This is a genomic window from Streptomyces sp. NPDC048349, from assembly GCF_040651925.1.
Taxonomy (GTDB): Bacteria; Actinomycetota; Actinomycetes; order Streptomycetales; family Streptomycetaceae; genus Streptomyces.
This window is the reverse complement of the sequence record NZ_JBEZLA010000051.1, coordinates 1-57,211: the sequence shown is the minus strand read 5'-3', so window position 1 is coordinate 57,211 and position 57,211 is coordinate 1. Positions and strand designations below refer to the sequence as shown.

Here is a 57,211-nt window from a genome sequence, read left to right as displayed (position 1 = left end):
CCCGTACTGGACGTACTTGGGCTTTCGGCCGGTGCGGCGAGAGTGCGTGCCGGGCACCGCGACGCCGCGGACCTCCGTCAGACACCCCCTAGCGCCTGCCAGGCCGGAATATCCTGGGGGCGGTGGCGCCGCCGGACGAAGGAGTCGCAAGTGCCGTCGATTCTCGATGCGGTCGTGGTGGGGGCGGGGCCCAACGGGCTGACGGCCGCCGTCGAGCTGGCCCGGCGGGGCTTTTCGGTGGCCCTCTTCGAAGCCGCGGACACGGTCGGCGGCGGGGCGCGGACCGAGGAGCTCACCCTCCCCGGCTTCCGCCACGACCCCTGCTCGGCCGTGCACCCGCTCGGCGTGGGCTCGCCCGTCTTCGCGACGATGCCGCTGAAGCGGTACGGGCTGGAGTGGCTGCACGCCCCGCTGCCCATGGCGCACCCCTTCGACGACGGCACCGCGTCCGTCCTGTCCCGCTCGGTCGCCGAGACGGCGGCGTCGTTCGGGCCGCGCGACGCCGGTGCCTACCGGCGCCTGGTCGAGCCGTTCCTCGGCAGGTGGGACACCCTGGCCCGGGACTTCATGTCGCTGCCCGGCACCGCGCTGCCCCGCGACCCCGTCACCCTGGCCCGCTTCGGGCTCGCCGGGCTGCCGCCCTCCACCTGGCTCCTGCGCCGCTTCCGCGACGAGCGGGCCCGTGCGCTGTTCGCGGGGCTGGTGGCGCACGTCATCGCCCCGCTCGACGGGATCGCCACCAGCGCCGTCGGCCTGGTCTTCGCCCTGGCCGCGCACGAGAACGGCTGGCCGATGCCGCGCGGCGGCTCGCAGTCGATCTCCGACGCCCTGGCCCGGTACCTGGGCGACCTCGGCGGCGCCGTCCACACCGGCTTCGAGGTCAAACGGCTCGATGACCTCCCGCCCGCCCGCGCCTACGTCTTCGACACCTCGCCGACCGCGCTGGCCCGCATCGCCCGCCTGGGGCGCGCCTACGACGGCTACCGGTACGGCGCGGCCGTGTACAAGATCGACTACGCGCTCGACGGTCCCGTCCCGTGGACCGCCGAGGAGCCGCGCCGGGCCGGGACCGTCCAGATCGGCCCCCGCGCCCGCGACATCGACGCCGCCCTGCAACTGGCCTCGGGCGGCCGGGTCCCCCGTACGCCCTTCCTCATCACGGCCCAGCCCAGCCTCGTCGACCCCGGCCGCGCACCCGAGGGCAAGCACGTGTTCTGGGCGTACGGCCACGTCCCCAAGGGCTGGCAGGGCGACCTCACCGACGCCGTCGAACGCCAACTGGAGCGGTTCGCACCGGGCTTCCGCGACCTGGTCCTGGCCCGCGCCACGGCCGGCCCGCCCGAGGTCGCCGCCCGCAACCCCAACTACGTCGGCGGGGACATCGCCTGCGGCGCCGCCTCGGGACTCCAGCTGCTGCTGCGCCCCAAGCTCACGCTCTCCCCGTACACGACCACCCACCCGGCCGTGTTCCTGTGCTCCTCGGCGACCCCGCCCGGCCCCGGGGTGCACGGGATGTCCGGCCACAACGCCGCCAAGGCCGTGTGGCGCCACCTGAGGAGGGACACCTGATGGTCCGCATCACCCTGGTCCGCGGTGACATCACCGCCGAGAAGGCCGACGCGATCGTCAACGCCGCCAACTCCTCCCTGCTCGGAGGCGGCGGGGTCGACGGCGCCATCCACCGCCGCGGCGGCCCGGAGATCCTCGCCGCCTGCGAGGACCTGCGCCGTTCGCACTACGGCAAGGGCCTGCCGACGGGCAAGGCCGTCGCCACCACCGCCGGCCGGCTCCCGGCCGAGCACGTCATCCACACCGTGGGCCCGGTCTGGTCGCGCGAGGAGGACCGGTCGGAGCTGCTGTCGTCCTGCTACCGGGAGTCCCTGCGGGTCGCCGACGAACTGGGTGCCCGTACCGTCGCCTTCCCGGCCATCTCCACCGGAATCTACGGGTGGCCCATGGACGACGGCGCGCGGATCGCGGTGGAGACCGTACGGGCGGCCCGCACGGCGGTGGAAGAGGTGCGGTTCGTGCTCTTCGACGACAAGGCCTGGGCGGCCTTCGCGGCGGTCGTCGGGGAAGCGCCCTGAGCCGGCCTACGGGGAGGTGCGGAACCGGTTGCGGTATTCCGTCGGGGTCGTGTCGAGCCGCCGGCGGAAGGCCCGGATGAGGGTGTCGGTCGTGTGGAAGCCGCAGGCGGACGCGATGCGTTCGAGGGTGGCGTCCGTGGACTCGAGGTGGTGGCGCGCCACTTCGACGCGCGCCGATTCGATGTAGGCCGCCGGGGTCGTGCCCAGTTCCGTCTTGAAGATCCGGGTCAACTGCCGTTCGCTCACGTGGGCGTGGGCGGCGAGGTCGGTGACCGTGAGCGGCTCGGCGAGGCTGCGCGTGATGTGGTGGCGCAGGTCCTCGACGCGACGCGTCGTCGAGACGGGTTCGAGCGGGACGCTGAACTGGCTTTGCCCGCCGGGCCGCTTCAGGTACATCACCAGCTGCCGGGCGATGCGCAGGGCGACGGACTCGCCGAAGTCGTCGGCCACGAGGGCCAGTGACAGGTCGAGGCAGGCGCTGATGCCCGCGCCCGTCCACACGTCCTGATCGCGGATGAAGATCGGATCGGCGTCGACCTCGATCGAGGGGTGCTCGGCGGCGAGTTGGCGTGCGGTCGACCAGTGGGTCGTGGCGCGTTTGCCGTCCAGCAGTCCGGCGTCCGCGAGGACGTGGGCCCCCACGCAGACCGATGCGACGCGCCGGGCCCGCCCGGCCAGGGCCTTGACCCGGCCGACCACGGCGGGATCGCTCACGGCGCGTACGCGGCCCTGGCCGTCGGCCTCTACCGCCCCCGGCACCAGGAGGGTGTCGATGCTCCTTCCCGCCACCTCCTCGAAGGTGGCATCGGGAAGGATGCGCACCCCGGCTGAGGTGGTGACGGGATCCGTGGTCTCGGCGGCCAGGACGACGTCGTAGCCGGCCGCCCCGCCCACCTCGCGCCGCAGCAGGGAGAAGACCTCCGGCGGGCCGGTGACGTCCAGCAGGTCGACGCCGTCGAAGAGGACGACGACGACGAGGCGTCCGGGGGTGCTCAACCTGGTCTCCGTTCGGCGGGGCTGACGCGATGTCCGTATCTGCAAGTCGCATGACATTGCCGACACCTTCGGTGGCCCATAGCGTTCCACACGGGCCCACCGATCGTGGCCCCGACCTCCCCTACGAGTCCCGAGGACGGTACTTCCATGTCTGCGACCACCACCCTGCGCGAGCTGGGCGGCCTCGACCGGACCCCGGCTTCCCTGGCCGATGCGACGCTGGTCCTGGTCGACTACCAGAACACCTACACCCGGGGCGTGCTGGAGCTGACGGGCTGGCAGGCGGCGCTCGAGTCCGCCGCCGCACTGCTGGCCAGGGCCCGGGAGGCCGGCACGAAGGTCATCCACGTCCAGCACGACGGCGGCGAGGGCACCCCTTACGACATCCGGGCCGACATCGGCCGCATCCACCCGAGCGTGGCTCCGGCCGAGGGCGAGACCGTCGTCGTCAAGACGGCCGCCCCCAACGCCTTCGTCGGCACCGACCTGGGCGAGCACCTCGACGCCGCCGGCCACAAGGACGTCATCGTCATCGGGTTCATGACCCACATGTGCGTGGGCTTCACCGTGGAAGGCGCGTTCCTGCGGGGCAACCAGCCCACCGTGGTCGCCGACGCCTGCGCGAGCCGGCCCCTGGGCACGGCCGTCGCCGACCTGTCCGCCGAACAGGTCCACCAAGCCGCCCTCGCGACGATCGCCGACCTGTACGGGGTCGTCGTCCCGTCCGACTCATCGCTGGGCTGAGGCCCGGGGGGAGCGTGAGGAAGGACGGGGGTACGTACGGGACTGCTTCACGCTGCCGTACGCGAAGCTCGACTCGATCGAGGCGATGCCGGGGATGGCGTGGATCCGGTGGCGCACCAGGGCCTCGTACGCCTCCAGGTCCTCGATGACCACGCGCAGCAGGTAGTCGCTGCTGCCCGCCATCAGGTAGCAGTCCTGGATGTGCTCGATGACCGCGACGTGTTCCTCGAAGAGCCGGACCGCCTCCGCCGTGTGGCGCTCCAGCCGGATCCGGACGAACACGGTGACCGGGAGCCCGAAGGCGACCTGGTCGACCATGGCCGTGTAGCCGCGGATGAGGCCCGCTTCCTCCAGGCGCCGGACGCGGCGCAGGCAGGGCGACGGGGAGAGCCGGACGCGGTCGGCCAGGTCCTGGTTCGACAGGCGCCCGTCGGCCTGCAACTCCCGGATGATCTGCAGATCGACTGCGTCCATGGCCTCTCCTCTGCGGATCCTCGGTGATTCTTGGCAGATCCTGCCCCAAACGTATGTCCGAGGGGCAGAACTGGCAATCGGCTGCCCCGGCCCAGGCCCTAGCGTTGCCCGTGAACGGACCAGACCGGTCCGATTTCGGTACGGCTGGAGCAACGACCGTGGTCGCAACGCACATCACCGGGGCGACCGCGCCTCCCCCGACGGCGGGCCCGCCGGCCGGTCACCCCGGCCGGCGCAGGCTCTCCTCCCGGACGGGCCGGCGCAGGCCGTCCCCGCAGACCGAGGGCGTCCTGGCCCTGCTGGTGACCGTGTCGATCTGGGCCGCGTTCGCGCTCAGCGCCCGGGCCCTGAGCGCCTCGACCCTGCTGCCGGCCGACGCCGCCCTGCTGCGCTTCGGCGTCCCGCTCGTCATCCTGCTCCCCGCGCTGTGGCGGCGCCGCCACAGCATCGCGGCGGTCCGGCCGGGTCCCGCCCTGAAGATCGTCTGCGGTGCGGGGGTGCCGTTCTTCCTGGCGGCCATGCACGGGGGGTCCCTGACCTCGGCGGCCTTCGTGGGTTCGATCGTCCCCGGGATGGTGCCGCTGTTCGTCTCGGCGCTGATGGCCGCCCGCGGACACGGCGCCCCCAGGGGCACGCAGGCGGCCGGGCTCGCGCTGATCGCGGCCGGCGTGGCCGCCCTCGTCTGGCGCTACGTCGTCCCCGTGGACGCGGACGTCCTGGAGGGTGCCGGCACGCTCCTGGTGGCCAGCGGCCTGTGGGCCCTCTACACGGTGGGCCTGCGGGACGTCGCCCTCGACCCCGTCGGATCGATCGGCCTGCTGTGCCTGCCGTCGTTCGCGATCATCGGGGCCCTGGTCCTGACCGGTGTCCTGCCGACCGGCCTCGCGCACGCCGCGGGCAGCGACATCGCCCTGTTCCTCGTCGTACAGGGGCTCGGAGTCGGCCTGTGCGCCGGCCTGCTGTACGCGGTCGCCATCCGCAGGCTCGGCGCGGAGCGCAGCTCCGTCGGCGGCAGCCTCAGCCCCGTCGCCGTCGTCCTGCTGGCCATCCCCCTCCTCGGGGAGACGCCGAGCCCCGCCGTGCTTTTCGGCGTCCCCCTCATCACCGCCGGCGTCGTCCTCGCCAACCGACGCCCACGACCCAAGGTTCCCGCCCATGCTTGAGCTCCTCCCGCCGCCGCCCACCGACCCGCTGTGGGACCTGACCGCCGCGTTTGCCGCCGACGAGCGGCCCGAGCGCCTGGACCTCGTCCTCGGCGTCTACCGCGACCCCACGGGCCGTACCCCCGTCATGGCCGCCGTGCGCGAGGCGGAGGTCCGCCTCGCGGAGCGCGCCGAGTCCAAGGAGTACCGGGGGCTCTCCGGCAACACCGCCTTCAACCGGGCGATGCAGACGATGGTCCTGGGGGCCGAGGCACCGGCCGACCGGGCCGTCACCGTCCAGACCGTCGCCGGCTCCGGCGCGCTGCGCCTGCTGGCCGACCTCATCCGCCGGACCCGCCCGGGCACCACGGTGTGGATCAGCGACCCGGCCTACGTCAACCACCGGCCGATCCTGGAGGCCGCCGGGCTCGAGGTCCGTACGTTCGGCTGGCGCGACGCCGAGGGCGGCTTCGACGCGGAGGGCGTGCTGCGGGAACTGGGCGCGGCGCGGCGCGACGACGTCGTCCTGCTCCAGGGCTGCTGCCACAACCCGACGGGCGCCGACCCCACGCTCGACGCGTGGGAGGCGCTGGCCGAACTCGCCGTGCGCGAGGGCTGGGTTCCGTTCGTCGACCTCGCCTACCACGGCCTCGGCGACGGCCTGGAGGCCGACCTGCTGCCCACGCGCATCCTGGCCGCACGGGTCCCCGAGATGCTGGTCGCCGTCAGCTGCTCGAAGAACTTCGGGCTCTACAGCGACCGCACCGGATGCGCCCTCGTCCTCGGCACCTCCGCCCGGGCGCTGGCGCATGCCGAGACGGCCCTGCAGAACGCGGCCCGGACGCTGTACTCGATGCCGCCCGAGCACGGCGCCGCCGTCGTGGCGACGGTCCTGGAGGACGACGGGCTGCGGGCAGCGTGGCGGGCGGAGCTGGAGGTCATGCGGGGCAGGATCACGGCCAACCGGGCCGACCTGACGGCCCACTTGAGGGCTCTGGGCCACGACGCGCCCGCGCGGGCACTCGACCGGCAGAAGGGCATGTTCTCGATGCTGCCGCTCACGGCGCAGCAGATGCTCGACCTGCGCGTGCGGCACGCCGTCTACGGCACCACCTCGGGCCGGATCAACATCGCCGGGATACCCGCGCACCGGATCCCGCGGCTCGCGCAGGCCGTCGCCGCGGTCCTGGACGCCTCGCCCGCACCGCGGCCCCTGGAGGGCCTCGCGCGCCAGCTGTACTGACCCACAGCGAGCTCGCGCCACGACGGACGCATGCGGACCGGACGCAACGCGGACGCATCCGGACCGGACGGAACACAGGCGCATCCCGACCGGACGGACACGTCCGGAACAAGACAGTCCCCGGCAGTCCCGCCGATTCCATGAGCCATCCGCCGTCGCCGATGGCTCCCGTGGAACTCGGGTTCTGCCGGGGGCCTGGCCAGAGCCTGGACAAGGGTCACGCGGGCCTCTGGACGTCTCCGGAGGGAGGTGCGGCTCTTTTCCGGTTTTCCGGTGTAATGACGAGTTTCCTCCTTATTCGCCCGTCGTCAAGAGTCGTGGTGCGCCCGGATTGATCCGGGGTGACGCTGAGGGTATGAACGCCACCGCCCAGGGCACGAGCAGTTCGGAACTGCGGCTGGCCCTCGCGATGCGAGGAGGGGTCAGCCTCGCCGTCTGGATGGGCGGGGCCTGCTGCGAGACGGCGGCGCTGCGGCGCGCGGCCGACCCCGCCCCGGGCCCGGGGGAGCAGCCGGAGCCGGAAACGGCCGTCTACCGGTCCCTGCTGCGGTCCTGCCGCTACACGGACGTGGACATCGACGTCGTCGTCGGCACCAGCGCCGGCGGCCTCAACGGAGTGCTGCTCGCCTGCCACCTCGTGTACGGGATGCCCTTCGGCGCGGGCGTACGGGACGTCTGGCTGCGCCTGGGCGACCTCGAAGGCCTGCTACGCCGCTCGACCCCCTTCCACGTACCGGACTCGCTGATGCGCGGGGACGAGGTCTTCTACACCGAACTGCGCAGGTCCCTCGACGCCCTGCTGGCCGACGCCCCCGAACCGAGGCGCCCCGTCGGGTCGCTGCGGCTGATCCTGACGGCGACCCGCCTGCGGCCCCGCCGCGACTGGGTACGGCCCACACGCGGGGTGCCGCTGCTGGTCGGCCGCTCGAACGCCTACTTCCGGTTCCGCCACCGGGCTCCCCTGACGGACTTCCCCAGCGGCGGCGCCGCCCGGAAGGCCGCCCTGGACCGGCTGGCGTTCGCCGCCAGGACCACCTCCTCCTTTCCCGGCGCCTTCGAGCCGGGCCGGCTGTACGTCGGCGGCGCCCCGCCGCCCGCGGACCGCTCCGCGCCGGTGGACCTGCGCGGGGTCAGCAGCGAGACCGGCTACCCGGACGGCCCCGACGGCTGCGTCGAACTCGTCGACGGCGGCCTGCTCGACAACATCCCGGTGGCCTGGGCGGTGCGGGCCATCGCCGGAGCCCCCGCCACGCAGAAGACCGACCGGTGGCTGCTCTTCCTGCAACCCGTACCGCCCTCCCCGCCGAAACCGGAGCCGCCCGGCAGCCGCCGGGTCACCCGGCTGGTCAGGATGGCGGTGAAATCCCTGACGGTGAAGACCGGCGCGGAGTCCCTGCGCGACGACGCCCTGGAACTGCGGGCCACCGAGGCCGCCGCGCAGCATGCCCGCGCGGTCACCGGCGCCCTCCCGCCGAACCTCTCGGCCCTGGAGTTCGCCGCGGCGGCCAGGATGGGCGCCTACCGCCGTACCGTCGGCACCGGAGAGGCGAAGCGGCTCGTCCGCCTCCTGGAGGACCCGGCGGACGTGACCGGCCCGGACCCGCTGCCGCTGCCCGCCGGGCCGGGGCCGCTCGAACCGCTGGACGCGAGCCCGGGGGAGGGCTCGGTGTCGCTCTTCGCGCGACTGTGCGCCGCCGGGGGCAGCATGACGCTGCCCGACGTGTCCGGTCCGCTTCCCTGCCCGGGGCGCTCGCCGCTGGCCCTGGCCCGGACCGTGCGGCTGCTCATGGACTGGCTGCGGGCGTACGAGGCCCGGACGCCGGCCGAGGACGTGGACGCGCAGGCAATGGCGGAATGCCGCGCACGCCTGTACGCGTACCGGTTCGCCGTCGCCACCCTCATCGCCGCCCGGGACCGCCTGCTGCTGCGCACGTACGCGGCGGCGCTCGGCGGCGGCGCCCTCCCCGCCCGCGCCACCGGTCCGCTGTACGAGGCCACGGCCCTGCTGGGCGAGTTCATGCCCGAGGTCCCGGAGGCCGGGGCGGACCCCGCCGAGTGGCGGGCCTGGTCGGGGTCGCTGGCCGCGGCCCTCGACCGGGCCTCGGCCGCTCCCGCGCAGGCCCGCTCCGGGCAGTGGCCCGAAGGCCTCTACCGCGAGCTGTGGGAACGGGCCGGGGAGCTCGGCCGCCGGCTCGGCCGGGTCATGACCCCCGCGACCGTCGACGGGTACCAGGCGCTCCACGAGGCCGCCGCCGGCGACGGACCGCAGATGAGGGACGCGCTGGCGGCCGCCGAAGTGCTGCTCGGCCCGCTGCGGCCCGACCCGCTGGCCGAGGCGTCCGACATCGCCTTCCACACCATGTCGGCGGCCAACACCAGTTGGGCCACCCGCGAGGTGCTGCGCGACGTGGACCCCGAGTCCCCGAAGGACATGGTCGCGGCCAAGCTCAGCGGGAACCAGCTCGCCAACTTCGCCGCGTTCCTCAGCGCCCGCTGGCGGCTGAGCGACTGGACCTGGGGCCGCCTGGACGCCGCCGCGTCCCTGGTGTCGGTGGTCGCCACCGACGAACGGCTGGCCGCGGCCTTCGGGGGCGACGACCCCGGCGACCCCGACTACCCCGACGACGAGGAACTCGGCGCGCTGGTCGCCGACTCCGTGCCCGAGCCCGCCCTCTTCAAGGAGCTCTACCACAAGGCCCTGGTCTCCCTGCCGGAGACGGGCCGCTGGGACCGGGTGCGCGACACGCTCACCGCCCTGCGCCAGCGCGAGATCCTCGACCAGGAGCTCCCGCTGATCGCCGCCCTGCACGCCAAGGGCATCCGCGCCGGGAACCGGCCCGACATCCCCGAACCCCGGCCGCTGACCACGCCCGCCGACGTCGACCGGGCGATGGACGCCTTCCGCGCCATCGGCGCCGAGAAGGTCGGCGCACTGGTCCGGGCCCGCGACCCGCGCCGGGCCGCCCTGCGGACCGGACTGCTGGCCTGGCCCGCCCTCCAGCCCGCCAGGGGGTTGCGGGCCAGGCTCGTCCAAGGAGCGCTCGGGCTGGCGAAGCCGCTCCTGTGCCTGGTGCCGGTCACCGCCGTCCTCGCGCCCCTGCCGGCGCTGTGCGCGGCAGCCCTGATGTGGACCGCGGTCGCCTTCTCCACCGGGCAGTGGTCCTCCCTGCCCGGACACGTCCCCCTCGCCGTCCTCACCGCGCTCTCCCTGGCCGCCTGGGTCTGGCCGGGGCTGCGCGCGGCCTGGCAGCGGTGGCCGGCGGTCGTCGTCCTCACCGCCCTGCCCGCACTCGCCCTGGTCCTGCTGCACGGCGTGCCCGAGGACTCCGTCCACGGATGGCCCCTCACCCCGCTCGTCGGCGCCGCCTGCGCGCTCGCCGCCGGAGCCCTGCTGTACGTCGGTACGGACCCGGCGCACCGGTGGCGCGGGGTCCTGGCCGCCCTGGTGGCCGGGGCGGTCGCCGCCCTGGTCCAGTTCGGCCGGGACGGGCTCGGCGGGTGGTGGGCCGCGCTCATCGTCTACGCCGTCCTGTTCGTGGTCACCGCCGTCCATCCCTGGCTCTATGCCGAGCCGGCAGACACAGAGCCGCAGGCCCGCCCCTCGGCTAGGGTGAATCGGTAGGAATCAGGCCCCCCGGGGTGAGGTCGGTGAGGTGGACGCTTACCAGTCGACGAGCCAAGTGCCGGATCCGCCGGCCGCAGCCGTCGGATACGCGGGCGTGCTCCGCGAGCTGCTGCCGATCGCCCTGTGGCGCGAGGACGCGGACGGCCGCATCGTCGAGTGGTCGCTCGCCGCTCAGGACCTCCTCGGACACCGCCCCGAAGACATCCTCGGCCGCCCCGGCAGCTCCGTCCTGGTCCCCGAGGCCAACCGCGGGCTCGCCGACGACCTGACCCGCCGCGTCCAGGCGGGCGAGACCGTCGTGGGCACCCTGCCCGTGCGCCACCGCGACGGCCACCGCGTCGTGATGGAGATGTGGATCGTGCCCGCCGCCGACGCGCAGGGCCGCACGGGGGCCATGCTCATCGCCGTGGAGACCTCCGAGGTCCTCCACATGCGGGACTCGCTCGCCGCCCTCCAGAGCCTGTTCACCCAGTCGCCGATCGGCCTCGCCACCCTGGGCACCGACCTGCGCTTCCTGCGCGTCAACGACGCCCTGGCCCGGATGAACGGCGTCCCCGCCGCCGCGCACCTGGGCAAACGGCTCACCGAGGTGGTGCCGGGGGTCAACGCCACCGCCCTCGAGGCCACCATGCGCCAGGTCCTCGAACGGGGCACGGCCGTCGTCGACGTCCGCCGCACCGGGCGCACCGCCGCCGACCCCGGCCACGACCGGACCTGGTCCTGCTCCTACGCCCCGCTGCTCGACGGCTCGGGACGGCCCCTGGGCCTGATCGCCTCCCTCATCGACATCACCGACGGCCAGCGGGCGCAGGCCGAGGCCGAACGGGCCCGCCACCGGTTCGCCCTGCTGGCGGAGGCCGGCACCCGCATCGGCAGCACCCTGGACCTCCACCAGACCGCCCAGGAGATCGTGGACCTGCTGGTGCCGCAGCTCGCGGACTCCGCCGACGTCCAACTGCTCGAAGCGGTCCTGGGGCCGGACGAGGGCCCGGCCGCCGCGGCCTCCACCCGCGGCGTGATGCGCCGGCTGGCGGCGGTCTTCCCCGACCCGACCGCGCCCACCGCGAGGCTCCAGGCGGGCCAGACCTTCCAGATCCCCGCGGACAGCGTCTACGAGCGGGTCATCGCCGAGGGCCGGCCGATGAACCTCTACACGCCCGACATCCCGGCCCTGATCACCGACCCGCGCGCCGATGCCCTGCGCACCTACCTCGCCACCCTGGGCTCCGCCCGGATGATCCCGCTGGTCGCCCGCGGGCAGGTGCTCGGAGCGGTCGCCGTGACCCGGCTGCGCGAGCGCGGGCCCTTCGACGACGAGGACCGGGTGCTCGTCGACGAGCTGGTGGCCCGCGCCGCCCTCAACATCGACAACGCCCGGATGTACACCCGCCAGCGGCACGCCGCCCTGACCCTCCAGCGCAGCCTCACCAACAGCGAGCTGCCCCGGGTCACCGGCCTCGAACTGACCGGCCGCTACCTGCCCGCCAGCGACCACGACGTCGGCGGGGACTGGTACGACGTCATCCAGCTGCCCGGCGGCCGGACCGGGCTGGTCATCGGGGACGTGATGGGCCACGGGATCCACGCGGCGGCCGTCATGGGCCAGCTGCGCACGGCGGTACGGACCCTCGCGCGCCTGGACGTACCGCCGGAGCAGATGCTCCGCTCGCTCGACGCGGTGGTCGCCGATCTCGGCGAGGACGAGATGGCGACCTGCGTCTACGCCGTCCACGACCCGGCCTCCGGCGGCTGCGTGATCGCCCGCGCCGGGCACCCGCCGCCCGCCGTCGTCGCAGCCGACGGCACCCTCGCCTTCCTGCACGGCCCGCCCGGCACCCCCCTCGGCACCGGCGGGCAGGACTTCCGCACCGAGGAGGTGGGCCTGCCCCCGGGGAGCCTGCTCGTGCTCTACACCGACGGTCTGATCGAGGCCCGCGACCGGGACCTCGACGAGGGCATGGACCAGCTGGCACGGGCTCTGGCGACGGCGCGGCAGCCGCTGGAGGAGCTGTGCGACGGGATCCTGGAGCAGCTGCTGCCCTGCGATCCGCAGGACGACGTCGCGGTCCTCCTGGCCCGCACCCGGGCGGTGTGACGGCGCCCCGGGGCGCCGCGCACTCACCAGGCCAGGTCCTCCAGCGCGTCCAGGTCCAGCGGGGCCGGAGCCGACGGCTCCGTGCCCGCGGTCAGCGGCAGTTCGGCCCAGATGACCTTGCCCCGGTCCGTGTAGCGCACGCCCCACCGGTCGGCGTACTGCGCGACGAGGAACAGGCCGCGCCCGCCCTCGTCGGTGGTGGCCGCGTACCGCAGGTGCGGGGAGGTGCTGCTGCCGTCGGAGACCTCGCAGATCAGACTGCGGTCGCGCAGCAGGCGGACCCGCACGGGCGCCGACCCGTACCGGATGGCGTTGGTGATCAGCTCGCTGAGGATCAGCTCGGTGGTGAAGGAGATGTCCTCCAGGCCCCAGGCGGCGAGCTGCGCCGCGCCGGCGTTGCGCACGCGGGAGACGGCCGCCGCTTCGCCGGGCACCTCCCACTCGGCGATGCGGTCGGCCTCCACCCGCCGCGTGTCGGCGATCAGCAGGGCGATGTCGTCGCCCGGCACGGGGGAGAGCAGTGCCGCCAGCACGTCCGAGCAGGCCTGGTCGGGGCTGCGGCCCGGCCGGGCCAGAGAATCCCGCAGCAGCGCCAGACCGCTGTCGAAGTCGCGGTGGCGGTCCTCCACCAGGCCGTCGGTGAACAGCACGAGCCGGCTCTCCTCGGGCAGCCGGAACTCGGTCGCCTCGAACGGCATGCCGCCGACCCCGAGCGGCAGCCCGGCGGGCAGCTCGGGGAACTCCACGTGCCCCTCGGGGCGGATCAGCGCGGGCCCGGGGTGCCCGGCGCTGGCCATCGCACACCGTCCCGTCACCGGGTCGTAGACGGCGTACAGGCACGTGGCACCCGTGATGGCGGCGGGCTCCTCCCCGCGCTCCCCGCCGCTCTCGCCCCCGTCGGCCCCGCCTCCGCTCTCGATCTGGTCGATCCGGTTGATCAGCTCGTCCAGGTGCCCGAGCAGTTCGTCGGGCGGCAGGTCCAGGGTGGAGAAATTGTGCACGGCCGTGCGCAGCCGGCCCATCGTGGCCGCGGCGTGCACCCCGTGGCCCACGACATCGCCGACCACCAGCGCCACCCGGGCCCCGGGCAGCGGGATCACGTCGAACCAGTCCCCGCCGACCCCCGCCTTCGCCGGCAGGTAGCGGAAGGCGACGTCCACGGCGGTCAGGTCCGGCAGCACCCGGGGCAGCAGGCTGCGCTGGAGGGCCACGGCCGTCGCGTGCTCGCGGGTGAAGCGGCGGGCATTGTCGATCGAGACCGCCGCTCGCGCCGCGAGCTCCATCGCGAAGGAACGGTCCTCCTCGTCGAAGGCCTCCGGGGTGTCCGCCGCCCGCCAGAAGTTGGCCATGCCGAGGACCACGCCGCGCGCCTGGAGCGGGACGCTGATCAGGGAGTGCAGCCCGTAGTCCAGCGCCTGCCGGGTTCCGTGCGCATCCTGGGCCCGCCAGCCCATGGCGGCGTGCAGGTCCGGCGCGAGCACCGCCTCCCCGGCGTCCAGGGCGGCGGACATCGGAGCCGTCGGGACGATGAACCGGATGATGTCGCCGACCGGCTGGAGCGGCTGGTCGGTGCGGACACCGCTCATGGCGGCCCGCCGCATCTCGGTGTACGTGCCGGGGGCCGAGGAGGGTTCGTCACCGCGCAGTACCGGCTCCAGCAGCTCCACGGTGACGAAGTCGGCGAAGCGGGGGACGGCGACCTCCGACAGCTCCTCCGCGGTGCGCACCACGTCCAGGGTGGTACCGATCCGGACGCCGGCGTCGTAGAGCAGCTGGAGCCGTTCGCGGGCGACCTCGGCACGGCCGGAGAGCGCGGCGAGCTCGGTGGAGTCGCGCAGGGTCATGACGGTGCCGGAGGCCTGGCCCCCGTACGGCTTGGTGGGCCGCACGTTGACCGCGAGCAGCCGGTCGCCCGCCAGGTGCACCTCGTCCGTCGCGACCCGGCCCGAGACGAGCAGCTCGGTGGTCCGCGGGTCCAGCCCGAGGTCGGCGACGTGCCGGCCCTCGGCGTCCGGGGCCAGGCCGAGGAGCCGGCGGGCCTCGTCGTTGGCCAGGACCAGCCTGTGGTCGGTCCCGATGATGAGCACGCCCTCGCGCACGGCGTGCAGGACGGCCTCGTGGTGCTCGTTCATCCGGGCCATCTCGTCGGCGCGCAGCCCGTGCGTCTGGCGCCGCAGCCGGCGGCTCACCAGGAAGGCCCCGCCCGTGCCGAGCAGCATGGCGCCCGCCGCGGCGCCGACGAGCAGCGGGACCTGGTCCTCGACCACCTCGGACACGTTCGCCACCTCGATGCCGGTGCCGACCAGGCCCACCACCTGGCCCCGGGCGTCCCGTACGGGCACGACGGCCCGGACCGCGTCGCTGGGCTCGCCCGTGAACGTCTCGGTGAAGGACTGCCCGGCGACGGCCCGGGAGAGGTCGCCCGTGGCGCGCCGGCCGATCAGCTCCGGCCGCGAGTCGGTGTACCGGAGCCCGTCGGTGTCCATCACGGCGATGAAGTCGACGCCGGAGGCCCGGCGGGCGGCGTCGGCGAGCGGCTGGAGCACGGCGGTGGGATCGGGTGCCTCCAGCGCCGCCGGGAGGCCGGGGGCGTGCGCGAAGGCCTCTGCGGCTGCGAGCGAGCGGTTGCGCGCGTCGCGCTGGCTGTCGTAACGGGACTGGAGGGCCAGGGCCACCGAGGCCGCGGTGATCAGCAGCAGCACGATCACCGCCTGGAGGGCGAAGACCTGACCGGCGACGCTGCGGGCCCCCAGCGACAGGCGCGCCAACAGGCGCGGGCCCCATCCGGTCGGCTGGCGACCAAAACGTCCGGTCATGAGCCCTTTCTAACACTGTCCGGGGGGTTTGGGGGCGGCCGCGCGGCGGCCGCCCCACGCGCGAGGGCGGCAAACGGCGGAGGCCCGGTCCCCCCGCTTCGGGGGGACCGGGCCTCACCGGCCGGTACGGCTCAGAGGACGTCGGCGGCGATGGAGGCCGCCACCTGCTCCAGCAGGGGACCGGCGTTCGGGATGGACTTCGCCGGGTCCGGCTCCAGGTCGGTCAGCGGGTACGCCTTGCGGATCCCGGCGGCCTCGAGGGCCTCCTGGGTCAGCAGCAGCCGGCCGCACACCGCCACGACGGGCTTGCCGGCGGCCCGGGCCGCCGCCGCGACACCTGCCGGGGCCTTGCCGTGCAGGGTCTGCTCGTCCAGCGAGCCCTCCCCGGTGATGACCAGCGTGGCGCGCTCCAGGGCCGGCGCGAAGCCCAGTACCTCCAGCATCAGCTCGATGCCGGGACGGAAGGTGGCGCCGAGCAGCAGCGCCCCGTAGCCGATGCCACCCGCGCCGCCCGCGCCCGGGAGCACCGCGCACTCGGCGGCCTTCGCGCCGATGGACTTCTCGAGGATGGTGGCGAAGTGCGCCAGCGCCGCGTCCAGCGTCGCCACGTCCTGCGGCGAGGCACCCTTCTGCGGGCCGTACACCGCCGCGCAGCCCTTCGGGCCGGTCAGCGGGTTGTCCACGTCGCTGGCCAGGACGAAGTCGACCTCCGCGAAGCGCGGGTCGATCCCCGACAGGTCGGCCGAGGCCAGCCCGGCCAGCGCGCCGCCGCCCGGACCCACCGGTTCGCCGTTCGCGTCCAGGAACACCGCGCCCAGCGCCGCCAGCATGCCGGCGCCGCCGTCGGTGGTGGCGCTGCCGCCCACGCCGAAGACGATGGAGCGTGCGCCCGCGTCCAGCGCGGCCTTCAGCAGCTCGCCCGAGCCGTACGTGGTGGCCGTCAGCGGCGCGAAGGTGCCCGCCGGCAGCAGCTGCAGCCCGGAGGCCTCCGCCATCTCGACCACCGCGGTGCCCTCGCGCAGCGCGAAGGCGGCCGTGACCTGGTCGCCGAGGGGGCCGGTGACCCGTACCTCCCGGCGTTCGAAACCGGCCGCCACCGCGGCCGCGACCGTGCCGTCGCCGCCGTCCGCGACGGGGAGGGTCTCGATCTCCACGTCCGGTACGGCCTTGCGAAGGCCCGCCGTCACCCGCTCCGCGACCTGAACGGCCGTGAGCGAGCCCTTGAATTTGTCCGCGGCGATGAGCACGCGCGCGGCCTCAGTTACTGCTCCGTCCGTCACCTTGCTATTCCCTTGCTATCGAACAGTGCAGTCGCGCCGCCATGAGCTTATCCGGAGGATCCTCCTATGCCCATGAGTGGCCTGGGCCACATGCGGCGCGCCATGCGTCTAAATACGGATATACGCCTGCATAGTGTGGCCACATGAGCGCCGAATCACCGGAAGAGCCACGTCCGGACACCCCAGGTGACGGCTCCGGAGGTGCGGCGGCCGGCGCCCCCGACCGCACCGTCGTCACCGCGGGCGTGACCGCCGTGCTGGCCGTGGTCGCCTGGGCGGCCCTCGCCGGGGACTCCTTCGACACCGCGTCGGGCACCGCGCTCGCCTGGGTCCTGGACAACTTCGCCTGGCTGTTCGTGATCGCCGCCGACGCCTTCCTCGTGATGTGCGTCGTCCTCGCCGTCAGCCGCTTCGGCAGGATCCGACTCGGCGCCGACGACTCCGAGCCCGAGTTCACCGACCTCGCATGGATCGCGATGATGTTCAGCGCCGGCATGGGCATCGGCCTGATGTTCTACGGAGTGGGGGAGCCGCTCACCCACTACCTGGCCCCGCCCCCGGCCTCCGGAGCTGCCCCGGCCACCGGCGCCTCCGCCCTCGCGGCCATGGAGTACTCCTTCTTCCACTGGACGCTCACCCCCTGGGCGATCTACGGCATCGCCGGCCTCGCCCTGGCCTACGCGACCTTCCGCAAGGGCCGCGGCAACCGGCTCAGCTCCGCCTTCGTCCCCCTTCTGGGGGAGGAGCGGGCCGACGGCTGGGCCGGCAAGTCGATCGACCTGCTCGCCGTCTTCGCCACCGTCTTCGGCACCGCCACCAGCCTCGGCCTCGGCGCGCTCCAGGTGTCCAAGGGGCTCGGCATCACCACCGGCATCGAGGACTCCACCACCGTCGAGCTGATCATCATCGGCTCGCTCTCGGCGGCCTTCGTGCTCTCCGCCTTCTCCGGCCTGCACAAGGGCGTGAAGTGGCTCAGCACCCTCAACCTCGTGCTCGCCGCCACCCTGATGCTCTTCGTCTTCCTGCTCGGCCCCACCGTCTACGTCCTCGACGTGATCCCCTCCAGCATCGGCGGCTACCTGCACCAGCTGCTGCCCATGGCCAGCCGGACCGGGGCCTTCACCGACGCCGAGTGGCTCGGCGCGTGGACCGTCTTCTACTGGGCGTGGTGGCTCTCCTGGGCACCCTTCGTCGGCACCTTCATCGCCCGCATCTCGCGCGGCCGCACCATCCGCGAATTCCTCGTGGGCGTCCTGCTCGTCCCCAGCGGCGCCACCGTCATCTGGTTCTGCGTGATGGGCGGCACCGCCATCCGCCTCGACTCCACCGGCGCCGTGGACTTCGCCGCCACGATCAAGGACGGTACGGAGGCCTCGCTGTTCGCGATGCTGGACGCCCTGCCGCTGTCCACGGTCACCTCATGGGTGGCCATGGCCCTGGTGATGACCTACTTCGTCACCAGCGCCGACTCGGCCTCCCTGGTCATGGGCTCGCTCACCAGCCGCGGCTCGCTCCACCCGCCGACGTGGCTCGTCGTCACCTGGGGCGTGCTGATGGCCGCCGTCGCCGCCGTGCTCCTGGTCGCCGGAGGCCTCAAGTCCCTGCAGACCGCCACCATCCTCGTCGCGCTGCCCTTCGTCCTCGTCATGCTGCTGCTGTGCTGGGCCCTGCTCACCGAACTGCGCGAGGACCCCGGCGCCGGACCCGCCCGCCACCACGCGCTGCACGGACTGCGCGACGCGGTGCGGGCCGTGGTCGGCGACGCCGTCACCGAGCAGGGGCCGGCCCGCCACCCGCGGCTGCGGCGCGTCGCCGAGTCCAGGGGCCGCGACCGCGAGGACGGGCCGGACACCCCCGGGCGGATGTCCGGATAGGGTGGCGAGGTGACCACCACGGATGACTACGCCGGCTACATCGCGAGCCTGCCCCGGGTGCTGGCCGGCGCGGCCGCGCTCTACCGGGACGCCGAGGGCAGGGTCCTGCTCGTCGAGCCCAACTACCGCGAGGGCTGGGCCCTGCCGGGCGGCACCATCGAGTCCGACCGGGGCGAGTCGCCGCGCACGGCCGCCCGCCGCGAGAGCGCCGAGGAGATCGGCATCGACGTGCCGCTCGGCCGGCTGCTCGCCGTGGACTGGACCCTCGGCCCGGGCCGCCCGCCGCTGGTCGCGTACCTCTACGACGGCGGCGTGCTCGACGCCGAGCAGCTCGCGTCGATCAGGCTCCAGGAGGAGGAGCTGATCTCCTGGCGGCTGGTCGACCCCGCCGAACTCACCGCGTACCTCCACGGATCGCTCGGCCTGCGCACCCAGGAGGCCTACCGGGTCCTGCAGTCGGGCGAGGGCGCCGCGGAACTGGAGAACGGCCGCCGCCCCCTTCCCTCGTAGGAACGGGTCTCGTCACCCCCGCATCCCTCGTCACCCGCGCATCCCTCGGCACCCGCGTACCCCTCGACACCCTCGTAACACCGGGCTTACCGCGAGCAGGACAGAATCAGCTGATGATCACGATGTACGCCTGGCCCAGCACCGCCGACGGGCCCGACGCCCTCCCCATGGTCCACTTCACCACCGACCAGCAGTCCGCCGGCGAGGTGACCCCGGAGGGCATGCCGGTCTGGCTGTTCGACACCGCGATCCGCGACGGCGGCTGGTTCCAGTTCACCGACTTCGACGGCTGGTCCGTGCCCGCCACCCAGTGGCAGGCCCTGTACCGCCGCGAGGACGACCTGCTCGCCGTCAGTGGCCCCGGCTCCTGCGAGGGCTGGTACGAGGGGAACCTCGGCGCCGACCCCGACTGGGTGGCGGCCGCCGCGGCCCGGCAGAGCGTGGTCCTGCTCGCCGCCCCCGTCCAGCACCCCTCGCTGTACGCCTACGCGGTCGAGGCGGGCGCCGCGTTCGCCCTGCTGGTCCCGCTGGTCGTGGTCTGAGGACGGGACAGCCCCCGGCTCTCCTGGAACTGCCGGGCGCCGGACTCGAAGTCGAGCAGGCGGACCTTGCGCTCGAGTCCGCCGCCGTAGCCGGTCATGCCGCCCGAAGCGCCGATCACGCGGTGGCACGGCACGATGATCCCGATCGGATTCTTCCCGTTGGCCAGCCCCACGGCGCGCGAGGCGTTCGGCTTGCCGAGCTCGGCCGCGAGCCGCCCGTACGACCAGGTCTCGCCGTAGGGGATGCGCACCAGCTGGTCCCACACGCTGCGCTGGAAGTCGGTGCCCTCCAGCCGCAGCGGCAGGTCGAACTCGGTGAGCTCCCCGGCGAAGTACGCAGCCAGCTGCCGCACCACTTCGGGGAACGGCTCCTCGGCCGCGGCGACCCGCTCCCCGAAGGACTCCTCGGCCGGGCGGTGCCGCTGTCCGGTCATGTACAGGCCGCTGAGGACCCCGCCCGTCGCGACGAGGGTGAGCGGACCGTAGGGGCTGTCGACGACGGTGTGCTGCTTGTTGCTGGTGTTCACGGTGTGTGTGCTCCTCAGGCGGGCAGGTGGTTGATGGCGTGGTCGTCGGTGGCCCACAAGTACTGGACGGCGTACGCGCGCCAGGGCCGCCAGCGGGCCGCCCGGGCGGTCAGCGCCGTGGGGGTGGACGGCAGCCCCAGCCCGTGCGCCGCGCGCCGGACGCCCAGGTCCGACGGCAGGAACGCGTCCGGGTCGCCGAGCGCCCGCATCGCGATGATCTCGGTGGTCCACGGGCCGAAACCGGGCAGCGCGGACAGCTGGGCGCGCGCCGCCTCCCAGTCGCTGTCGATGCCGAGCGGCAGCGAACCGTCGGCGAGCGCCGCGACCAGGGTGGTGAACGTGGTCCGCCGGGTGCGCGGCATGGCCAGCGACTGCGGGTCCAGCGCGGCGAGGGCCTGGGGGGACGGGAAGAGGTGGGTCAGCCCGCCCAGCGGATCCTCCACCGGCTCACCGTGCGCGGTGACCAGCCGGGCCGCGTGCGTGCGCGCCGCCGCGGTGGACACCTGCTGCCCGAGGACCGCCCGTACGGCGAACTCCGCGGCATCGACCGTACGGGGCACCCGGCGCCCCTGGGCCTTGTCCACGAGCGGGGCCAGCAGCGGGTCGGCGCGCAACTGCTCGTCGACCGCCTCGGGATCGGCGTCCAGATCGAGCATCCAGCGGCAGCGGCTGATGGCGATGGTGAGGTCGCGCAGGTCGGTCAGGGCGAGTCGGCAGCCGATGTGGTCGGGCTGCGGGGTCAGGGCGACGACCCCGGTGCCGTAGGGCAGGCGCAGGGTGCGGCGGTAGGCGCCGTCGCGCCACTCCTCCACGCCGGGGACGGCGGTCGCGGCCAGGTGCCCGAAGAGGTTGTCCGGGGTGAGGGGGGCCCGGAACGGCAGCCGGAGGCTGATCGTGCCGGGGATCCGGGGCTGATGGCGGTTGGCCTTGCCGGCGCGCAGCCGCAGCTCGCTGGGGGAGAGGGCGAAGACCTCGCGGACGGTGTCGTTGAAGGTGCGGATGGAGGAGAATCCGGCGGCGAACGCGACGTCGCCCATCGGGAGTTCGGAGGTCTCGATGAGCAGCCGCGCGGTCTGGGCGCGCTGGGCCCGTGCGAGGGCCAGGGGGCCGGCGCCGAGCTCGGCGCTGAGCTGGCGCTCCACCTGGCGCGTGGAGTACCCGAGCCGCGCGGCGAGCCCGGGCACGCCCTCGCGGTCCACCACTCCGTCCCGGATCAGCCGCATCGCGCGTGCGACGGCGTCGGCGCGGGCGTTCCACTCGGGGGATCCGGGGCTGGTGTCCGGCCGGCAGCGCTTGCAGGCCCGGAACCCGGCCTGCTGGCAGGCGGCGGCGCTGGGCAGGAAGGTCATGTTCTCGACCTTCGGCGGAACGGCGGGGCAGCTGGGCCGGCAGTAGATCCGGGTGGTGAGGACGGCGGTGAAGAACCAGCCGTCGAAGCGGGCGTCCTTCGACTGCACGGCCCTTACGCAGCGCTCGGTGTCGGTGTGCATGGCTCCAGGATCCGGGGCGAGATCCCCGACGGCTGGCGATTTTCCGACATCAAGCCTACGCCCGGGGCTCTGCCCCGCACCCCGCGCCCCGGCGGGGCTGAATCATGCCCCGCCGGCGCGCGCCGCGGGGCCGGACCCGGGTCAGGGGGTCGGAGTCGCCGAGAGGCGGTGGGCGTCGCGGGCCAGGGTCAGCGCGACCAGGTCGTGGGGCCGCGACAGGGACCGCGAGGTCAGGTGCTCCAGCCGCCGCAACCGGTTGAACACCGTATTGCGGTGGCAGTACAGCCGGCTCGCCGCCCGCCCGGCGGAGCCCTCCGCCGCGAGCCACGCGTCGAGGGTCTCCAACAGCAGCGCCCGGTCCGCCGGGTCCAGCCCCAGCAGCGGCCCCAGGACCGCCTGGACCAGCTCCCCCGCGAGCTCCGGCTGCCCCACCACCAGCGCGGCCGGCAGCCGCTCCGACAGCCGGACCAGCCCGCGCTCCTCCGCCCCGCAGGTGGCCAGCGCCGTCTCCGCCAGCCGCCGCGCCCGGCCCAGCTCCGCCAGCCCGTCCACCACCGGGCTGATCCCGCCGGGCCCGTGGCACCGGTCGGCCAGCTCCGCCGCCAGTTCATCCGGGGAACACGACCCGAGGGCCACCACGGCCAGTTCCTGCTCCGCCCGCATGCGCCAGAAGAGCCGCATCCCGCCCACCGCCGCCACCCGGTGCACCGAATCCCGCCGGTCCACGGGGAGCACGACCACCGCGTACCGCCCCTGCTCCGGCAGGTCCAGCCCCGCTGCCGCCCGCGCCGCAAGGCCCGGCGCCGCGTCCCCCTGGAGCAGCGCGTCCAGCAGGGCCTGCACCCGCTCGTCGCTGCGCCGCCGCATCTCCCGCTCGCCCGCCCGGTACGCCTCGGCCGTCGTCGCGGCCTGCTGCTCGATCCCGGCCCACATCGCCCCGGCCGTCCGCGCCAGCACCGGCAGGGCGTCCGGGTCCTCCTCGGTCACGATGTCCAGCAGCACGTCCCACGTCAGCCGCCCCGCCCGCCGGTACGCGTACAGCAAAAGGTCCAGCGGCAGCCCCTGTTCAGCCCGGCGCCGCCCCAGCTCCTCCGCGTACACGAGGTCCTTGCGCGTGTCCGAGCGGCGAGCGGCGAAGGCCTCGATGCCGTACCGCATGGCCTCGCTGATCTGCTGCCAGTGCTCGTCCCGCGGCACCACCAGGTCGTACAGCGGCGAGTGCTGCGCCAGATCACCGATCAGCCGCTCGGTCAGCTCGGGGACGCGCTCCAGCAGCACCTCGGCCGCCGTCAGCAGCACCGACCACTCCGCTTCCGTACGCGCCCTGCGTCCGCCCATGGCCGCTGAGGATGTCATCCGCGGGCCGCCGGCGTAAGGGGCCCCGTACCGAGGTCTGTGCCGTTGCACAACCGGACCCCACCCCCGGCTGGTCATCGGCAGCGATTCCGCTTCGGGGCGTGGACGGCCGTCCCGCCCGGTGCTGGTCTGTGCGCCAGCACAACGCCCGAACAGGGCCTGGCAGGGGGAGGGGAAGTGGCTTCGCTCCAAGTGCGCGAGCTGTCCGTCGGCTACGGGCCGGTCCGGGCGCTGCGCGCCGTGTCGCTCGACGTACCCGAGGGCGCCGTGGTCGTCGTACTCGGCGGGAACGGCGCGGGAAAGACGACCCTGCTGCGGGCGGTGTCCCGCACGCTCGCCTTCCACCGCGGCGCCGTCACCGGCGGAAGCGTGACCTTCGACGGCGTGCCGCTGGACGGACTGGCCCCGGCCCGGGCGGTGGCCGCCGGAGTGGTGCAAGTCCCCGAAGGGCGGCAGGTGTTCGCCCGGATGAGCGTCGCGGACAACCTGCGGGCGGGCACTCTGGGGGCCCGGGCCGGCTCCCGGTCCGACACCGCCCGCTCGCTGGCCCGCGTCCACGAGCTCTTCCCGGTCCTCGCCAAGCGCTCCCGGCAGCGGGCGGGCCTGCTCTCCGGGGGCGAGCAGCAGATGCTGGCCCTCGGCCGGGCCCTGATGGCCCGCCCCCGGCTGCTCCTCCTGGACGAGCCCTCCCTGGGCCTGGCGCCGAAGATGGCCGCGACGATCGCCGCGACCATCACCGAGATCAACGCCTCCGGCACCTCGGTGCTGCTGGTCGAGCAGAACGCGGCCCTCGCGCTCCGGCTGGCCTCCCACGCCTACGTCCTGGAGGTCGGCGAGGTCACCCTGTCCGGCCCGGCGGCCGAACTGGCCGCCTCGGACGAGGTGCGCCGCCGCTACCTCGGCATCACGGACGAGGCCGCCCCGGCCCCGTCGGAGACCCGCACGCTGGGCAGGTGGTCCGCATGACGGCGCTCCACGCCGCCGACGGGCGGGCGACGCCACCGCTCACCGTCACCGACGTCACGGTCCGCTTCGCCGGGCTCACCGCCCTCGACGGCGTCTCCTTCACCGTCGAGCCCGGCAGCCTGCACGCCGTCATCGGCCCCAACGGCGCCGGCAAGTCCACCTGCTTCAACGTGCTGTCCGGGGTCTACCGCGCCGCCTCGGGCAGTGTCCGCTTCGGCGCCGACGAGCTCACCGGCCTCGCCCCGCACGCCGTCGCCGGTCTCGGCATCGCCCGCACCTTCCAGAACCTGGCCCTGCCCCCGCACACCACGGTCGCCGACAGCCTGCTGCTCGGCCGCCACCGGCTGATGCGCTCCGGATTCCTCGCGGCCGGGCTCCGGCTCCCCGCCGCCGTCCGCGAGGACCGCCGGCACCGCGAACGGGTCCGCGAGATCGCCGCCTTCGTCGGCCTGGAGTCCGACCTGGCCGCGCCCGCCGGCTCGCTCCCGTACGGGAAGCAGAAGCTCGTCGAGCTGGCCCGGGCCCTGTGCATGGAGCCCCGGCTGCTCCTCCTGGACGAACCGGTTGCCGGAATGACCGCCGACGAACGCCGGCGCACCGCAGCCGTCATCGCCGGCGTCCGCAGCGGCCTCGGCATCTCGATCGTGCTGGTCGAACACGACATGGGGGTGGTGATGCGGCTCGCGGACGCGGTGACCGTACTCGACTTCGGCAGACGGATCGGCGGCGGGACCCCCGCCCAGGTGCAGAGCGACCCGGTGGTCGTCCGCGCCTACCTCGGAGAGGAGGAACCGGCCGCGTGACCACCTTCCTGGAACTGCTGCTCGGCGGACTGTCCATGGGCTCCGTGTACGCCCTGATCGCCCTCGGCTTCGTGGTCATCTTCAAGGCCACCGAGGTCGTCAACTTCGCCCACGCCTCGCTCCTCCTGGCCGGCGGCTGGGTCACCGCCGTCCTGCACGACGACATCGGCTTCTGGCCCGCGCTGGCCGCGGGCACCGGCGCCGCCGCCGCGGTCGGCGCCGCGGTGGAGTTCCTGGTCATGCGCCGCTACCGCGGCCAGGACCAGAGCGTCCTCGCCATCGTCACCATCGGCGTGGACATCCTGCTCACCACCGACCTCACCCGTCGCATCGGTACGGACGTACTCGCCCTCGGCGACCCCTGGGGCGACGCCGTGGTCCACCTCGGCCCGCTCACCCTCCCGCAGACCCGCATCGCGGCCTTCGTCTCCGCCACCGTCCTGATCGGCGCGTTCCTGATGCTGTTCCGGTACACGGCCTGGGGGGTGGCCATGCGCGCCGCCGCGGAGAAGCCGGAGACGGCCGCGCTGATGGGCGTCCGGCTGGGCCGGGTCTCCCTCGCGGCGTGGGCGGTTGCCGGGGCCCTGGCCGCCGTGGCGGCGCTCTTCCTCACCGTCTTCCCGACCCCCGGCCTGGAACGGGCCACCTCACTGGCCGCCCTCAAGGCCTTCCCGGCGGCCATCCTCGGCGGCCTCGACTCCACCACCGGAGCCCTGGCGGGCGGCCTCATCGTCGGCGTCACCGAGGCCATGGCCACCGGATACCAGGGCCAGCTCGCCTTCCTCGGCCGCGGGATCGGCGACCTCGCCCCGTACCTGGTCATGGTCGCGGTGCTGCTCCTGCGCCCGGCGGGCCTCTTCGGCACGAAGGAGCCCGCCCGTGTCTGACACCCCGACCCCGAGCCACCCGACCCCGAGCCACCAGGCCCTGCGCCACCCGGCCCTGCGCCGCCCGATCCCGAAGCGCGCGGTCCCGAAGCGCGCGGTCCTGTGGACCGCCGGGGCCGTCGTGCTCCTCGCGCTGCCCTTCTACCTGGAACGGTCCTGGCTCCAGGCCGGGCTGTTCGCCATCGCCGCGGCCATCGGGGCCATCGGCCTCAACCTGCTCACCGGCGCCACCGGCCAGCTGTCCATGGGACACGCCTTCTTCCTCGCCGTGGGGGCGTACGGGTACTGCGCGCTGGCCGGGGACGGCGGACGATCCGGCGGCCACGAGCTCGTCGGCCTCGGCCTGCCCAGCTGGCTGGCGGCCGTGCTCGCCGTCGGCCTCGCGGGAGCCGCCGGAGGTCTCTTCAGCCCCATCGCCGGCCGGCTGCGCGGCGCCTACCTCGGCATCGCCACCCTCGCGCTGATCTTCATCGGGCAGCACGTCCTGTTCAACGCGACCCCGCTCACCGGCGGCTTCAACGGCCGCGCCGTCGAACCGCTCTCCCTCCTCGGAATCACCTTCGACGACACCGAGACCGTGATCGCCGCCGTCCCCTTCCAGTCCGCCGAGAAGCTCTGGTACCTCGCCCTCGCCGCGCTCCTGGCCTGCGCCCTCTTCGCCCGCGGCGTCCTGCGCGGGCGCCCGGGCCGCGCCATGAACGCCATCCGCGACCACTCCATCGCCGCCGGCGTCATGGGCGTGCCCGTGGCCCGCTACCGCGCCGCCGTCTTCGTCCTGTCCTCCATGTACGCGGGCCTGGCGGGCGTCCTGCTGGCCCTGGTCTTCCAGCGCACCGTGCCCGACTACTTCGGCATGGTCCTGTCCCTCGAGTACCTCGCCATCATCGTGATCGGGGGTCTGGGCACGGTGGCGGGCGCCGTCATCGGCGCCGCGTTCGTCTCCCTGCTGCCCCAACTGCTCACCCGATACAGCGACGCCCTCCCGCTCGTCGCCGCCCCCGGCGCCGGCGGGGTCTCCCCGGGAGAGGCGTCGCGCTACCTGTACGGCGCGGCCGTCGTCGCCGTCGTCCTGTTCCTCCCGGGCGGCATCGCCCGGATCCGACCCCCGAAGGAGCCAGCGTGATCAGACCCGGCACGGACAAGCGAGCACGACTCGGTACGGCGGCCCTGGCGGCCGCGCTCCTCCTCGCCGGCGCCGCCGGATGCAGCGGCAAGGCCGGCACCGGCACCGAGGACAAGCAGGGCGAGGGCGGGGTCAAGGCCGGCAAAGGGGTCACCGCCACCTCCATCCGGCTCGGCGCCCTCACCGACATGACCGGCGTCTACGCCTCGCTCGGCAAGAGCGTCACACAGGCCCAGCAGCTCTGGATCGAGCAGGCCAACGCCGCGGGCGGCATCTGCGGCCGGCAGCTGGAGCTGACGGTCCGCGACCACGGCTACGACCCGCAGAAGGCCCTCGCCGGCTACACCGAGCTGGAACCGGAGGTGCTCGGCTTCGCCCAGTTCATCGGCTCCCCGTTCGTCGCCGCCGCCAAGGACCGCATCGACGGCCAGGACAAGGGGCTGGTCATCCCGCAGGCCTGGTCCGCCTCGCTGCTGGGGAGCCCGGCCATCCGCACGGTGGGGGCCACGTACGACATCGAGACGGTCAACGCCATCGGCTACCTCCTCGAACAGAAGCGCATCGCCTCCGGGGACAAGATCGGGCACGTGTACTTCGAGGGGGACTACGGCGAGAACGCACTGGCCGGGGCCAAGCACGCGGCCAAGGAGGCCGGGCTCACCGTGGTCGAGCAGAAGATCAAGCCCACCGACAACGACATGTCCGCCCAGGTCGCGGCGCTCAAGCAGGCCGGGGTGAAGGCCGTGGTGATCAGTGCGGGGCCCCGGCAGGCGGCCTCGCTGGTCGGGGTCGCCGCCGCCGGCGGCTGGAACGTCCCCGTGGTCGGCAACAACTCCGCCTTCTCCCCCCAGCTGCTCGCCACCCCCGCGGGCGCGGCCCTCCAGAAGGACTACTACGTCGCGGCGTCCAGCCTGCCGATCGGCTCCCCCGCCGCGGGCCCGGCGGCCCTGGCCGCGGCGTACAAGGAGGCCTATCCGGGCGCGGGCCTCGACAACGGCGTGGTGGCCGGCTACACGGCCGCGGCGGTCTACGGCGAGGCCCTGAAGAAGGCCTGCGCCGAGAAGGACCTCACCCGCGAGGGGGTCGGCAAGGCCCTGCTGACCCTGAAGTCCTACGACAGCGGTTTCGGCATCACCCACGACTTCTCCGACCCGAAGGCCCCCTCCACGCGCCAGAGCGTGATCATGAAACCGGACGAGCAGACCCCGGGCGGCCTCAAGGTGGTCAAGGAACCCGCCGTCGTGCCTGCGGCGCAGACCTACACCCCCGCCGGCTGAGGCACCAGGTCCGGGGCGGAGCCCCAAGCCCGGGCGCAGCCCGGGGCGGCCGGCGCGGACCACCGCATACGACGAAAAGAGGGCCCCGGATGCCATCGGCATCCGGGGCCCTCTCCCACGTCAAGCTCAGCGCAGCGTCGTGGCGCGGGCCTCGCGGCGGTTGTGCCGGAAGGTGTTCGCCCGCCGGGTCGTCGCGAACAGCGGGATCGTCGCCGCCATTGCGATCTGCAGCGCACAGCCGGTCTGGAGCAGCAGCTGACCGCCCGGGGCGTCGAACGCCCAGGCCGCCAGCAGCCCCATCGCACCGATGATCCAGCAGAGCATCGCCACCGCGAGGACACCCCGCGGCTTGGGGTACTCGACCCGGCTCACCATGAGCCACGCCACCCCGATGATCGCCAGCAGCGTCGGGACGAACGGAAGCTCCAGCAGGACGATCGAGACGACCGTCAGCGCGCCGAAGGGGCTCGGCATGCCCTGGAACATGCCGTCCTTCATCGTCACGCAGCTGAATCTCGCGAGTCTGAGCACCACGGCCAGCAGCACCACGATCGCGGCCAGCGCCGACATCTTCTGCACCGCGTCGTCGGCGACCATGCCGTAGACGAGCACGAAGTACGCGGGAGCCAGGCCGAAGCTGATCAGGTCGGACAGGTTGTCCAGCTCGGCGCCCATCGGCGAGCTGCGCAGCTTGCGGGCCACGATGCCGTCGAAGAGGTCGAAGACCGCGGCGAGCAGCATCAGTATCACTGCCGTCGCGGCGCTGTTGCGGGCCATGCCCGACTCGCCACTGCCGGTGAGGTGCGGGATGAGGATCCCGGTGGTGGTGAAGTACACCGCCATGAATCCGCACGTCGCGTTGCCGAGGGTGAGGGTGTCCGCTATCGACAGCCGCAGCGAGAGCGGCATGTCGTCCTCGGCGGACACCTCCTCGGCGGGCTCGGGCACCCAGCCGGCTGCCGGAGTCTCAGGGTCAGTCACGGTCAATTCGTGTCACCCCCGCGGTGGTGGCCTGACCGACCTCGACCGCGACCTCGACGCCCTCGGGGAGGTAGATGTCGACGCGGGAGCCGAAGCGGATCAGACCGATGCGTTCGCCCTGCTCGACCTTGGTGCCGGCCGGCAGGTACGGAACGATGCGCCGGGCGACTGCGCCGGCGATCTGCACCATTTCGATGTCACCGAGCTCGGTGTCGAAGTGCCAGACAACGCGCTCGTTGTTCTCGCTCTCCTTGTTGAACGCCGGGACGAATCCGCCGGGGACGTGCTCCACGGACGTCACCGTGCCCGCGAGGGGCGCGCGGTTGACGTGGACGTTCAGCGGGCTCATGAAGATCGCGACCCGGGTCCGGCCGTCCTTCCACGGCATGATGCTCTGCACCACACCGTCGGCGGGCGAGATGACACGGCCCTGGGCGATCTCGCGCTCGGGGTCGCGGAAGAACCACAGCATGCCCGCCGCGAGCGCGGTGGTGGGCACGGCCGCCGCGGCCCAGCGCCCGGACTTGCGAGCCCGGGTGAGGCTGAGCGCCGCGGTGGCGAGGGTCGGCAGAAGCCACGGCGATGCTCCGCGCGCGAGGCGTACGCCAAGGAGGCTGTCGCGAGGTGCAGAGGTTTGGCTGTGGGGCATGGATGACCTTCGTAGCGGGTGATTGCCGCGCCGCAAACGGGGGGACGGGACGGCGGCTTTACTGGAATGCTATCGGTTGCGCGCAACAACTGGGCAAGCCAGAAGCCGAGTCGATGTCCGTCAGCCAGTGACTGCTAGTGACTCTTCTGCGGCGAATCGGTGGATGATCCGCCGCAAAAGGGACATTCAGCCCTGGAGTCGGTACTCCTCGAGCAGGCGTCGCCCGATGATCATTTTCTGGATCTCGGCGGTACCTTCACCGATGAGCAGCATCGGGGCCTCCCGGTAGAGGCGCTCGATCTCGTACTCCTTGGAGAAGCCGTAACCACCGTGGATACGGAAGGCGTCCTCCACCACCTCCTTGCAGTACTCGGAGGCGAGGTACTTCGCCATCCCTGCTTCGAGGTCGTTTCGTTCCCCGGAGTCCTTTTTGCGTGCTGCGTTCACCATCATCGCATGGGCGGCTTCGACCTTGGTAGCCATCTCGGCCAGCTTGAACTGGATGGCCTGGTGCTCGGCGATCGCCTTGCCGAAAGTGTGACGTTGCTGGGCATACGAGACACCGAGCTCGAAAGCACGCTGAGCGACGCCGCAGCCACGGGCCGCCACGTTGACGCGGCCGACCTCCACCCCGTCCATCATTTGGTAAAATCCTCGGCCCGTCTGGCCGCCGAGGACCCGATTGGCCGGAATGCGCAGTCCGTCCATGATGAGCTCGGTCGTGTCGACGCCCTTGTAGCCCATCTTGTCGATCTTGCCGGGGATGGTCAGGCCCGGACGGACCTCACCGAAGCCCGGCTCCTTCTCGACGAGGAAGGTCGTCATCGACTTGTGGGGCGCCGTGCCCTCGGGGTGTCCTTCGTCACTTCGCACCAGAACGGCCACCAGGGTGGAGCTGCCGCCGTTCGTCAGCCACATCTTCTGGCCGTTCAGGACGTACTCGTCGCCGTCCTTCACCGCCTTGGACGTGATGGCCGACACATCGGAGCCGAGCGCCGGCTCGGACATCGAGAACGCGCCGCGCACCTCGCCCAGAGCCATGCGGGGCAGGAAGTGGTCCTTCTGCTCCTGCGTGCCGTGCTGCTTGAGCATGTACGCCACGATGAAGTGCGTGTTGATGATGCCCGAGACGGACATCCAGCCCCGCGCTATCTCCTCGACGCACAGTGCGTAGGTGAGGAGCGACTCACCCAGACCGCCGTACTCCTCCGGGATCATCAGGCCGAAGAGGCCGAGCTCCTTGAGGCCGTCGACGATCTGCTGCGGGTACTCGTCACGGTGCTCGAGCTCGGTCGCGACCGGAATGATCTCCTTGTCGACGAACTCCCGGACGGTCTTGAGGATCTCCCGCTGGACGTCCGTGAGCCCGGCGGTCTGGGCGAGTCGGGCCATGGCTACTTCCCCTGTTCCTTCAGCTGCGGGCGGCCGGGCTGTTCGCCGCCGCGCTCCTTGATGTACGTCTCGGTCGGGACCATCACCTTGCGCCGGAAGACGCAGACCAGGGTGCCGTCCTGCTTGTAGCCCTTGGTCTCGACGTAGACGATGCCGCGGTCGTTCTTCGACTTCGACGGGGTCTTGTCGAGGACCGTGGTCTCGCCGTAGATGGTGTCGCCGTGGAAGGTCGGCGCCACGTGCCGCAGGGACTCGATCTCCAGGTTGGCGATGGCCTTGCCGGAGACGTCCGGCACGGACATGCCGAGCAGCAGCGAGTAGATGTAGTTGCCCACGACCACGTTCTTGCCGAAGTCGGTCGTGTTCTCGGCGTAGTTGCTGTCCATGTGGAGCGGGTGGTGGTTCATGGTCAGCAGACAGAAGAGGTGGTCGTCGTACTCCGTGACCGTCTTCCCGGGCCAGTGCTTGTAGACCGCCCCGACCTCGAACTCTTCGTACGTGCGTCCGAACTGCATGGCGGTCAGGCCTCCGGGATCTCGAACTTGCTGGTGCGCTGCATACCGGCCGCGCGGCCCTTGCCCGCGATGACCAGGGCCATCTTGCGGCTGGCCTCGTCGATCATCTCGTCGCCGAGCATCGCCGAGCCCTTCTTGCCGCCGGCCTCGGACGTGCACCAGTCGTACGCGTCCAGGATCAGCTCGGCGTGGTCGTAGTCCTCCTGCGAGGGGGAGAAGACCTCGTTCGCCGCGTCGACCTGGCCCGGGTGCAGCACCCACTTGCCGTCGAAGCCCAGCGCCGCCGCCCGGCCGGCCACCTCGCGGTACGCGTCCACGTCGCGGATCTGGAGGAAGGGGCCGTCGATCGCCTGGAGGTCGTGCATGCGGGCCGCCATCAGGATCCGCATCAGGATGTAGTGGTAGGCGTCCGCGCCGTAGCCGGGCGGCTGCATGCCCACGACCAGCGACTTCATGTTGATGGAGGCCATGAAGTCCGCCGGGCCGAAGATGATCGTCTCCAGCCGCGGGGAGGCGGCGGCGATCTCGTCGACGTTCACGAGGCCCTTGGCGTTCTCGATCTGCGCCTCAATGCCGATCTTGCCGACCTCGAAGCCCATGGTCTTCTCGATCTGCGTGAGCAGGAGGTCCAGGGCCACGACCTGCTGGGCGTCCTGGACCTTCGGCAGCATGATGCAGTCGAGGTTCTGGCCGGCGCCCTCCACGACCGTGACGACGTCGCGGTACGTCCAGTGCGTGGTCCAGTCGTTGACGCGCACGACGCGGGTCTTGCCCGTCCAGTCACCGTTGTTCAGCGCGTCCACGATCGTGTGGCGGGCGCCTTCCTTGGCGAGCGGCGCGCAGGCGTCCTCCAGGTCCAGGAAGACCTGGTCGGCCGGCAGGCCCTGGGCCTTCTCCAGGAAGCGCGGGTTCGAACCCGGTACCGCGAGGCAGGAGCGACGCGGGCGAAGGCGGTTCACCGGGTGGACAGGCGTGGTCATGCGGGGACCTCCGTGCTTGCAACGATTTCGAGAGGGGCGAGCTTGTTGGCTTTGCGGATCTCGTCGACGATACGTCCGATGATCTCCGTGATGCCGAAGTCCTTCGGCGTGAAGACGGCGGCCACACCGGCTGCCTTGAGCGCAACTGCATCCGCGTTCGGAATGATGCCTCCGACGATGACGGGAATGTCACCCGCCCCCGCCGCGCGCAGCCGCTCCAGGACGTCCGGGACGAGTGCGCTGTGGGAGCCGGACAGGATGGACAGTCCCACGCAGTGCACGTCCTCGGCCAGCGCCGCGGAGGAGATCTCCTCGGGCGTCAGCCGGATGCCCTGGTAGACCACCTCGAATCCGGCGTCGCGGGCCCGCACGGCGATCTGCTCGGCGCCGTTGGAGTGCCCGTCCAGGCCGGGCTTGCCGACCAGCAGGCGCAGCCGGCCCGTGCCGAGCTCGTCGGCCGTGCGGGCCACCTTCTCGCGGACCTCGTGCATCGGCGTGCCGGGCTCGGCGGTGACCGCCACCGGGGCCGAGGAGACCCCGGTCGGAGCACGGAACTCGCCGAAGACCTCGCGCAGCGCGCTCGCCCACTCGCCGGTGGTGACACCCGCACGGGCGCACTCCAGGGTGGCTTCCATCAGGTTCTCGGTCCCCGCCGCGGCCTCCTTGAGGCGCTCCAGGGCCTGCCGGGTGGTGGGGAAGACGAACGGGTCGCCGCCCCCCTGCCGGTCCGAGGACTCCTGCCGCTCGGCCCGCCAGCGGGCGATGCGCTCGACGGTGAGCGCCTCCACCGCCGGGTCGACCGTCATGATGGCGCCGTCCAGGTCGGCCGTGAGCGGGTTCTCCTCGGTCTGCTGGAAGCAGTTCACACCGACGATCTTGTCCTCGCCGGCCTCGATCCGCGCCCGCCGTTCGGCGTGCGAGGAGACCAGCTGGGACTTCAGGTACCCGGACTCGACGGCGGCCATCGCGCCGCCCATCTCCTGGATCCGGTCGATCTCGGCCAGGCAGTCGGCGACCAGGGAGTCGACTTTGGCCTCGATGACGTGCGATCCGGCGAAGATGTCCTCGTACTCCAGCAGGTCGCTCTCGTGCGCCAGGACCTGCTGGATGCGCAGCGACCACTGCTGGTCCCAGGGCCGGGGCAGGCCCAGCGCCTCGTTCCAGGCGGGCAGCTGCACCGCGCGGGCGCGGGCGTCCTTGGAGAGGGTGACGGCCAGCATCTCGAGCACGATGCGCTGGACGTTGTTCTCCGGCTGCGCCTCGGTCAGACCGAGGGAGTTGACCTGGACCCCGTAACGGAAGCGGCGCTGCTTCTCGTTCTCGATGCCGTAGCGCTCCCGGGTGACCTGGTCCCAGATGCGGCCGAAGGCGCGCATCTTGCACATCTCCTCGATGAAGCGGACGCCCGCGTTCACGAAGAAGGAGATACGGGCGACCACCTCCCCGAAGCGCTCCTCGGGCACCTGGCCCGAGTCGCGCACCGAGTCCAGCACCGCGATCGCGGTGGACATCGCGTACGAGATCTCCTGGACCGGGGTGGCTCCCGCCTCCTGCAGGTGGTAGCTGCAGATGTTGATCGGGTTCCACTTCGGGATGTGGTTGACCGTGTACGCGATCATGTCCGTCGTCAGGCGGAGCGAGGGTCCCGGCGGGAAGACGTGCGTCCCGCGCGAGAGGTACTCCTTGACGATGTCGTTCTGGGTGGTGCCCTGGAGCCGGGATATGTCCGCGCCCTGCTCCTCGGCGGCCACCTGGTAGAGCGCCAGCAGCCACATGGCGGTGGCGTTGATCGTCATCGAGGTGTTCATCTGCTCCAGGGGGATGTCCTGGAACAGCCGCCGCATGTCGCCCAGATGGGAGACGGGGACCCCGACCCGGCCCACCTCGCCGCGGGCGAGGACGTGGTCGGGGTCGTAGCCGGTCTGCGTCGGCAGGTCGAAGGCGACCGACAGGCCGGTCTGGCCCTTGGCGAGGTTGCGGCGGTACAGCTCGTTGGACGCCTCGGCCGTGGAGTGGCCGGCGTACGTCCGCATGAGCCACGGCCTGTCCTTCTGGCGCTCTGTCATCTCAGGCGATCCTCTGCGGACTTCAGATGTTGCGGAACCGGTTGATGGCGTCGATGTGCTGGGCGCGCAGTTCGTGGTCGCGGACGCCCAGACCCTCCTCGGGAGCCAGCGCCAGGACGCCGACCTTGCCCTGGTGGAGGTTGCGGTGGACGTCGTACGCGGCCTGGCCGGTCTCCTCCAGGGAGTAGACCTTCGACAGGGTGGGGTGGATCTTGCCCTTGGCGATCAGCCGGTTGGCCTCCCAGGCCTCGCGGTAGTTCGCGAAGTGCGAGCCGATGATCCGCTTCAGCGACATCCACAGGTAGCGGTTGTCGTACTCGTGCATGTAGCCGGAGGTCGAGGCGCAGGTGGTGATCGTGCCGCCCTTGCGGGTGACGTACACGGAGGCGCCGAAGGTCTCGCGGCCCGGGTGCTCGAAGACGATGTCGATGTCCTCGCCGCCGGTCAGCTCGCGGATGCGCTTGCCGAAGCGCTTCCACTCCTTCGGGTCCTGGGTGTGCTCGTCCTTCCAGAACTTGTAGCCCTCGGCGTTGCGGTCGATGACCGCCGTCGCGCCCATCGAGCGGCAGATGTCCGCCTTCTCGGGGCTGGAGACCACGCAGATCGGGTTGGCGCCGCCGGCCAGCGCGAACTGGGTGGCGTAGGAGCCGAGGCCGCCGCTGGCGCCCCAGATCAGGACGTTGTCGCCCTGCTTCATGCCGGCGCCGTTGCGGGAGACCAGCTGGCGGTAGGCGGTGGAGTTGACCAGGCCGGGGGAGGCGGCCTCCTCCCAGCTGAGGTGGTCCGGCTTCGGCATCAGCTGGTTGGACTTGACGAGGGCGATCTCCGCCAGGCCGCCGAAGTTGGTCTCGAAGCCCCAGATGCGCTGCTCCGGGTCGAGCATCGTGTCGTTGTGGCCGTCGGAGGACTCCAGCTCGACCGAGAGGCAGTGCGCGACGACCTCGTCGCCCGGGTTCCAGGCGTTGACGCCCGGGCCGGTGCGCAGCACGACGCCCGCGAGGTCCGAGCCGATGATGTGGTACGGCAGGTCGTGGCGCTTGCTGAGCTCCGACAGGCGCCCGTAGCGCTCCAGGAAGCTGAACGTGGACACCGGCTCGAAGATCGAGGTCCACACGGAGTTGTAGTTGACCGAGGAGGCCATGACGGCCACCAGGGCCTCGCCCGGGCCGAGTTCCGGCAGCGGAACCTGGTCCAGGTGCAGGGACTTGCGCGGGTCCTTCTCGCGGGTGGTGAGCCCGGCGAACATCTCCGCCTCGTCCTTGTGCACGGTGATCGCGCGGTACGAGTCGGGGAGCGGCAGGGCCGCGAAGTCGGCGGCCGTAGCGGCCTGCGACTGGATCGCGTCCAGGATGTCCTTCACGGTAGAGCCTCCGGCTAGCGCTGATGAGGGTGCGCTGAGGTGAACGGTGCGTGGAACGGGTGCGGGTGTGCCGTCGGTCCGGCTGGTGCAGTGGTGCTGGCGACGCCTGTGGTGGGGCGTGCGGGGCCTGGTGACGCAGGCATCCGGGGCGCGTTCCGTGCCGAGTGGGCGTGGGCCGCGGGGACATCCGGACGAGATTCAACGTATGGCACCCCGTGTCACCCGGCAAGGCACCGCGTGCCAAAACTTTCTCTCATTTGCCGATTGACCTGCACCGATGAGCGATGATCGATCAGAGTTACCCGCGAGTAGGGGCAAGCCGGACAAACAACAGGGCCGCCCCCGGATCGGGGGCGGCCCTGTGTGACGAGGATCGCGCGGTGCTGCCTGCCGGACTACGTGGTGCGCAGTGCCTCTTCGATGGTCCGCATGACCTCGTCCAGCGGGGCGTCCGTCCGGGCCACCGCCACCAGCACCTCGCCCTGCGTGCGGACCGCGGCCGGCGCGGCGGGCGCCGTGGGGTTCAGGGTCCGGCCCGCGCCGATCCCCGTGCCGAAGGTCTTGCGCACGATCGCGAAGGCGTGGTCCAGCTGCGCCTCCACGTCCCCCTGGCCGCCCGCCCGCAGCCAGCGCCGCAGCACGTGGTTGTGGGCGGTCACCACCGCGGAGGCGGCCACCTCGGCCAGCAGCGGGTCGTCGTTGCCGTCGTGGTGGTCCTGCTCGTCGAAGTGGGCGAGCAGGTAGCGGGTGAACAGCCGCTCGTAGCGGGCCACGGAGGCGATCTCCCGCTCCCGCAGCGCCGGCACCTCGCGGGTCAGCCGGTAGCGCTCCACCGACACCGCCGGCGAGGCGGCGTACATCTTCATGACTTCCTTGATCCCGCGGCACACCGTGTCGAGCGGGTGCTCGTGCGCCGGGGCCGCGTCGAGGACGGCCTCGGCGCGGGTCAGGGTGTCGTCGTGGTCCGGGAAGATCGCCTCTTCCTTGGACCGGAAGTGCCGGAAGAAGGTCCGCCGCGCCACTCCCGCGGTCGCGGCGATCTCGTCGACCGTCGTCGCCTCGTACCCCTTGGTCGCGAACAGCTCCATCGCGGCCGCGGCGAGCTCGCGGCGCATCTTGAGCCGCTGTGCGGCCGCCTTGGTGCCGGCCGTGCTCTCCTGTGGGTCGGAGGCCGCGGCGGCGCGGGACGAGGTCTTGGCGGGCTGGGACATAGAGCGAACGTACTTCATCTGCGCGGCGGCGTGCGCCCGAGGGGGGTGGGACGGGGGTGGATGCGGGGGAGGACCGGCACTGGGCACACAGTGCTCGTCGGGAGGGTTCGCCCACCGTGAGGGTGCGGAGGGCCCGAGGAGCCCTCCCCACGCATCCGGCTCGTGGCCCGGCCGGGGCTTACCGGCGGGCGTACTCACGGAATCCGCGGCCGGTCTTCCGGCCCAGGCAGCCCGCCGCCACCAGGTGCTCGAGCAGCGGGGACGGGGCCAGGCCCGGGTCGCGGAACTCCTGGTGGAGGACCTTCTCGATGGCCAGCGAGACATCGAGGCCGACCACGTCGAGGAGCTCGAAGGGTCCCATCGGGTACCCGCCGCCCAGCTTCATCGCCGCGTCGATCTGGTCGAGGCTCGCGTAGTGCTGCTCGACCATCTTGATCGCGTTGTTGAGGTACGGGAACAGCAGGGCGTTCACGATGAAGCCGGCCCGGTCGCCGCAGTCCACCGGGTGCTTGCGCACCTTGACGCAGACCTCGCGGACCGTGGCGTGCACGTCGTCGGCCGTCAGGACCGTGCGGACCACCTCGACCAGCTTCATCGCCGGAGCCGGGTTGAAGAAGTGCATGCCGATCACGTCCTGCGGGCGCGAGGTCGCGCGGGCCACCGCGATCACCGGCAGCGAGGAGGTGGTCGTCGCCAGCACGGCGCCCGGCTTGCAGACCTTGTCGAGGGCCGCGAACAGCTCCTGCTTGACCGCGAGGTCCTCGGCCACGGCCTCCACGGCCAGGTCCACCTCGGCGAAGGCGTCCAGCGAACCGGCCGGGGTGATCCGGCCCAGGGTCTGCGCGGCGGCCTCCTCGGTCAGCCGGCCCTTGGACACCGCACGGCCCAAGGACTTGCCGATCGCGGCCTTCGCCGCCTCCGCCTTCTCCTGGCTGCGGGCGGCCAGCACCACGTCGAAGCCGGACTGCGCGAAGACCTGCGCGATCCCGCTCGCCATGGTGCCGGAGCCGGCCACGCCGACCGAGGTGACCGGCCGCCCCTCGCCGAGGCGGGCCCCGTCCAGGGGGGTCAGGGCGTCGCGGACGATCGTGGAGCTGCCCGGTGCCTCGTAGGTGTAGAAGCCGCGCCCGGCCTTCTGGCCGGTCAGCCCGGCCTCCGCGAGGTGGCCCAGGATCGGCGCCGGAGCGTGCAGCCGGTCACCGGAGGAGGTGTACATGGCCTCCAGGACGGTGCGCGCGGTGTCCACGCCGATCAGGTCGAGCAGCGCGAGCGGACCCATGGGCAGGCCGCAGCCGAGCCGCATCGCCGCGTCGATGTCCTCGCGGGAGGCGTACTTCGCCTCGTACATGGCCGCGGCCTGGTTGAGGTAGCCGAACAGCAGGCCGTCGGCGACGAATCCGGGCCGGTCGCCGACCGCGACGGGCTCCTTGCCGAGCGCGCGGGCCAGCTCGGTGACGGCCTCGACGGCCGACGGGGCGGTCAGCACGCTGGAGACGACCTCGACCAGCTTCATCGCCGGGGCCGGGTTGAAGAAGTGCAGGCCCACCACGCGCTCGGGGTGCTGCGACTCGGCGGCGAGCCGGGTCACCGACAGGGCGTTGGTGCCGGTGGCCAGGATCGTGTCGGGCCGGACGATCGCGTCGAGCTCGCGGAATACCTGCTGCTTGAGCTCGTACGACTCCGGCACGACCTCGATGACGAGATCGGCCTCGGCGGCGGCGCCCAGCTCGGTGAAGGTGCGGAAGCGGGCGAGCACGTCCGCCCGCTCCTGCTCGGTGAGGCGCTCCCGGGTGACGGAGCGCCCGGTGGCCGCCGCGAGCGCGTCCGCGGCACGGCGGGCGGCGGTCTCGCTGATGTCGATGCCGATGACCTCGCGGCCGGCGCGGGCGAGGACCTCGGCGATGCCGGTGCCCATCGTGCCGAGTCCGACGACGGCGATGGTCTGGAGGGTGGGGTGACTGGACTGACGGTCCATCGAGGGACTCCAGTGGATGAGGGTGACGACTGAGGGGGCGCGCGGCGCACACCGCGCGCGGATGCCGTACGGAAGACCAGGCGGAACCGTGCGGAGGAAGCCAGCGGGAAGGAGCCCGCGAGCAGATGCCCGTGGGGCGCAGGCCCGGAGGCGGACGCCCGGAAGCAGGTGGCCCGGGGCAGGCGCCCGAAGGGCCGTGCCCGCGGAGCGGAAAAGCGGCGGAGACCCTGTCCCGGGGGCGCCGTGGAGTCGTGCAGAACCGACCGGCACGGGGCGGCTGCGTCACCAGGCCGCCCTCGTACGTATGGAAGCGACAGTAACCCGCCGGTAACTGGTGCGCCAGAGCGCGGAGATGTGACCTGTACCGCCCAAATGTACCGATCATCGATCATCGATCATCAATCGCCGAGAACGGGCCGTGGCGGCCTCCTCGGCCCCCTAGGGTGGCCGCGTGAACGACGTGCTGGAGCGCCTGCGGGCGGAAGCCACCGGTTCCCCGGAGTACCCGGAGTACGAGGCGCTGCTCGCCGCCGGCCCCGATGCCCTGGCGGCCGCCCTGACCTCCGCCGGGCTGCCCCTGTGGGCCCGCGAACTGGCCGCGTACCGGCTGGGTCTGGCCGGGGACCGCCGCGCCTTCGAATCCCTCGTGCTGCTGCTCAACCACCGCGACCCGCCGCGCTGCGCCGCGGCCGCCGAGGCGCTGGCCGTGCTCGGCGACCCGCGCACCGCCCGCGCGGCGGCCGCCCTCGCCACCAACGGCCTGCGCACCGCCTACGCCCTGCAGCCCGTCCGCCTGCTCACCGCCCTGCGCGCCCCGGAGTCGGCCCCGGCCCTGATGGCGACCCTGTCCCGGCTGCTCTCCCCGCACGACCCCTACTGGCGGGTCGCCCTGGCCTGCGTGGAGGGCCTCGGCGCCCTCGGCGACCCGCGCGCCCGCGAACTGCTGACCCGCGCCCAGGCCCACCCCCGCCTCGCGGTCGCGGCCACCGCCGCGCTGCGCGCGCTCGGCTGACATGATCGGCCCATGACCGATCACCAGAGCACCCGCCTCGCCCGCATAGCCGCGCCCGAGGGCGTCGCCCCCGCCGCCGGCTACGCGCACGTCGTCATGGGCACCGGGCGGTTCGTCGCCGTCTCCGGGCAGTGCGCCCTCGACGAGAAGGGCGCGGTCGTCGGCGAGGGCGACCCCGCCGCCCAGGCCCGCCAGGTCTTCGAGAACCTGCGGCGCTGCCTGGCCGCGGCCGGGGCGACCTTCGACGACGTCGTGAAGCTGACCTATTTCGTCACGGACGTCGCGCACCTGCCCGCGGTACGGGAGGCGCGCGACGCCGTCATCCCCGCCGACCGGCTGCCCGCCTCCTCGGCCGTCCAGGTCGCGGCCCTGTTCCGGCCGGAACTGCTGCTGGAGGTGGAGGCCTTCGCGGTGCTGCCGGCCGGCTGACCCTCAGCCCCGGAAGCCGAGCAGCCCGTGCAGGGCCGCGCCGCCGGCCGAGGAGGGGACCGCACGGGTCGCCGCGGTCGGCTTCGGGGCCTCCTGGGCGGGGCAGCTGGCGTCCGCCGCCCGGCCCGTCTTCAGGTACGCCGAGACCTTCTCGTCCAGGCACTTGTTGCCGCTGAGCGAGATCCCGTGGTTGCCGCCGCCCTCCTCGACGACCAGGGCCGCGCCCTTCAGCTTCTCCCGCATGCTGAGCGCCCCCTGGAACGGGGTCGCCGCGTCGTCCGTCGCCTGGAGCAGGAGGGCGGGCGGCAGGTCGGCGTTGGTCACGTCCGGGGCCTCGAGCGGCTCCGTCGGCCAGAACGCGCACGGCGCGTTGTACCAGGCGTTGTTCCAGGTCATGAACGGGGCCTCGGCGTGCGTGCGCCACATGTCCGCACGCCACTGGTTCCAGTCCTTCGGCCAGGCCGAGTCCCGGCACTGCACCGCCGTGTAGACGCTGTAGCCGTTGCCCGCGGAGGGCTCCACCGCGCCGAACCGCTCGTACGCGGCCACCAGCGGCTTCGGGTCCTTCTTCACCGCGTAGGCCGCGAAGGCCTCGGCCAGGCTCGGCCAGTAGCCGTTGAAGTACCCGCCGGGCATGTAGGTGTCCTCCAGCTCCGCCGGACCCACCTTGCCGCCCGCGGGCGCCCGTCGCAGCGCGTCCCGCATGGCGTACCAGCGCCCCTCGACCTCGGCCGCGCCGGTGCCGAGCCCGTAGGTGGCGTCGTACTTCGCCACCCAGGCCAGGAAGGCCTTGTGGCGGGAGTCGAAGGCCCGGTCCTGCGCGAGGTTGTCCTCGTACCAGACGCCTCCCGGGTCGACCACGGAGTCCAGGACGAGCCGGTGCACCCGCTGGGGGTGCAGCTTGGCGTACACCGCGCCCAGGTAGGTGCCGTACGAGTAGCCGAAGTAGCTGATCCGCTCCGCGCCGAGGGCCGTGCGCAGCAGCTCGATGTCGCGGGCCGCGGAGACGGTGCCGATGTGCGGCAGCACGTCCCCGTGCGCGGCCTGGCAGGACTCGGCGAAGGACCGCACCCGGTCCAGGTTGGCCTGCTCGGTCGCCGCGTCCACCGGTACGGAGTCCGGCCGGACCGGGGCGAAGTGGCCCGACCCGCAGTCGAGGGCCGGCTCGCTCTTGCCGACGCCCCGTGGATCGAAGCCGATCACGTCGAACCGGGCCGCCACGTCCTTGGGGAGGGCGGAGGCGACGAAGCCCGCCAGGGTACGCCCGCTGCCGCCCGGGCCGCCCGGGTTGACCAGCAGGGGGCCGGCGGAGGTGGCGGCGGTGTGCGGGACGCGGGTCAGGGCGAGGGAGATCTGGCGTCCGGCGGGCTTGGCGTGGTCGAGGGGGACCTTGAGGGAGGCGCACTGGAGCGTCGGGTAGCGGGGGGTCGCGCAGCCGGTCCAGCGCAGCGGGGCCTGCTTCGGCACGGCTGCCGCCGGGGCCGCCGGGGCCGCCGGGGCCGCCGGGGCGGCCGAGACCGGGCTCGCGAGGCCGGACGCGACGGCCGCGACGGTCGAGATCGACAGCAGGACAGCGGCGCGCTTCTTCAAGGGGTGGAGCATGGGGCCTCCCAGCCGAGGGTTCTGGGCGGAATCGTCCCGGAAACCGCGCCCGGAAAGCGGGATTGGGCCGCCCATTGGCCCGATGTGATGACCTCTCGGGGGTGAGGGGCGTCAAAGGAGGGTGAGCTGGGCGGGCGCGGCGGGCGCCGGCCGCTCGGGGACGACGACCCGGCGGGCCGCCCCGCGCCCGCTCGGCCCGATGCCGAATTCCGCCGCCAGCTCGTGGACTTGGCGGGTGATCTGCCGCTGGTACCAGGTGGGCGCGTACGAGCCGCCCGCGTACATCCGTTCGTACCGCTCCACGAGGTGCGGGTGGTGCGCGCCCAGCCAGGCCGTGAACCACTCGCGCGCCCCGGGCCGCAGATGGAGTACCAGGGGTGTCACGGAGGTCGCGCCGGACCGGGCGATGGCGCGGACGGTGTCCCGCAGCTGCTCCGGCGCGTCGCCGAGGAAGGGGATGACCGGGGCCATCAGGACACCGCACTCGATCCCGGCGTCGGTCAGTGTCCGCACGGCGCTCAGCCGCGCGGCGGGGGAGGGCGTCCCGGGTTCCACGGTCCGCCACAGGGCGGCGTCCGTGAAGCCGACGGAGACGGAGATCCCGACCTCGGTGACCGCCGCGGCCTCCTGGAGGAGGGGCAGGTCGCGCAGGATCAGCGTGCCCTTGGTGAGGATCGAGAAGGGGTTGGCGCGCTCGCGCAGCGCCTCGATGATCCCGGGCATCAGCCGGTAGCGGCCCTCGGCGCGCTGGTAGCAGTCGACGTTGGTGCCCATGGCGATGTGCGCGCCGCTCCACCGGCTCGAGCCGAGCTCGCGGCGCAGCAGTTCGGGGGCGTTGGTCTTGACGACGATCTGCGAGTCGAAGCCGATGCCGGTGTCGAGGTCCAGGTAGCCGTGGGTCTTGCGGGCGAAGCAGTACACGCAGGCGTGGCTGCACCCGCGGTAGGGGTTGACGGTCCATTCGAACGGCATGCGCGAGGCCCCGGGCACCCGGTTGACGATCGAGCGGGCCCGGACCTCGTGGAAGGTGATCCCGCGGAACTCGGGCGTGTCGATCGTGCGCGTCACGACGGCGTCGGCCCCGAACAGCGCGGCGGGGCCGCCCGGGCCCCCGGTCAGATTCTCCCAGCGCATGGCGCCTCCTCGGTGTCGGCCCCGAGAATAGAACAAACGTTCCCATGATCGTGCGGGGGGCTTCCGGCCGGGGCGCTCGTCGACGGCGGATTTGGGCGACCGCCCCGGAGGTGGTTGGCTTCGGCGTGACGAGCGATCACAACTGCTGGAGGAACAGCTATGGCGCAGGTCGAGGCCACCACGGAGCGGATCATCGCGGCCGACGCGGAGACCGTGTTCGACGCGCTGGCGGACTACACCGGGACCCGCGGGAAGCTGCTGCCCGAGCACTTCAGCGAGTACGAGGTGCGCGAGGGCGGCGACGGCGAGGGGACCCTGGTCCACTGGAAGCTCCAGGCCACCAGCAAGCGCGTGCGGGACTGCCTGCTCGAGGTCAGCGAGCCCACCGACGGTCAGCTGGTGGAGAAGGACCGCAACTCCTCCATGGTCACCACCTGGGTGGTCACCCCGGCCGGCGAGGGCAAGTCCAAGGCCGTGGTCACCACCGTGTGGAACGGCGCCGGCGGCATCGGAGGCTTCTTCGAGCGCACCTTCGCCCCCAAGGGCCTCGGCCGCATCTACGACACCGTCCTGGCCAACCTGGCCGCCGAAGTCGAGGCCTGAGCCCGGGCGTTGCCCGCCGCCGGGCGGCTCACCGGATCGGGTGGAATTCCGGGCCGGTGGGCCGTCCGGGCCCGGGCGTGGCCCCCGGGCCGGACGAGGTGCGAGAGCTAGGCTGGGGCTCCGCAACCGATCGTCCGGGGGCCCGATGAAGATCCTCATCTCCGCCGACATGGAGGGCGCCACCGGCGTCACCTGGCCCGAGGACGTGCTGCCCGGAGCGTCCCAGTGGGAGCGCTGCCGGCACATGTTCACCTCCGACGTCAACGCGGCCGTGCTCGGCTTCTACGACGGCGGCGCCGACCAGGTCCTCGTCAACGAGGCCCACTGGACCATGCGCAACCTGCTGCTGGAGAAGCTCGACGCCCGCGCCGAGATGCTCACCGGCCGCCACAAGACGCTCTCCATGGTCGAGGGCGTCCAGCACGGGGACGTCGACGGGATCGCCTTCGTCGGCTACCACACCGGAGCCGGCTCCGAAGGGGTCCTCGCCCACACCTACCTCGCCAACTCCATCACCGGCGTCTGGCTCAACGGGACCCGGGCCAGCGAGGGACTGCTCAACGCGCACGTCGTCGCCGAGTACGGGGTGCCCGTCATCCTGGTCACCGGCGACGACCTGACCTGCGCCGACGCCGCCGGTTACGCCCCGGACGCGGTGACCGTCGCCGTGAAGGACCACGTCTCGCGCTACGCCGCCGTCTGCCGGACCCCCGCCCGCACCGCCGCCGACATCCGCGCGGCGGCCAAGGAGGCCACGGCCCTGGCGGTCCGGCGCGATCCGGTGCCCGGCGGCGGCCCCTACACCGTGGAGGTGGAGTTCGACGCCGAGCACCTGGCCATGGCGGCCACGGTGGTCCCGGGCGCCGAGCGGTGCGGCGAGCGCCGGATCGCGTACAGCAGCGAGACCATGTACGAGGGGATCCGCACCTTCAAGGCGGTCACGACGGTCGTCTCCGCGGCCGTGGAGGAGCAGTATGGCTGACATGCCCGTAGTCACCGCCGAGGCCCCGGCCCAGGCCCAGGACCGTCTTGCGGCCGACGCCGTCGACCAGACCGCCCTCGACGAGGCGGTCGAGTTCACCTCCGGCCTCATCAGGATCGACACGACCAACCGGGGCGGCGGCGACTGCCGCGAGCGCCCCGCCGCCGAGTACGCCGCCGAACGGCTCGCCGCCGCCGGCCTGGAGCCGGTCCTGCTCGAGCGCACCCCGGGCCGCACCAACGTGGTGGCCCGGATCGCCGGCTCGGACCCGTCCGCCGGGGCGCTCCTGGTCCACGGCCACCTCGACGTGGTCCCCGCCGAGGCCGCCGAATGGAGCGTGGACCCCTTCTCGGGGGAGGTCCGCGACGGCGTGGTGTGGGGCCGCGGGGCCGTCGACATGAAGAACATGGACGCGATGGTGCTGGCCGTCGTACGGGCCTGGGCGCGGGCCGGAGTGCAGCCGCGCCGGGACATCGTGATCGCCTTCACCGCCGACGAGGAGGACAGCGCGGTCGACGGCTCCGGCTTCCTCGCCGACCGCCATCCGCACCTCTTCGACGGCTGCACGGAGGGCATCAGCGAATCCGGAGCCTTCACCGTGCACCCCGGCAACGGCAAGGCCCTCTACCCGATCGCCGCCGGGGAACGCGGCACCGCATGGCTGAAGTTGACGGCGCAGGGGACCACCGGGCACGGCTCCAAGCCCAACCGCGCCAATGCCGTGACCCGGCTCGCCGCCGCCGTCGCCCGGATCGGCGCGTACGAGTGGCCGGTCCGCCTCACCGACACCGTCGTCGCCTGCATCACCGAACTGGCCGCCCTCCAGGGCCTGTCGGTGGACCCGCGGGCGCCGGGATTCGACCTCGACGGCGTGCTCGGCAGCCTCGGCCCGGCCGCGGCCCTCGTCGACGCGACCGTGCGCAACAGCGCCAACCCGACGATGCTCAGCGCCGGTTACAAGCTGAACGTGATCCCCGGCCAGGCCACCGGCTATGTGGACGGCCGGATGCTGCCGGGCGGCGAGGCCGAGTTCATCGCCACCCTGGACGCGCTCACCGGCCCCGACGTGCGGTGGGAGTTCGAGCACCGGGAGGTCGCGCTCGAGGCGCCCGTGAACGGGCGGACGTACGCGGTCCTGCGCGAGTCCGTCGAGCGGTTCGACCCGGACGGGCACGTGGTGCCGTTCTGCATGGCGGGCGGCACCGACGCCAAGCAGTTCTCCCGCCTCGGCATCACCGGCTACGGCTTCTCGCCGCTCAAGTTGCCGCCCGGCTTCGACTACTGGTCCCTGTTCCACGGCGTGGACGAGCGGGTCCCCGTCGACGCCCTGCACTTCGGCGTCCGCGTCCTCGACCACGCGCTGCGGACGCTGTGAGGGGGACCCTGTGATGGCGGGGGTGACCCGGCCCTACGGAAGCTGGCCCTCGCCCCTCTCCGCCGAGGTCGCCGCCTCCCTCGACGGGCGGCCCGAATACGTGGGCACGGTCGGCTCAGAGGTGTGGTGGACCGAGCCCCGGCCGCGGGAGGGCGGCCGCAGGGCGCTGGTGCGCCGCCCGGCTCCCGGCGGGGGGCCCGTCGGTGAGGGCCGTCCCGCGGGGGAAGGCGGTCCCGTCGGCGGGGGCCGTCCCGCGGGGGAAGGCCGTGCCGTCGGCGAGGGCCGTCCCGTCGGCGGGGGCGTCACCGCCCTGCCCGCGCCCTGGGACGTGCGCAGCCGGTTCACCGAGTACGGCGGCCTGCCCTGGGCCGGAGCCGAACGGGCGGAAGGAGGACCGCTGCTGGTCTTCGTGCACTTCGCCGACCAGCGGCTCTACGCCTACGAACCGGACGCGCCCGGCGCCGCCGCGACGCCGCGGCCCCTGACCCCGGTATCCCATGTCGGCGGCGGGCTGCGCTGGGCCGATCCGATCCTGCACGGCTCCGAAGTCTGGTGCGTGCTGGAGGAGTTCACCGGCTCCGCGCCGGCCGACGTCCGCCGGGTGCTGGCCGCCGTCCCGCTGGACGGGTCGGCGGCCGGTGACCGGGCCGCGGTACGGGAACTGACCGACGACAGGCACCGGTTCACCACCGGACCGCGGCTCTCCCCGGACGGGCGGCACGCGGCGTGGCTGGTGTGGGACCACCCGCGGATGCCCTGGGACGGCACCGAGCTGCTCCTGGCCGAGGTCACGCCGGACGGCCGGCTCGAGCGGCCCCGTACCGTCCTGGGCGGCCCCGCCGAGGCCGTCGCCCAGGTCGAGTGGACCGCCGGCGGAACCCTCCTCGCGGTCAGCGACCGCGGCGGCTGGTGGAACCCGTACCGGGTGGACCCGGCGACGGGCGAGGCGGTCAACCTCTGCCCCAGGGAAGAGGAGTTCGGCGGCCCGCTGTGGAAGCCCGGGCTGCGCTGGCTCGCCCCGCTGCCCGGCGGGGGCCCCGTCGCCGTGCTGCACGGCCAGGGCTCCTGCGTGCTCGGCGTCCTCGACCCGGACAGCGGCGACCTGGTGGACGCCGCCGGGCCCTGGACGGCCTGGCAGCCGACCCTCGCCGTGAGCGGCACCCGCGTGTACGGGGTCGCGGCCAGCCCGCGCAGCGCGTACGAGGTGGTGGAACTGGACACCGCCACCGGGCACGCCCGGGTGGTCGGCGCGCACGGGGTGGACCCGGTCGATCCGGCCTACTACCCGGAGCCGCAGAGCCGCACCTTCCTCGGCCCCGACAACCGGGAGATCCACGCGCACGTCTACCCGCCGCACCATCCGGCCTGCCGGGCGCCCGCCGACGAACTGCCCCCGTACGTGGTGTGGGCGCACGGCGGCCCCACCGACCACGTCCCGCCCGTACTCGACCTGCACATCGCCTACTTCACCTCCCGCGGCATCGGCGTCGTCGAGGTCAACTACGCAGGCTCCACCGGCTACGGGCGCGCCTACCGGGAGCGGCTGCGCGAGCAGTGGGGTGTGGCGGACGTGGAGGACTGCGCGGCGGTGGCCCGGGCGCTGGCCGCCGAGGGCACCGCCGACCCGGACCGGCTCGCCATCCGCGGAGCCAGCGCGGGCGGCTGGACCGCGGCCGCCTCACTGGCCGCCACCGACCTGTACGCCTGCGCGGCGGTGATCTACCCCGTCCTGGACCTGCTCGGCTTCGCCGAGGAGACCCACGACCTGGAATCGCACTACGTCGACGGCCTGGCCGGACCGCCGCAGACCCTCGCCGTCCTCTGCCGCGAGCGCTCGCCGGTGGCCCGCGCCGACCGGATCAACGCCCCGTTCGTCCTGCTCCAGGGCCTGGAGGACGCCGTCTGCCCGCCCGCCCAGGCAGATCGGTTCCTCGCCGCCATGCGGGGGCGGTCGGTGCCGCACGCGTACCTGGCCTTCGCGGGCGAGGGCCACGGCTTCCGCCGGGCGGACACCATGGTCCGGGCGCTCGAGGCGGAACTGTCCCTGTACACCCAGGTGTTCGGGATCGAGCGCACGGACGTGCCCCGGCTGCAACTTGGGCCCTAGCCAGGCGTCTAGGCCGTGTGGAGCCAGACGCGGAGGGGGCCGATCGGGGTGAACCCGGCGCGTACGGCGGCGTCGAGATCGTCCCCCGACTCGTAGCCGACGACCGGCAGCTCCGGCCAGCGGGCGGCGATCGCGGTGAGCGCGCCCGCCCAGACGGCGTCGGTGTCGGCATCGTCGTGGGCGAACAGGTTGGACAGGCCGACCACCGCGCCGCTGCCCCGGTGCGCGACGGCCCCGGCGACGGTCCGGCCCCCGGCACGGCCCGCCAGGAAGACGATGTCCCGGCCCGGCAGGCCCGGGTGGAACAGGCCCGTGCTCCGCTCGCCGTCCCAGGCGGCCTCCCAGTCCTCCAGTCCGGCGGCGTCGGTGACCGCGGCCCACTCGAGGCGGGGGCCGGCGGCCGCGACGGGCGCCGCGGCCGGGCGGTGAATCCACCGGGCCTCGAAGAGCACCTCGAAGCCCTCCCCGGCCAGGTCCAGATCGGCGAAACTGTCCTTGACCGAGCAGCCGGGGCCCCCGGTGTCGATCCGGGCCGCCAGCGCGGCAGCCGGGGCGCCCGGAGCGAGGGTCACCGCGTCGGGGTACAGCGGCGGGGTCCGGCGTGCGCTGGCCCAGGCGTCCGGGGCGAACGCGCCGGCCGGTCCGTGGCCGCGCACGACGGCGTCGCACCACTCGGCGTTGTCCCGTGCCGCGGCGAGCAGGAGGTCACGAGGATCGGGGGCAGTGATCACACCGGGGATGCTGTCACACCTCGTAGCCTGGGCGGATGACCTTTTCCACGTACCTCAGGGAGGGCGCGCGGGTGGGCCTGCGGCCCTTCCGGACCGCCGACGGGCCCGAGTTCACGGCGCGCGCGCACGAGAGCCGCGACCTCCACCGCCCCTGGCTGTTCCCGCCCGCCACCCTCGAGGAGTACGAGCCGTACGCGGCCCGGCTGACCGAGGGCGACGGCCGGGCCGGGTTCCTCGTCTGCGAGCGGGAGACCGGCGCCCTCGCCGGCTTCGTCAACATCAACAACATCGTGCGGGGCGCCTTCCAGTGCGGCGCCCTGGGCTACGGGGCCTTCGCGCACGCCGCCGGCCGGGGACTGTTCCACGAGGCCCTGCGCCTGGTCCTCGCGCACGCCTTCGCCCCCGCCACCGAGGGCGGCCTCGGTCTGCACCGCCTGGAGGCCAACATCCAGCCCGGCAACACCGCTTCGATCGCGCTCGTCCGCGGCGCGGGCTTCCGCCGGGAGGGGTTCTCCCCGGACTTCCTCCACGTCGACGGCGCGTGGCGCGATCACGAGCGCTGGGCCGTCACCGCCGACATGCCCATCCCGTAAGGGCCCGGTCCGCCAGGATGTCTGCGTCGGGATCAACGTCACGATCTACGACCCGGACCCGGACCCGGACCCGAACCCGGACCTGGACCCGGACCCGGACCCGGACGGCCGTGCGGGCGCCCTGCTCGCCGACCTGGTCGCCGGCGCCTTTGCGTAATCCTGACCGGTGGTGATCTGCGGAACCCCTGTGCAGCGGCGGCCGCTGCGTGTTCCATTTCCTCATGGCCACCACCGTCCGACGCGCCGTACTGACCCTCCCCGCAGCCCCGTTGGGCCCCGAGAACCCGCTGCCCGCCCTCCGCGCGCCCGACGGGGTGCACGAACTGGACGAGCGCTCGCGCGACGGCCTGCCGCGCGACATGGCACGGCAGATCGGGTACGAGCCGCTGCGCTCGCTGCTGCCGGTCCGGATCCGGGACGGGTACGGACGGCAGCGCTCGGAGCGGGAGTTCGACTCCATCGTCATCGAGAACGAGCACCTGCGGGTCACCGTGCTCCCCGGGCTGGGCGGGCGCGTCCACTCCCTGGTGCACCTGCCCACCGGGCGCGAACTGCTCTACCGCAACCCGGTGTTCCAGCCCGCCAACTTCGCCCTCAACGGCGCCTGGTTCTCCGGCGGCATCGAGTGGAACACCGGCGCCACCGGCCACACCACCCTGTCCTGCGCCCCCCTGCACGCCGCGCTCGTCCCGGCCCCGGACGGCGGCGTGATGGTCCGGCTGTGGGAGTGGGAGCGACTGCGCGACCTGCCCTTCCAGGTGGACCTGTGGCTGCCCGAGGACTCGGAGTTCCTCTACGTCGGCGTCCGCGTGCGCAATCCGCACGAGCGGCCCGCACCCGTCTACTGGTGGTCCAACATCGCCGTGCCCGAGGACGCGGGCACCCGCGTCCTCGCCCCCGCCGACGAGGCCTGGCACTTCGGGTACGAGCGCTCGCTGCGCCGCATCTCCGTGCCGCAGTGGGAGGGCGCGGACCGCACGTACCCCCTGCGCAGCGCGTACCCGGCCGACTTCTTCTACGAGGTCCGGGACGGAGCCCGGCCCTGGATCGCCTCCCTCGACGCGGACGGGCGCGGGCTGGTGCAGACCTCCACCGCGCGGCTGCGCGGGCGCAAGCTGTTCGTCTGGGGCGCGGGCGTCGGCGGCCGCCGCTGGCAGGAGTGGCTGACGGAGCCGGGCACGGGCGGATACGCGGAGATCCAGGCGGGACTGGCCCGCACCCAGCTGGAGCACGTACGGCTCGAGGGCGGGGCGGAGTTCAGCTGGCTGGAGGCGTACGGGCCGCTGGCCGCGCAGGCCTCGGCGGTGCACGGCCCCGACTGGGCGGCGGCCCGCGGCGCCGCGCAGGACGCGCTGGACGCCGTACTGCCCCGCGAGCGGGTGGACGCGGCCTACGAGGCGTGGCGCGGCTGCGCCGACACCGAGCCGGGGGAGCGGCTGGCGGCCGGCTCCGGCTGGGGGGCGCTGGAGGTGCTGTGCGGCGGCTTCAAGCTGCCCGGCACCCCCTTCGAGGAGTCCCGGATGGGAGAGGCCCAGGAACCGTGGCTGGAGCTGTGGCGCACGGGTGTCTTCCCCGCTCCCCGCCGGGTGGCGCCGCCGGGGCCGAGCCTGGTCGCCGCGCACTGGCGGGACATGCTGGAGACGGCCCCGGCGGAACCGCTCACCGAATACCACCTCGGCGTCGCCCAGTGGCACGCCGGAGACGTGGCCCAGGCGGTGCGGAGCTGGGAGCGCGGGCTGGCGCTGGCCCCCTCGCGGTGGCCGCTGCTGCGCTGCCTGGCCGTTGCGGACGCCCTGGCCGGCGACCTGCCACGGGCGGCCGACGGGTACGCGGCGGCCTTCGACGACCTGGCCGCGGAGAGCCGCGGCGGCGACCCGTGGACGGCCGCCGAGTCCGCGCTCGGCCAGGAGGCGATGGCGACCCTGCTGGCCGCCGGCCGCCTGGCCGAAGCGCGCCGGGTCTGGGACCGGCTGCGGCCCGCCCTGCGCGAGCAGGGCCGCTTCCGGCTGCTCGCCGCCCGCCTCCTGGCGGCGGAGGGCCATGTGGCGGCGGCCCGGCGGGTCTTCGAGGACGGCTTCGAACTCGCCGATCTGCGGGAGGGCGAGGAGGTCCTCGGCGAGGTCTGGTCGACGCTCACCGACCGCCCGCTCCCGCCCCGCTACGACTTCCGCATGCGCCCGCCGGGCTGAGGAGGCGTACGGCGTCAGATGCGGTGCACGGTGTGCAGCTTCTTCGCGTAGGTGCCGGTGCCGTCGAGCAGGGAGGCGCCGCCCAGGTCGGACATCGTCGGTCCGTTGCCGGTCTTGCGGCTGGACAGGAAGCGGCGCTTGCCGGCGGAGTCCAGGCCGAGGTAGATGCCGACGTGGTCGACGGTGACGGTCACCGTGTCGTCGCCCGAGTCGGCGTTGAACAGGAGCAGGTCGCCGGGCTGGAGCTGCTGCGCGGCGGGCGGGTTCGTGCCGTCCGTCTGGTCGATCCGCGCACCGGGGGCGTAGTCCACCATGTCGCGGGACTTGCGCGGGATCCGGGTCTTGGAGGTGTCCGCGCCCGCGGCCACCGGAATCCCCATGTGGTAGCCGTAGACCATGCGCGTGTAGCCCGAGCAGTCGAGGTTGCCGACCTGCTTGCTGGAGGGTCCGGTGTAGGTGCCGTCCGGGAAGGTCCAGCCGAGGTTCATGTACTCGTGGAAGTCGGCGCCCTCGTAGCGGTAGCCCTGCGGGTCCAGGTAGCCGTAACCGGCCTCGCCCAGTGCCTGCTTGCCCGCGGCCGGGCCCGTGCCGGCGGTGACGGCGGGCGCCCCGGCGAGGAACATCGCCGCGTACGCGAGGACGTCCGGGGTGGTGGAGGCGGCCCAGCCGCGCACCGTCTGCTCCAGCGCCGGGGTCCAGGTCCCGTCGAAGGGCGCGGGCAGGACCCGTACCCAGGTGGTGTGGGTGACGGACGGCGGCTGCTGCCAGGTCCCGGCGTCCACCTGGAAGCGGCTGACCACCAGCTTGACCGGAAGGTTCGTGCAGCCCTGGTTGGCCAGCGCGCGCAGGCCCACGCGTCCCTTGGCGAAGGTCGAGTCGGTGACGTCCACGGCCCACGCGGCCGGCTCGGCGGAGTCGCTGCGCCAGGCCTTGACCTGGATGCGGGTTCCCTCGCGGCGCACGCGGATCGTCCAGTTGGTGCCCGCCGCGACGCCGGTGGCCAGGGTGGTGGCCGTGCTCAGCTGGGTGACGGTGTCGGCGACTTCCTTCTCCACGCGCAGCTCGACGGCGCCGGAGGTCAGGAAGGACAGCCTGGCACGGTAGTTGTTGTGCGTGTCCTGGTAGCCGAAGGACAGGGCGTACGAGCAGGCCTGCCCGGTGGGCACCTTGTCGAACTTCGCCACCGCGCGGACGTCGACGTCGGTGATCTCGTCGTCCCGGAGGGTGGCGTGGCGGCTGGCGTAGTCGGTGGTGAGCGCGATGACCCCGCTGCCCGGGACCACCGAGTAGTCGGTGTCGACCGGTCCGAGGGTGGACCAGCTGCCGCCGCCGGGGGAGGTGCCCCAGTACTTGCGGTCCGCGACCGGCAGGGTCTGGTCGGGGAGGGTGCGCTGGAAGTCGTCCACGAAGGACTGCTTGTTCTCGGTGAAGGTCCGCTCCGGGCCCGTCAGAACGACGGTGCGCGCGCCCTTGGTCAGCACGGCCACCCGGGTGCCCCCGGACGTGATCTCCGTACGCTCCGGAGTCCCCGGAAGCACGTTCGCGGACAGCGGGCCGAGGGAGACCTGGGCGAAGTAGGACGGCTCGAGCGCCGGCATGCTCACGGAGGACCGCGGCGAGGTCAGCGACGGTGGCACGGGCGTGCCCGCGAGCAGCGACGGGGCGGCGGCGGGGGCGGCGGCCGGAGCGGAGGCTCTGGGCGAGGCTGCGGCGGTCAAGGTGCCGAGTGGGACGGTGGCCGCTGCGGAAGCGAACACGGCCAGGACGTTGCGACGGGAGGTAAGTGACATGCGGACATGATCCGACGGGGGTCCATCGGAGCGGACATCGCCCCCCTGACCTCGCCTCTTTCTCCGCAATCACCAGGCATCGTCCTGCATGGAGATAAAAGGAATCATGTATTCCGCTTTGCCGCCTCCACCGACGACGGGCGGACCTGGAGCCCTGTCCCGCCCCGGTGGCAGGGCCCTGCGGGGGCGAGGAGAGTGGGCCTCAGGAGGACCGGTGGCCGGTCGGGGGGGATCGGAACGGTCACGCCAGGACGGTGAGAGCCATGCCGGAACCGCTGCTGGAGCGGCACGCCGAGGCGCTGGGGCTCTTCGGTGAGCGTCTGCGCGCCGTCGCGTGCGACCAGTGGGACGCACCGACCCCGTGCACGGAGTGGAACGTGCGGGCCCTGGTCAACCATGTCACCGGGGAGCAGCTCTGGATCCCGCCGCTGGTGTCCGAGGGCCGCACGGTCCAGGAGTTGGGCGACGCGTTCTCCGGGGACGTGCTGGGCGAGGACCCGGTCGCCGCCTGGGACGTGGCCTCCGCCGCCGCGCACGCCGCCTTCGCCGCCCCCGGGGCCCTCGACCGGACCGTCACGCTCTCCTACGGGCCCGCGCCGGCCCGGGCGTACTGCTCCGAACTGACCGCCGACTGCGTCGTGCACACCTGGGACCTCTCCCGGGCGATCGGCGCGGACGACCGGCTGCCGGACGGCCTCGTCGAGTTCTCCATCAAGGAGGTCATGCCCTACGCCGACGGGCTCGCGGCGAGCGGCATGTACGCCGCTCCGCTGGTGGTACCGGCCGGGGCGAACGCGCAGACGAGGCTGCTGGGATTGCTGGGGAGGCGGGGCTGAGCCGGCTGAGCCCCGGCGGGCGGTTCCCAAAGCGGGCATGGAGTCGCAAATAATCGTATAAAGGTCACGGCTGGAGGAGTGCGGAGCGGGACGAGCGCGGAAGGCGGCGAGGTGGAGGGGATGCAGCGCACGACGACGGAAGGCCGCGGCCCGGTCCGGTACGGCCCGCTCCCGCCGGAGCCCGGCCTGCCCGTGCTGCCCGAACTCGTCTCCGTCCTCGCCGGGGCCGCCGGGCGCTCCGCCCCCGAACCCCCCGGCGGCGGCGAGTCCGTCCGCGAGGCCGCCTGCCGCCACTGGGGGCGCCGCGGGCTGGCCACCGCCCCCGAGGACGTGGCCGCCGGCCCCGGGGGCCCCGCGCTGTTGCTCGCGCTGCTCGGGGCGTACGGGGGCGACGTGATGCTGCCGCGGCCCTGTCCCGCCTGGTGGACCCCGCAGGTCCGGCTGCTCGGCCGGCGCGCGTACCACGTGCCGACGCCCGCCGAGTGCGGCGGCATCCCGGACCCCTACGCCCTGCTGGAGACCGTACGGCGGGTGCGCGCCGAGGGCGGGGACCCGCGGGTCCTGCTCCTGTCGGTCGCGGACGACCCGACCGCGACCGTGCCGCCGCCCGAGATACTGCGCGAGGCCTGCGAGGCCGCCGAGGCCGCCGGGCTCTTCGTCGTCAGCGACGAGAGCTGGCGCGACACCGTCCACCGGCCGCATGACACGCTGGTCCTGAGCCCCGCGGAGATGCTCCCCGACCAGGCGGCCGTCCTCGTCGACCTGTCCGGAGCGCTGCTGCCCGCCGGGTGGCCCGCCGCCGTGGTCCGCTTCCCCGACACCCCGCGCGGGACCTGGCTGCGCGCCCGCACCCTCGACGTCCTGACCGCCACCGGCGCGTGGGTGGCGGGCCCCGTGGCCGGGGCCGCCGCGCACGCGCTGGAGGAACCCGACGCCGTCACCGGACGGGCGCGCGCGGCCGCCGCCCTGCACGGCGCGGTCGCCGCGGCCGTGCACCGGGAACTCCTCGCCGTCGGTGCGCTGGCCCGGCCCCCGCAGGCCGGCCGGCACCTCTACGCCGACCTGACCCCGTTGCGGGACGGACTGGCACGGCACGGGGTCGGCGACGCCATGGAGCTCGAGGACTGGCTCGGCGGCCGGCTCGGCGCGCCCACCCCCGGCGGACAGCGGTTCGCGGACGAACCGGTCGCCCTGCGCGTGAGGCTGTCGACCGGGCCGCTGCTGGGCGCCACTGCGCAGGAGCGGCTGGCCGCGCTCACCGCCCGGGACCCGCTCGCGCTGGCGCACGTACGGCGCTCCCTGGACCTCCTCGGATCAGTCCTGGCCGGACTGGCCTGATGCCCGACCCGGTGAACGGAGACCGCCTGATGACGGACCGGACGGACACCCCCGCCGCCACCCCACCCCATCGCCCAGCCACCCCGCCCCATCGCCCAGCCACCCCGCCCCAGGCCACGGGCACCTCACCCCAGGCCACCGCGCCCGCTGCCGCCCCGGCCCAGAGCGCCGCCCCGGCCCAGACCGTCGGGGCGGCCGCCACCACGGGGCAGCCCGGCTCCCCGCCCGCGCCAGCCGCGCCCGCTCCCGCCCCGCCCGCGCCAGCCGCGCCCGCTTCCGCCCCGCCTCAGGCCGCCGCGCCTGCTTCCGCCCCGTCCCAGGCCGCCGCGCCCGCTGCCGCCCCGGCCCAGGCCGCCGTGCCCCCCGCCGCTTCCGGGCCGGTGCGGCACGCCGCAGGAGCCGCGCCGTCCGGGGAGGGCCCGGCGGGCCGCGGGCCCGTGCGGCCGCTCGGGGAGCACCGGCACTGGCCGCGCTCCTTCGCCGACCGGCTCACCACCCCGCTCCCCGGGGTCCGCGGCTTCGCCCGGCTCGCCCGCGAGGGTGCCTTCCGGCCCGGCCCGGAAGGGCTGCGCGGCATCCCCGACCTGCCCTACGATCCGGCCCCGCTGCCGCCGGCGGGCCCCGGCTCGGTCTGCGTCACCTGGGCCGGACACGCCAGCTGGGTACTGCGCACCGGCGGGCTGACCGTACTGACCGACCCCGTCTGGTCCCGGCGGATCCTCGGCACCCCCTCCCGGATCACGCCCGTCGGCGTGCGCTGGGAGGACCTGCCGCCGGTGGACGCCGTCGTCATCAGCCACAACCACTACGACCACCTCGACGCGCCCACCCTCAAGCGGCTCCCGCGCCACACCGCCCTGTTCGTCCCCGCCGGCCTGGCCCGCTGGTTCCGCCGCCGCGGCTTCACCCGGGTCACCGAGCTCGACTGGTGGGAGTCGGCCGAACTCGACGGCGTGCGCTTCGAGTTCGTACCGGCCCACCACTGGTCGAAGCGCTCGCTGCTCGACACCTGCCGCTCCCTGTGGGGAGGCTGGATCCTCACCGACACCCGCAGTCCCGCCCCCCGCACGCTCTACTTCGCGGGCGACACCGGCTACGGCCACTGGTTCGGGGAGATCGGCCGCCGCCATCCCGGCATCGACCTCGCCCTGCTCCCCATCGGCGCCTACGCCCCGCGCTGGTGGCTCGGCGACGTCCACACCGACCCCGAGGAGGCCGTCCGGGCCTTCCTCGACCTCGGCGCCCGGCGGATGGCGCCCATGCACTGGGCGGCCTTCGTACTCTCCGCCGAGCCGGTCATGGAGCCCCTGCACCGCGTCCGGGCCGCCTGGTCCCGCGCCGGCCTGCCCCGCGAGGACCTGTGGGACCTCCCGATCGGAGCCTCCCGCAGCCTCGGCGCGGACCAGTCCGCCTAGGGGGTGTCTGACGGAGGTCCGTGGTGAAGGAGCGGTGTCCGGTGCGTGCTCTCGGCGTGCCGGCCGGATGCCCCCGTACTGGACGTACT

The 57,211-nt window shown here is 73.5% G+C and carries 46 protein-coding genes; 26 read left to right on the top strand and 20 right to left on the bottom strand.

Going from position 1 to position 57,211, the window contains the following annotated elements:
• Positions 1-150: 150 nt before the first annotated feature.
• Both AB0D44_RS25270 and AB0D44_RS25265 read left to right on the top strand, forming a co-directional pair.
• On the top strand, positions 151-1,569 hold the full coding sequence (locus AB0D44_RS25270) for an NAD(P)/FAD-dependent oxidoreductase (protein ID WP_362594951.1): 1,419 nt from the start codon (positions 151-153) through the stop codon (positions 1,567-1,569).
• Entirely contained in the window at positions 1,569-2,087 is a 519-nt protein-coding gene (locus AB0D44_RS25265) for an O-acetyl-ADP-ribose deacetylase (protein WP_362594949.1), read from the top strand. The genes AB0D44_RS25270 and AB0D44_RS25265 overlap by 1 nt, the downstream gene beginning before the upstream one ends.
• Before the next feature lie 6 nt (positions 2,088-2,093).
• Here the strand turns inward: AB0D44_RS25265 and AB0D44_RS25260 are convergent, their stop codons facing one another.
• A complete protein-coding gene (locus AB0D44_RS25260; protein ID WP_362594947.1) occupies positions 2,094-3,083 on the bottom strand; it encodes a DJ-1/PfpI family protein in 990 nt (329 codons plus the stop codon).
• A gap of 147 nt (positions 3,084-3,230) precedes the next feature.
• On the opposite strand from AB0D44_RS25260, the gene AB0D44_RS25255 reads away from it, so the two are divergent.
• Positions 3,231-3,827: an isochorismatase family protein gene (locus AB0D44_RS25255; RefSeq protein ID WP_362594945.1), complete on the top strand. Its 597-nt coding sequence runs from the start codon at positions 3,231-3,233 to the stop codon at positions 3,825-3,827.
• Here AB0D44_RS25255 and AB0D44_RS25250 read toward each other — a convergent pair.
• Complete coding sequence (locus tag AB0D44_RS25250; protein WP_362594943.1) at positions 3,813-4,301, bottom strand: Lrp/AsnC family transcriptional regulator; 489 nt, start codon at positions 4,299-4,301, stop codon at positions 3,813-3,815. The two genes, AB0D44_RS25255 and AB0D44_RS25250, sit on opposite strands and share 15 nt — an antisense overlap.
• Positions 4,302-4,459: 158 nt before the next feature.
• Between AB0D44_RS25250 and AB0D44_RS25245 the strand changes: the two genes are divergently transcribed.
• The 4 genes from AB0D44_RS25245 to AB0D44_RS25230 all read left to right on the top strand — a co-directional run bounded on the left by AB0D44_RS25245 (position 4,460) and on the right by AB0D44_RS25230 (position 12,406).
• Positions 4,460-5,464 (top strand): DMT family transporter, encoded by a 1,005-nt coding sequence (locus AB0D44_RS25245; RefSeq protein WP_362594941.1) that lies wholly within the window; start codon positions 4,460-4,462, stop codon positions 5,462-5,464.
• Positions 5,457-6,686 (top strand): aromatic amino acid transaminase, encoded by a 1,230-nt coding sequence (locus tag AB0D44_RS25240; RefSeq protein ID WP_362594939.1) that lies wholly within the window; start codon positions 5,457-5,459, stop codon positions 6,684-6,686. The genes AB0D44_RS25245 and AB0D44_RS25240 overlap by 8 nt, the downstream gene beginning before the upstream one ends.
• A 355-nt stretch (positions 6,687-7,041) precedes the next feature.
• Positions 7,042-10,308 carry a DUF3376 domain-containing protein gene (locus tag AB0D44_RS25235; protein WP_362594937.1) on the top strand — a complete coding sequence of 1,089 codons (3,267 nt, stop codon included), beginning with the start codon at positions 7,042-7,044 and terminating at the stop codon, positions 10,306-10,308.
• 31 nt (positions 10,309-10,339) lie between these two features.
• The gene (locus AB0D44_RS25230) at positions 10,340-12,406 is read left to right on the top strand and encodes a SpoIIE family protein phosphatase (protein WP_362594935.1); all 2,067 of its coding nucleotides are present in this window, start codon (positions 10,340-10,342) and stop codon (positions 12,404-12,406) included.
• Positions 12,407-12,429: 23 nt separating this feature from the next.
• On the opposite strand, the gene AB0D44_RS25225 is transcribed toward AB0D44_RS25230, so the two are convergent.
• Positions 12,430-15,222 carry a SpoIIE family protein phosphatase gene (locus AB0D44_RS25225; RefSeq protein ID WP_362594933.1) on the bottom strand — a complete coding sequence of 931 codons (2,793 nt, stop codon included), beginning with the start codon at positions 15,220-15,222 and terminating at the stop codon, positions 12,430-12,432.
• 131 nt (positions 15,223-15,353) lie between these two features.
• Complete coding sequence (locus tag AB0D44_RS25220; RefSeq protein ID WP_362594931.1) at positions 15,354-16,502, bottom strand: glycerate kinase; 1,149 nt, start codon at positions 16,500-16,502, stop codon at positions 15,354-15,356.
• 143 nt (positions 16,503-16,645) lie between these two features.
• Here AB0D44_RS25220 and AB0D44_RS25215 point away from each other — a divergent pair, with 143 nt between their 5' ends.
• The 3 genes from AB0D44_RS25215 (at position 16,646) to AB0D44_RS25205 (ending at position 19,428) form a co-directional block, all read left to right on the top strand.
• Positions 16,646-18,376 (top strand): BCCT family transporter, encoded by a 1,731-nt coding sequence (locus AB0D44_RS25215; protein WP_362594929.1) that lies wholly within the window; start codon positions 16,646-16,648, stop codon positions 18,374-18,376.
• A 9-nt stretch (positions 18,377-18,385) separates the two neighbouring features.
• Positions 18,386-18,886: an NUDIX hydrolase gene (locus tag AB0D44_RS25210; RefSeq protein ID WP_362594928.1), complete on the top strand. Its 501-nt coding sequence runs from the start codon at positions 18,386-18,388 to the stop codon at positions 18,884-18,886.
• A 113-nt stretch (positions 18,887-18,999) separates the two neighbouring features.
• Entirely contained in the window at positions 19,000-19,428 is a 429-nt protein-coding gene (locus tag AB0D44_RS25205; RefSeq protein ID WP_362594927.1) for a hypothetical protein, read from the top strand.
• On the opposite strand, the gene AB0D44_RS25200 is transcribed toward AB0D44_RS25205, so the two are convergent.
• The 3 genes from AB0D44_RS25200 to AB0D44_RS25190 form a co-directional block, all read right to left on the bottom strand.
• Positions 19,371-19,973: a methylated-DNA--[protein]-cysteine S-methyltransferase gene (locus tag AB0D44_RS25200; RefSeq protein WP_362594960.1), complete on the bottom strand. Its 603-nt coding sequence runs from the start codon at positions 19,971-19,973 to the stop codon at positions 19,371-19,373. The two genes, AB0D44_RS25205 and AB0D44_RS25200, sit on opposite strands and share 58 nt — an antisense overlap.
• Positions 19,970-21,445, bottom strand: coding sequence for an AlkA N-terminal domain-containing protein (locus tag AB0D44_RS25195; RefSeq protein ID WP_362594925.1), 1,476 nt, complete (start codon positions 21,443-21,445; stop codon positions 19,970-19,972). The genes AB0D44_RS25200 and AB0D44_RS25195 overlap by 4 nt, the downstream gene beginning before the upstream one ends.
• A 141-nt stretch (positions 21,446-21,586) precedes the next feature.
• Complete coding sequence (locus AB0D44_RS25190; RefSeq protein ID WP_362594923.1) at positions 21,587-22,783, bottom strand: helix-turn-helix domain-containing protein; 1,197 nt, start codon at positions 22,781-22,783, stop codon at positions 21,587-21,589.
• Between the two features lie 195 nt (positions 22,784-22,978).
• Here AB0D44_RS25190 and AB0D44_RS25185 point away from each other — a divergent pair, with 195 nt between their 5' ends.
• From AB0D44_RS25185 to AB0D44_RS25165, 5 genes are read left to right on the top strand one after another with little or no spacing between them, the layout of a single operon-like run.
• Entirely contained in the window at positions 22,979-23,767 is a 789-nt protein-coding gene (locus AB0D44_RS25185; RefSeq protein WP_362594921.1) for an ABC transporter ATP-binding protein, read from the top strand.
• Positions 23,764-24,570, top strand: coding sequence for an ABC transporter ATP-binding protein (locus AB0D44_RS25180; RefSeq protein WP_362594919.1), 807 nt, complete (start codon positions 23,764-23,766; stop codon positions 24,568-24,570). The genes AB0D44_RS25185 and AB0D44_RS25180 overlap by 4 nt, the downstream gene beginning before the upstream one ends.
• Positions 24,567-25,457 carry a branched-chain amino acid ABC transporter permease gene (locus AB0D44_RS25175; protein ID WP_362594917.1) on the top strand — a complete coding sequence of 297 codons (891 nt, stop codon included), beginning with the start codon at positions 24,567-24,569 and terminating at the stop codon, positions 25,455-25,457. The genes AB0D44_RS25180 and AB0D44_RS25175 overlap by 4 nt, the downstream gene beginning before the upstream one ends.
• 55 nt (positions 25,458-25,512) lie before the next feature.
• Positions 25,513-26,580 carry a branched-chain amino acid ABC transporter permease gene (locus tag AB0D44_RS25170; RefSeq protein WP_362594958.1) on the top strand — a complete coding sequence of 356 codons (1,068 nt, stop codon included), beginning with the start codon at positions 25,513-25,515 and terminating at the stop codon, positions 26,578-26,580.
• Between the two features lie 44 nt (positions 26,581-26,624).
• Positions 26,625-27,857 (top strand): ABC transporter substrate-binding protein, encoded by a 1,233-nt coding sequence (locus AB0D44_RS25165; RefSeq protein ID WP_362594957.1) that lies wholly within the window; start codon positions 26,625-26,627, stop codon positions 27,855-27,857.
• 126 nt (positions 27,858-27,983) lie between these two features.
• On the opposite strand, the gene pssA is transcribed toward AB0D44_RS25165, so the two are convergent.
• The 9 genes from pssA to AB0D44_RS25120 all read right to left on the bottom strand — a co-directional run bounded on the left by pssA (position 27,984) and on the right by AB0D44_RS25120 (position 38,986).
• The gene (gene pssA / locus AB0D44_RS25160) at positions 27,984-28,838 is read right to left on the bottom strand and encodes a CDP-diacylglycerol--serine O-phosphatidyltransferase (RefSeq protein WP_362594915.1); all 855 of its coding nucleotides are present in this window, start codon (positions 28,836-28,838) and stop codon (positions 27,984-27,986) included.
• Positions 28,831-29,487: a phosphatidylserine decarboxylase gene (locus AB0D44_RS25155; RefSeq protein ID WP_362594913.1), complete on the bottom strand. Its 657-nt coding sequence runs from the start codon at positions 29,485-29,487 to the stop codon at positions 28,831-28,833. Before AB0D44_RS25155 ends, pssA begins: the two co-directional genes overlap by 8 nt.
• 186 nt (positions 29,488-29,673) lie before the next feature.
• Positions 29,674-30,879, bottom strand: coding sequence for an acyl-CoA dehydrogenase family protein (locus AB0D44_RS25150; protein ID WP_031158096.1), 1,206 nt, complete (start codon positions 30,877-30,879; stop codon positions 29,674-29,676).
• Between the two features lie 2 nt (positions 30,880-30,881).
• Positions 30,882-31,394 (bottom strand): MaoC family dehydratase, encoded by a 513-nt coding sequence (locus tag AB0D44_RS25145; protein ID WP_030155134.1) that lies wholly within the window; start codon positions 31,392-31,394, stop codon positions 30,882-30,884.
• Between the two features lie 5 nt (positions 31,395-31,399).
• Positions 31,400-32,374 (bottom strand): CoA ester lyase, encoded by a 975-nt coding sequence (locus AB0D44_RS25140; RefSeq protein WP_362594911.1) that lies wholly within the window; start codon positions 32,372-32,374, stop codon positions 31,400-31,402.
• Complete coding sequence (locus AB0D44_RS25135) at positions 32,371-34,440, bottom strand: protein meaA (protein WP_362594909.1); 2,070 nt, start codon at positions 34,438-34,440, stop codon at positions 32,371-32,373. The genes AB0D44_RS25140 and AB0D44_RS25135 overlap by 4 nt, the downstream gene beginning before the upstream one ends.
• A gap of 22 nt (positions 34,441-34,462) precedes the next feature.
• Positions 34,463-35,800: a crotonyl-CoA carboxylase/reductase gene (gene ccrA / locus AB0D44_RS25130; RefSeq protein WP_362594907.1), complete on the bottom strand. Its 1,338-nt coding sequence runs from the start codon at positions 35,798-35,800 to the stop codon at positions 34,463-34,465.
• 395 nt (positions 35,801-36,195) lie between these two features.
• Positions 36,196-37,011 carry a TetR family transcriptional regulator gene (locus tag AB0D44_RS25125; protein WP_362594906.1) on the bottom strand — a complete coding sequence of 272 codons (816 nt, stop codon included), beginning with the start codon at positions 37,009-37,011 and terminating at the stop codon, positions 36,196-36,198.
• A 178-nt stretch (positions 37,012-37,189) separates the two neighbouring features.
• The gene (locus AB0D44_RS25120) at positions 37,190-38,986 is read right to left on the bottom strand and encodes a 3-hydroxybutyryl-CoA dehydrogenase (RefSeq protein WP_362594904.1); all 1,797 of its coding nucleotides are present in this window, start codon (positions 38,984-38,986) and stop codon (positions 37,190-37,192) included.
• A gap of 451 nt (positions 38,987-39,437) precedes the next feature.
• Here AB0D44_RS25120 and AB0D44_RS25115 point away from each other — a divergent pair, with 451 nt between their 5' ends.
• Together AB0D44_RS25115 and AB0D44_RS25110 are read left to right on the top strand one after the other, a co-directional pair.
• Complete coding sequence (locus AB0D44_RS25115; RefSeq protein WP_362594902.1) at positions 39,438-39,998, top strand: adenylosuccinate lyase; 561 nt, start codon at positions 39,438-39,440, stop codon at positions 39,996-39,998.
• Between the two features lie 12 nt (positions 39,999-40,010).
• Positions 40,011-40,427: a RidA family protein gene (locus AB0D44_RS25110; protein ID WP_362594900.1), complete on the top strand. Its 417-nt coding sequence runs from the start codon at positions 40,011-40,013 to the stop codon at positions 40,425-40,427.
• Positions 40,428-40,430: 3 nt separating this feature from the next.
• On the opposite strand, the gene AB0D44_RS25105 is transcribed toward AB0D44_RS25110, so the two are convergent.
• Both AB0D44_RS25105 and AB0D44_RS25100 read right to left on the bottom strand, forming a co-directional pair.
• Entirely contained in the window at positions 40,431-42,029 is a 1,599-nt protein-coding gene (locus tag AB0D44_RS25105; RefSeq protein ID WP_362594898.1) for an alpha/beta hydrolase, read from the bottom strand.
• A 111-nt stretch (positions 42,030-42,140) separates the two neighbouring features.
• On the bottom strand, positions 42,141-43,163 hold the full coding sequence (locus tag AB0D44_RS25100) for an Rv2578c family radical SAM protein (protein ID WP_362594896.1): 1,023 nt from the start codon (positions 43,161-43,163) through the stop codon (positions 42,141-42,143).
• A gap of 159 nt (positions 43,164-43,322) precedes the next feature.
• Here AB0D44_RS25100 and AB0D44_RS25095 point away from each other — a divergent pair, with 159 nt between their 5' ends.
• The 4 genes from AB0D44_RS25095 to AB0D44_RS25080 all read left to right on the top strand — a co-directional run bounded on the left by AB0D44_RS25095 (position 43,323) and on the right by AB0D44_RS25080 (position 48,230).
• Positions 43,323-43,766 (top strand): SRPBCC family protein, encoded by a 444-nt coding sequence (locus AB0D44_RS25095; RefSeq protein WP_362594894.1) that lies wholly within the window; start codon positions 43,323-43,325, stop codon positions 43,764-43,766.
• 145 nt (positions 43,767-43,911) lie between these two features.
• Positions 43,912-44,748: a M55 family metallopeptidase gene (locus tag AB0D44_RS25090; protein ID WP_362594892.1), complete on the top strand. Its 837-nt coding sequence runs from the start codon at positions 43,912-43,914 to the stop codon at positions 44,746-44,748.
• 1 nt (position 44,749) lies between these two features.
• Positions 44,750-46,123, top strand: coding sequence for a M20/M25/M40 family metallo-hydrolase (locus AB0D44_RS25085; protein WP_362594890.1), 1,374 nt, complete (start codon positions 44,750-44,752; stop codon positions 46,121-46,123).
• A 13-nt stretch (positions 46,124-46,136) separates the two neighbouring features.
• Positions 46,137-48,230 carry a prolyl oligopeptidase family serine peptidase gene (locus tag AB0D44_RS25080; RefSeq protein ID WP_362594888.1) on the top strand — a complete coding sequence of 698 codons (2,094 nt, stop codon included), beginning with the start codon at positions 46,137-46,139 and terminating at the stop codon, positions 48,228-48,230.
• A gap of 8 nt (positions 48,231-48,238) precedes the next feature.
• Here AB0D44_RS25080 and AB0D44_RS25075 read toward each other — a convergent pair whose 3' ends face one another.
• Complete coding sequence (locus tag AB0D44_RS25075; protein ID WP_362594955.1) at positions 48,239-48,958, bottom strand: hypothetical protein; 720 nt, start codon at positions 48,956-48,958, stop codon at positions 48,239-48,241.
• 38 nt (positions 48,959-48,996) lie between these two features.
• Here AB0D44_RS25075 and AB0D44_RS25070 point away from each other — a divergent pair, with 38 nt between their 5' ends.
• On the top strand, positions 48,997-49,554 hold the full coding sequence (locus AB0D44_RS25070; protein ID WP_362594886.1) for a GNAT family protein: 558 nt from the start codon (positions 48,997-48,999) through the stop codon (positions 49,552-49,554).
• A gap of 221 nt (positions 49,555-49,775) precedes the next feature.
• Positions 49,776-51,743 (top strand): DUF5107 domain-containing protein, encoded by a 1,968-nt coding sequence (locus AB0D44_RS25065; RefSeq protein ID WP_362594884.1) that lies wholly within the window; start codon positions 49,776-49,778, stop codon positions 51,741-51,743.
• Positions 51,744-51,757: 14 nt separating this feature from the next.
• Here AB0D44_RS25065 and AB0D44_RS25060 read toward each other — a convergent pair whose 3' ends face one another.
• Positions 51,758-53,533, bottom strand: a complete 1,776-nt coding sequence (locus tag AB0D44_RS25060) for an NlpC/P60 family protein (RefSeq protein ID WP_362594882.1) — start codon at positions 53,531-53,533, stop codon at positions 51,758-51,760.
• A gap of 263 nt (positions 53,534-53,796) precedes the next feature.
• On the opposite strand from AB0D44_RS25060, the gene AB0D44_RS25055 reads away from it, so the two are divergent.
• The 3 genes from AB0D44_RS25055 (at position 53,797) to AB0D44_RS25045 (ending at position 57,122) form a co-directional block, all read left to right on the top strand.
• Positions 53,797-54,369 carry a TIGR03086 family metal-binding protein gene (locus AB0D44_RS25055; RefSeq protein WP_362594880.1) on the top strand — a complete coding sequence of 191 codons (573 nt, stop codon included), beginning with the start codon at positions 53,797-53,799 and terminating at the stop codon, positions 54,367-54,369.
• Positions 54,370-54,489: 120 nt separating this feature from the next.
• Positions 54,490-55,707 carry an aminotransferase class I/II-fold pyridoxal phosphate-dependent enzyme gene (locus AB0D44_RS25050; RefSeq protein ID WP_362594878.1) on the top strand — a complete coding sequence of 406 codons (1,218 nt, stop codon included), beginning with the start codon at positions 54,490-54,492 and terminating at the stop codon, positions 55,705-55,707.
• A 380-nt stretch (positions 55,708-56,087) separates the two neighbouring features.
• Positions 56,088-57,122, top strand: a complete 1,035-nt coding sequence (locus tag AB0D44_RS25045) for an MBL fold metallo-hydrolase (RefSeq protein ID WP_362594953.1) — start codon at positions 56,088-56,090, stop codon at positions 57,120-57,122.
• Positions 57,123-57,211: the final 89 nt, after the last annotated feature.

Excerpts from the sequence above, each read along its gene's own strand:
- AB0D44_RS25265 (WP_362594949.1), top strand. The coding sequence starts at position 1,569 with ATGGTCCGCATCACCCTGGTCCGCGGTGACATCACCGCCGAGAAGGCC.
- AB0D44_RS25255 (WP_362594945.1), top strand. The coding sequence starts at position 3,231 with ATGTCTGCGACCACCACCCTGCGCGAGCTGGGCGGCCTCGACCGGACC.
- AB0D44_RS25250 (WP_362594943.1), bottom strand. The coding sequence starts at position 4,301 with ATGGACGCAGTCGATCTGCAGATCATCCGGGAGTTGCAGGCCGACGGG.
- AB0D44_RS25240 (WP_362594939.1), top strand. The coding sequence starts at position 5,457 with ATGCTTGAGCTCCTCCCGCCGCCGCCCACCGACCCGCTGTGGGACCTG.
- AB0D44_RS25235 (WP_362594937.1), top strand. The coding sequence starts at position 7,042 with ATGAACGCCACCGCCCAGGGCACGAGCAGTTCGGAACTGCGGCTGGCC.
- AB0D44_RS25225 (WP_362594933.1), bottom strand. The coding sequence starts at position 15,222 with ATGACCGGACGTTTTGGTCGCCAGCCGACCGGATGGGGCCCGCGCCTG.
- AB0D44_RS25215 (WP_362594929.1), top strand. The coding sequence starts at position 16,646 with ATGAGCGCCGAATCACCGGAAGAGCCACGTCCGGACACCCCAGGTGAC.
- AB0D44_RS25205 (WP_362594927.1), top strand. The coding sequence starts at position 19,000 with ATGATCACGATGTACGCCTGGCCCAGCACCGCCGACGGGCCCGACGCC.
- AB0D44_RS25195 (WP_362594925.1), bottom strand. The coding sequence starts at position 21,445 with ATGCACACCGACACCGAGCGCTGCGTAAGGGCCGTGCAGTCGAAGGAC.
- AB0D44_RS25190 (WP_362594923.1), bottom strand. The coding sequence starts at position 22,783 with ATGGGCGGACGCAGGGCGCGTACGGAAGCGGAGTGGTCGGTGCTGCTG.
- AB0D44_RS25180 (WP_362594919.1), top strand. The coding sequence starts at position 23,764 with ATGACGGCGCTCCACGCCGCCGACGGGCGGGCGACGCCACCGCTCACC.
- AB0D44_RS25155 (WP_362594913.1), bottom strand. The coding sequence starts at position 29,487 with ATGCCCCACAGCCAAACCTCTGCACCTCGCGACAGCCTCCTTGGCGTA.
- AB0D44_RS25150 (WP_031158096.1), bottom strand. The coding sequence starts at position 30,879 with ATGGCCCGACTCGCCCAGACCGCCGGGCTCACGGACGTCCAGCGGGAG.
- AB0D44_RS25145 (WP_030155134.1), bottom strand. The coding sequence starts at position 31,394 with ATGCAGTTCGGACGCACGTACGAAGAGTTCGAGGTCGGGGCGGTCTAC.
- AB0D44_RS25140 (WP_362594911.1), bottom strand. The coding sequence starts at position 32,374 with ATGACCACGCCTGTCCACCCGGTGAACCGCCTTCGCCCGCGTCGCTCC.
- AB0D44_RS25135 (WP_362594909.1), bottom strand. The coding sequence starts at position 34,440 with ATGACAGAGCGCCAGAAGGACAGGCCGTGGCTCATGCGGACGTACGCC.
- AB0D44_RS25125 (WP_362594906.1), bottom strand. The coding sequence starts at position 37,011 with ATGTCCCAGCCCGCCAAGACCTCGTCCCGCGCCGCCGCGGCCTCCGAC.
- AB0D44_RS25120 (WP_362594904.1), bottom strand. The coding sequence starts at position 38,986 with ATGGACCGTCAGTCCAGTCACCCCACCCTCCAGACCATCGCCGTCGTC.
- AB0D44_RS25110 (WP_362594900.1), top strand. The coding sequence starts at position 40,011 with ATGACCGATCACCAGAGCACCCGCCTCGCCCGCATAGCCGCGCCCGAG.
- AB0D44_RS25105 (WP_362594898.1), bottom strand. The coding sequence starts at position 42,029 with ATGCTCCACCCCTTGAAGAAGCGCGCCGCTGTCCTGCTGTCGATCTCG.
- AB0D44_RS25100 (WP_362594896.1), bottom strand. The coding sequence starts at position 43,163 with ATGCGCTGGGAGAATCTGACCGGGGGCCCGGGCGGCCCCGCCGCGCTG.
- AB0D44_RS25095 (WP_362594894.1), top strand. The coding sequence starts at position 43,323 with ATGGCGCAGGTCGAGGCCACCACGGAGCGGATCATCGCGGCCGACGCG.
- AB0D44_RS25090 (WP_362594892.1), top strand. The coding sequence starts at position 43,912 with ATGAAGATCCTCATCTCCGCCGACATGGAGGGCGCCACCGGCGTCACC.
- AB0D44_RS25085 (WP_362594890.1), top strand. The coding sequence starts at position 44,750 with ATGCCCGTAGTCACCGCCGAGGCCCCGGCCCAGGCCCAGGACCGTCTT.
- AB0D44_RS25080 (WP_362594888.1), top strand. The coding sequence starts at position 46,137 with ATGGCGGGGGTGACCCGGCCCTACGGAAGCTGGCCCTCGCCCCTCTCC.
- AB0D44_RS25070 (WP_362594886.1), top strand. The coding sequence starts at position 48,997 with ATGACCTTTTCCACGTACCTCAGGGAGGGCGCGCGGGTGGGCCTGCGG.
- AB0D44_RS25065 (WP_362594884.1), top strand. The coding sequence starts at position 49,776 with ATGGCCACCACCGTCCGACGCGCCGTACTGACCCTCCCCGCAGCCCCG.
- AB0D44_RS25060 (WP_362594882.1), bottom strand. The coding sequence starts at position 53,533 with ATGTCACTTACCTCCCGTCGCAACGTCCTGGCCGTGTTCGCTTCCGCA.
- AB0D44_RS25055 (WP_362594880.1), top strand. The coding sequence starts at position 53,797 with ATGCCGGAACCGCTGCTGGAGCGGCACGCCGAGGCGCTGGGGCTCTTC.
- AB0D44_RS25050 (WP_362594878.1), top strand. The coding sequence starts at position 54,490 with ATGCAGCGCACGACGACGGAAGGCCGCGGCCCGGTCCGGTACGGCCCG.